Consider the following 54,974-nt stretch of genomic DNA (forward strand, 5'->3'; position numbering starts at 1 on the left):
GGCGGGTGGCGGGCGGTGGGCACAAGTGCCCACCCTACGCGAGGACTCACGGGAAAACCCTGTGCCATCTCCGCACGGCCCTGTTCCGGGGTGGAGCAATCGCAACGCTGCACTCCACCCGCGCTTCACAAGCCCTCGCGTAAAACCGCCCGCGCACGCCTGCGCATAGGGGCAATCACTGTCTTTGAGCACACGCAAGCCGTCGGCATGGGTCTTGCGAAACAGAGCATGTCCTTCACGGCAATCCCGCCCCGGACTTTTGATGGCAACCCCCAAGGAGACTCTCATGCAATGGTCGCAACCCGCATTCGAAGACATGCGCTTCGGCTTCGAAGTCACGATGTACATCTCGGCTCGTTGAAGTGAAAGCCCATCTCCAACGCGCCTGCACACTGCCATGAAAATTCTCGTGCTCGGTTCAGGCGCCGGAGGGGGCTTTCCGCAATGGAACTGCAACTGCCGGCTGTGCGCCGGCCAGCGGCAAGGAGAGCTGAGCGCGCATGCGCGAACCCAGAGCTCCATCGCCGTGTCGGCCGACGGCGAATCCTGGGTCCTGCTCAATGCGTCGCCCGACATCGGCCAGCAGATTCGCAGCCACCCGCAACTTCACCCGCGCCACGGCTCGCCGCATGAACTGCGCAGCACGCCGATCAAGGCCGTGGTGCTGATGGACGCGCAGATCGACCACGTCACTGGCTTGCTGGGCCTGCGCGAAGGCCCCTGCATCGACCTCTACGCCACGCCCTGCGTGTTCGAAGACCTCACCACCGGGCTGCCGCTGTTGAATGTGCTCCAGCACTATTGCGGCACGCGCTGGCACATGTTGCCGGTGGCGGGGGACCAAGCTTGCGCCGAGTTCGAGATCGAAGGCTTTCCGTCGCTGCGCTTCACCGCGCTGGCGATCCCCGGCAAGGCGCCGCCGTATTCGCCGCACCGGCGCGAGCAGGTGGTGGGCGACAACATCGCGCTGCGGATCGAAGACCTCTCCGACGGCAAGCGCCTGTTCTATTCGCCGGGCCTGGCCGAGGTGGGCGAGCAGGAGCTGCGTTGGATGAGCGACGCCGACTGCCTGCTGGTCGACGGCACCTTCTGGGAAGAAGAAGAGATGCAGTTGGCCGGCCTGAGTGCCAAGACCGCCAGCGAGATGGGCCACCTGCCGCAGACCGCCAGCGCGGCGCGGGCCGGCATGGTCGACGTGATGCAGGCCACCGGCGCCGGCCGCAAGGTGCTCATCCACATCAACAACAGCAACCCGATCCTCGACGAGGGCAGTGCGCAACGCCGCGTGCTGGAAGCCCATGGCATCGAGGTGTCCTACGACGGAATGGAGATCTCCTTATGAACACCGAACTGTTCCGTTGTGCCCCGCCGCACGCGGATGCCCGCGAGCCCTGGAGCGCCGGGGAATTCGAGGCCCGCCTGCGCGCCTGCGAGACCGGCTATCACATCCACCATCCGTTCAACCAGCGCCTGAACCGCGGCGAGCTGCAGCCGTTCCAGGTGAGGGCGTGGGTGGCGAACCGCTTCTACTACCAGGTCAAGATCCCCGAGAAGGACGCCGCGGTGATGGCCAACTGCGACGACCGCGCCGAGCGCCGGCGCTGGGTCGAGCGCATCCTCGACCACGACGGCCGCGGTGACTTCGGCGGCAGCAACGCCGGCGGCATCGAGGCCTGGAGCCGGCTGGGCGAGGCGACCGGCCTGCGGCGCGAAGCCCTCTGGTCGCATCGCCATGTGCGGGCCGGCGTGCGTTTCGCCGTCGATGCCTATGTCAATTTCGCGCGCAACAGGCCATGGGAAGAGGCCGCCATTTCTTCGTTGACGGAAATGTTCGCGCCGAAGATTCATGCGGACCGGCTGGCGGGCTGGCCCACGCTGTACCCCTGGATCGAAGCGGAAGGCCTGGGCTACTTCCGCAGCCGCATCCCACTGGCCACGCGCGACGTCGAGCACGGGCTCGAAGTGGCGCACCGCTGGTGCACGACACGCGCGCGCCAGGAACGCGCGATCGCGATCCTGCAGTTCAAGCTCGACCTGCTCTGGTCGATGCTCGATGTCATCGAGAACGCCTACCCCGACGACCTGCCGATGGAGTCGCGGCCATGATTTCGCCAGACACGAGGCCCGCCGTGGCGACGATGTTCCGGCTGCAGTTCGAGCCGGCGCAAGGCAACTGGGTGCTGCTCTACCCCGAAGGCATGGTCAAGCTGAACACGCCGGCCGCGGAGATCCTGCGGCGTTGCGATGGGCAGCGCACGGTCGACGAGATCGTCGCTGAACTCGAGGCCGCGTTCGCGCAGACGGCGCTGCAGGCTGATGTGTGCGCCTTCCTCGGCCAGGCGCGCGCGCGCGGCTGGCTGCAGTAGGCGGGCGCAATGACAGCCGCCGCCGCACCTGCCATCCGGCCACCACTGTGGCTGCTGGCCGAGCTGACCTACCGCTGCCCCTTGCATTGCGTGTTTTGCTCCAACCCCGTCGACTACACGCGCCATGACCGCGAGATGGACACCGCGACATGGAAGCGCGTACTTGGCGAGGCGCGCGCACTGGGCGCGGTGCAACTGGGCTTCTCGGGCGGCGAGCCGCTGCTGCGGGACGACCTCGAAGAGCTGGTGGCGCATGGGCGGCAACTGGGCTTCTATACCAACCTCATCACCTCGGGCGTCGGCTTGACCGAGGCGCGCGCGAAGGCGCTGAAGGCGGCCGGGCTCGACCACATCCAGCTGTCGTTCCAGGACTCGACACGCGAGCTCAACGACTTCATCAGCTCCAGCCGCACCTTCGACTTGAAGTCGAAGGTCGCCGCCATCATCAAGGCGCAGGGCTACCCCATGGTGCTGAACTGCGTGATGCACCGCTTCAACCTGCCGCATGTGGGCCGCATCATCGACATGGCCGAACGGATGGGCGCCGACTACCTGGAACTCGCCAACACGCAGTACTACGGCTGGGCCTGGCTCAACCGAACGGCCCTGATGCCGACCGCCGAAGAACTGCGGGACGCCGAGGCGATCGTGATGGCGCATCGCGAGCGCCTCGAGGGCCGCATGAAGGTGCTGTGGGTGTCGCCCGACTACGCCGACGCCAAGCCCAAGCCGTGCATGGCCGGCTGGGGCGCGGTGTTCATGGTGGTGGCGCCAGACGGCAGCGCGTTGCCTTGCCACAGCGCGCGCATGCTGCCCGGCATCGAGTTCCCGAGCCTGCAGGACAGCTCGGTGCGCGAGGCCTGGTACGACAGCGACGGATTCAACCGCTACCGCGGCCAGTCCTGGATGAACTCAACCTGTGGCGGCTGCGACGAGCGCGGCCAGGATTTCGGCGGCTGCCGGTGCCAGGCCTTCCTGGTGACGGGCGATGCGGCAGCTACCGACCCGGTGTGCCCGAAGAGCGAGCACCGGGGCCGCATCGACGCGGTGCTGGCCGGCGCCCAGGCCGAACGCGAGCAGGCGGGGCGCTGCGGCGCGCCCGCGCAACCCCTGCGCTTTGTTCCGGGCGCGACCACGCTGGCCGGCCTGGTCTATCGCGGCGATGAGAATTCGCGAGCGCTGTCTGCCAGGCCCGAGCCATGCTGAAGCTGCGTGAGCTCACGCAGTGCTACGGCCCGCGGGTGGCGCTCAACGCACTCAGCCTGCACGTTGCGCGCGGCAGCTTCGTCGCGCTGCTGGGACCCAACGGTGCCGGCAAGTCGACGCTGTTCCAGGTGCTCACCGGCCTGTTCGCCGCCGACGCGGGCGACGTGGAAGTGGCCGGCCTGTCGATGCGCAGCCAGGCACGGCGCGCGCTGGCGCACATCGGCGTGGTGTTCCAGCAGCAGTCGCTCGACCTGGACCTGAGCGTGGCGCGCAACCTGCAGTTTTATGCCGACCTGCAGGGCCTGCCGCGCGCGGTGGCGGCCGGGCGTATCGCGGTGGACGCGGCGCGCTTCGGCCTCACCGCGGACCTGGGGCGGCGGGTGCGTGAGCTCTCCGGCGGCACGCGGCGCAAGGTCGAGCTGGTGCGCGCGCTGTTGCACCGGCCCGGGCTGCTGCTGATGGACGAGGCCACGGCGGGCCTTGATCCCGGGTCCAGGCGCGACCTGGTCGAAGGGTTGCGGCAAGAGGTGCGCCATCGAGGCCTCACGGTGCTGTGGGCCACCCACGTCGTGTCGGAGGCCGCCGGCGCCGACCGCGTGCTGGTGCTGGACCATGGTGAGCTGCTGGCCGACGGCACGCCCGCCGACGTCACGGCGGACCTGGGCGGCCCGACGCTCGAAGCCGCTTTCATCAACGCGACCCGCTGAGTTCCTGAAATCATGAAGACAATTGCCTTGTTGGCGCTGCTGCTGTCAGTCCCGCTGGCTGTCCACGCGCAGGGCAGTGGCCTGGCCTACGTCTCCAGCGAGAAGGACCATGCGATCACGATGATCGACTTGAAGACGCTGTCGGTGACGGGCACCGTCCCCACCTGCAAGCGCCCGCGCCATATGCAGCGGCTGGCCGCGGGCAAGCAGCTGATGGTCGCGTGCAGCGACTCCGGCAGCGCCGACCTGATCGACCTGGCAAGCCGCCGATCGGTCGGCCGCGTGCCGCTCGGAGACGATCCCGAAGTCTTCGATCTGTCCCCGGACGGCCGCACCGCCTATGTGTCGGCCGAGGAAGACGGTGCACTCAACGTGTTCGACCTCGCGCGCAGGAAGCTGATCAAGAGTGTGCCCCTGGCCAAGGAGCCGGAAGGCGTGAAGGTCTCGGTTGACGGCAAGCGCGTGTACGTCACCTCCGAAGTCGCGAACATGGTTCACGTGGTGGACACCGCGACGCTGCAGGTCGAGAAGAACATCCCTGTGGGCAAGCGCCCGCGGCGCTTTGCATTCGCCGCCGACGGCAGCGAGCTATGGGTCACCAATGAACTAGGCAGCAGCGTCAGCATCATTTCGCTGCGCGAGCTCGCGGTTGTGGCCACCGTGGTGTTCGCAGTCAAGGGTATGCGCGCCGACGACATCACGCCGGTGGGCCTTGTGCCGTCGCCTGACGCCAAGACCATGTACGTGGCGCTCGGCCGGGCCAACCACGTGGCTTTCGTCGACGTGGCGACCCGCAAGACGAAGCAACTCGTGCTGGTCGGCAAGCGCGCCTGGGGCCTAGCGGTCAACCGCGACGGCTCGCGGCTGTTCGTGGTGAACGGCCTGTCCGACGACATGACGGTGGTCGACACGGCGAGCGCCAAGGCGCTGAAGACGTTGCCCGTCGGCCGCGTCCCGCACACGGTGGTCATTGATGATTGAACGGACTTTCTCCCTCTCCCTCTGGGAGAGGGCAGGGGTGAGGGCGGCGGCGGGTGCCCTCACCCTAACCCTCTCCCAGAGGGAGAGGGGACAAGTCCGGCGTGCCCTGGCAGGAGCCGCGCTGGCCCTTGCATTCAACGCCACCGCAGCCACGTTGACATTGGGCGTCGTGCAGCGCGCCGATGACGAACGGCTTGCGCCCCAGCGCGTGGCGCTCGCGTACCCAGGCCAGCCTGGAGGGCCGGCGGCCGAAGCGGTCGAAATGGCCGCGAAGGAAAGCCAGTTCGAACTCGATGCCGCCAGGCTGCGCGTCGTCGTCGACGTGCGCGCCGCACGCAGCGCCGACGAGGCCAAGACGATGCTGCAGCAGCTCGCGAAGGCCGGTGCCGCCGGTGTCGTGCTGGACCTGCCGGCAGGGTGGATCACCGCCGCGGCGCCGACTGTCGCCATGCCGCTGATCAATGCCGGCGAGAGCGCCGAAACGTTGCGCCAGGAGGGCTGTCGGCCGCATCTGTTCCACACGTTGCCGGGTGAGCGCATGCGCGCTGACGCGCTCGCGCAGGCTTTGCTGGCACGCCGCTGGACGCGCGTGCTGCTGCTGCACGGCAGCAGTGCCGATGACGCGGCGCGGCTCGCGCAGGTGCAGGCCGCGCTGAAGCGTTACCGCCTGACGCCGGTCGCGGTGAAGGCATTCAAGCTTTCGGCCGACCCGCGCGAGCGCGATCTTGCCAACCCGCTGCTGCTCACCGGCATCGCTGCGGGCGGCGAGTATGACGCCGTGTGGGTCGTCGACAGCGACGGTGAGTTCGCGCGCACGTTGCCCTACCGCACCGCGCTGCCGCGCCCCGTCGTGGGCGACGCCGGCCTGTCGGCGCAGGCCTGGGCGCCGCGCTTCGAGCGCTACGGCGCGCCGCAGCTGGAACGCCGTTTTTCGCGTACCGCCCACAGGCCGATGACCGGCTTCGATTGGGCCGCCTACATGGCGGCCAAGGCACTGTTGCAGGCGGCGCTGGAACAAGCGGCCGGGCCGAACGCGGCGCAGGTGCTGAAGGCATTGAGCCGGCCGGACTTCACGCTGGACGGCTTCAAGGGCGTGCGCCTGGGCTTTCGCGCCTGGGACCGGCAACTGCGCCAGCCGCTGCTGCTCACTGACGGGGTTGCCGTGGTCGGCAGCGCGCCGGCCGAGGGCGTGATGCACCCGAAGAACGTGCTCGACACGCTGGGCACCGACGCGGCCGAGTCGGCCTGCAAGGCGGGGTTGTGATGCAGGACGCACGCAACCACACCGCCGCGCATGCGCTGCAGGCCCTGCGCGCCATCGTGCTGCGCGAGCTGTTCAAGTTCGCCCAGCAAAAGGGGCGGCTCATCTCCGCGCTGGTGCGCCCCGTGCTGTGGCTCGCCGTGTTCGCGGCGGGCTTTCGCAACGTGTTCGGTGTCGCCATCGTCGATCCCTACGATACCTACATCCCCTATGACCTGTACATCGCGCCCGGGCTCATCGGCATGGTTCTGCTGTTCAACGGCATGCAGTCGTCGCTGGCAATGGTCTACGACCGTGAGATGGGGCTGATGCGCCTGCTGCTGACGGCACCGCTGCCGCGCTGGTGGCTGTTGCTGGCCAAGCTGCTAGCCACGGCGCTCCTGAGCCTGGTGCAGGTACTGGCCTTCGTGGTGGTGGCCGCGCTGCTCGGCACGACGCTGCCGATGGAGCCGCGCTCGCTGCTGCACGCGCTCGCGGCCACGCTGGCCGCCGCGCTGATGCTGGCGTCGCTGGGGCTGCTGCTATCGGTGTACGTGCGGCAGCTGGAGAACTTCGCCGGCACGATGAATTTCGTCATCTTCCCGATGTATTTCCTGTCCACCGCGCTGTACCCGCTGTGGAAGCTGGAAGAGTCGGGCGCAACCTGGGTGTGGCGTGCTGCGCAGTTCAATCCGTTCACCCACGCCGTGGAGTGGATTCGCTTCGCGCTCTATGCCAAGGATCCCGGAATGGCGCCGCTGGTCGTGCTGGCCACGCTGGCCCTGTGCTTCGCGCTGGCCTGCTGGGGCTACGACCCGCAGCGCGGCTTCGGCAGCCTGACGCAGCGGGGGTCGGCATGATCTCGCGACGCCGTGTCCTGTCCTGCGCTGTGGCGACCGCGGTCGCGGCGCCCTGGGTTCGTGCCCAGCCCGGCAGCGATGCATCATTTCCGCAGCGCCCCATCTCGCTGTGGGTGCCGTGGCCGGCCGGCGGTGGCACCGACCTCACGCTGCGCCTGCTGGCCGAGCTGGCCGGCCGGCAACTGGGCCAGAGGATCGTGATCGAGAACCGCGGCGGCGCCGGTGGAACGCTGGCGATGCCGGTGCTGCAACAGGCGCAGGCCGATGGCTACACCCTGGCGCAGATGCCGCAGCCGGTGTTCCGCGCGCCGCACACGCAAAAGGTCGGCTGGGACCCGATCCGCGACACCACCCCCATCCTGCAGATCAGCGGCGTGACCTTCGGCGTGCTGGTGCCGGCGGCCAGCGCCTTGCGGAGTGTCGAGGACCTGCTGGCCTACGCCGCCGCCCACGCCAGTGAGCTGAGCATCGCCACCAATGGCATCGGCACCACGCCGCACATGGTGCTGGACGAGCTGTTCGCGCGCCGGGGCCTCACCTACATCCACGTGCCCTACAAGGGAACCGCCGAGCAGATGGTGGCGGTGTCATCGGGCCAGGTGATGGCGGGCGTCAATTCCAACGGTTTTGCACCCTACGTCGATTCGGGCCGGCTGCGCCTGCTGGCCACCTTCGGCTCGGCGCGCACCCGGCGCTGGCCCAATGTACCGACCCTGAGCGAGCTGGGCCACGGCATCGTCGCGATGTCTCCCTATGGCCTGGCCGGGCCGCGTGGATTGCCTGATGTGGTCGTGCGTACGCTGCATGATGCGTTCAAGACGGCCCTGTTCGACCCCGCGCACATCGCCGAGCTGGCCCGCTTCGACCAGGAGGTCGCCTACCTGGGCAGCGCGGACTACGGGCGCAGCATGCGCGAAGCCTTTGCCGCGGAGCGTCGCGCCGCCCAGCGGCTGGGGCTGGCGCTCGGCCCGGGATGACGCGCGCGAAGCCGGGCTGGCGTGACCGCATCTGCCGGGCACTGCTGGTCGCAGCGATGCTCTGCCCGGCGAGCGCCGCGCAGGCCGGCGTGATGACGAAGGCCATGATCCAGGAGCGCTTTCCCTCTCCGCTGATCGTCGGCGAGAAGGATCCGCAACTGCCGGTATGGCCGATCTTCAAACAGGACGCCACCACGACACGGCTGGCCGGCTATGTGTTCGAGTCGATCGACCTGGCGCCGATTCCCGGCTTCTCTGGCACGCCGCCGAACCTGTTGGTCGCGCTGGATGCCAAGGGTGTATTCCTCGATGTGCGCGTGTTGTCGCAGCACGAGCCGGTCTTCCTGGACGGGCTGGGTGAGGCGCCGTTGCGGCGCTTCGCCCTGCAGTACAAGGGCTTGTCGCTGCAGCAGAACATCAAGATCGGCTCCGGCAGCCGTCGTGGCGAGGAGGGCGACGGGGCCAACGCCCACATCGACGGCGTGGCGAAGGCGACCGCGTCGGTGCGCATCATCAACCAGACCCTGCTGTCGGCGGCGTTGCGCGTTGCCCGTGCGAAGCTGGGCTTCGCCGCCGGCCGCGACCCTGACCGGATTGCCCGCGTGCGGCGCGACACCTACGCACCAATGGACTGGGACGCGCTGCTGCGAGCCGGGCTCGTGCAGCGCGTGCGACTCACGCGCGGCGCCGTGGAGCGGGCTTTCGCCGGGAACGGCATGGACGCAAGCCAGGGCGCACCGGACGACGCCTTCGCCGAGCTGTACGTCACCTGGCTAAACGCGCCGGCCGTCGGGCGCAACCTGCTAGGCGAGGCGGGCTGGCAGCGCCTGCTCGGGGGCATCGACGACGGCGACCACGCCTTCCTGGTGATCGGCACCGGCAGCTACAGCTTTGTCGGCGACGACTTCGTGCGCGGTGCGGTGCCCGACCGTCTCGCGCTGCGGCAAGGCGAGCTGCCGATCGAGCTGCGCGACCTCGACGTCGACGACGCGCTGAAGCTGCCGGCGGCGCTGCTGCGCGCCGACACGAAGGTGTTCCGCGTCATCGGCCCAGCCGGGCTGGACCCGGCCCGGCCGCTGGACTTCGCGCTGCGCGTCACGCGCAGCAGGGGCGCGCTTTATCCCGAGCGCGTGAGCCGCGACTTCCCGGTTCGCTACGAGCTGCCGGCAAGCCAGGTGCAGCTGCCGGACAGCGACGGCAAGTCGTGGCATGGCATCTGGCGCGCGCGCGCGTGGGAGCTGGGCGTGCTCGGCGCGGCCCTCGCGCTGCTGGCGTTCGTGCTGGCGCGGCCTGCGTGGCTGGTGGCCGACGAAACGCGGCTGGCGCGATGGCGCACCGGCTACCTGATGTTCACGCTGCTGTTTGTCGGCTGGTTCGCGCAAGGGCAGTTGTCGATCGTCAACATCACCGCGGTGCTGCAGGCACTGCTGGTGGGGCGCGCCCTTGGCTTCCTGCTTTACGACCCGATCAGCCTTTCGCTGTGGGCATTCGTCGTGGTGACGCTGGTGCTGTGGGGCCGCGGCACCTTCTGCGGCTGGCTGTGCCCGTTCGGCGCGTTGCAGGAGCTGGTGGCCCAGCTCGCGCAAGCTCTGGGTGTGCGGCGCCGGCGCCTGCACCGCGATGTCGATGCCAGGCTGAAGGCCATCAAGTACCTGCTGCTCGCAGGCATCCTGGCCGTTGCCGCCGCCTCGCCCGCGTGGACGGACCGGGTCGTGGAGATCGAGCCTTTCAAGACCGCGATCACGCTCAACTTCGTTCGTGCGTGGCCCTACGTGCTGTGGGCGGCAGGCCTGGTCGTCGCGAGCGCGTTCGTCTACAAGGGTTTCTGCCGCTACCTGTGCCCGCTGGGTGCCGGCCTGGCCCTCTTGGGCCGCGTGCGTGTGCTGCGCTGGATCCCGCGGCGCAGTGAATGCGGCACGCCGTGCCAGACCTGCCGCCACCGCTGCGACTACCAGGCGATCCGGCCTGGCGGCGCCATCGTGTACGAAGAGTGCTTTCAGTGCCTCGATTGCGTCGCCATCCACCACAGCGAGGAGCGTTGCCCGCCCCTGATCGCGAAGCGGCGCGAGCGCGTGTTCGTCCTGCGGCCCGCGCCCGCCCGCAGCGGCGACCCGAGAGGGCGCGCGCCATGAAGCGGCAACGCTTCCTGCGCGCCACGCTGGGCCTTGGCGCGCTGGCGGTGCTTGGCGGCAACGCCGCGACCGGCCCTCCCTTGCTGTGGCGGCGCCGGACGCTGCTGGGCTTTGGCACCACGCTTTCGCTGCAGGCCGCGCACGCGGACGCTCGGACGCTGGATAGCGCGCTCGATGCGGGGGTGGCTGCACTGCGACGCATCGAAGCGCAGATGAGCCTGTTCAACCCGACGAGCGCGATTTCGCAGTTGAACCGCGATGGCATGCTGGCAGCCCCGCCGGCCGAGTTGCGCGAGGTCCTGGAGATCGCGCAGGCCATCTCGCGCGGCAGCGACGGCGCGTTCGACGTGACGGTGCAGCCGCTGTGGCAGGTTTTCGAGGCGGCGCAGCGCACCGGCCACCTGCCCGACGCCCGCGAAATAGACGCCGCGCGCGAGCGTGTCGGCTGGCGCGGCCTTGAACTGTCCGGCGAAGGAGTGCACCTGCGCCGCCCCGGCATGGCCGTGACGCTCAACGGCATCGCGCAGGGTTATGCGGCCGACCGGGTGCGCCGCGTGCTGGTGATGCACGGTATCCGCCACGCGCTCGTGGACACAGGCGAATTTGCGACACTCGGCCACAACGCCAACGCGCGCCCCTGGACGCTGGGCATCGCGAACCCCCGCGATGAGGCGGCGCTGATCGCACGGCTGATGAGCGACGGCCGCTGCATCGCCACATCGGCCGACAGCGTAACGAGCTTCAGCGCCGACCGTCGGCACCACCACATCTTCGATCCTCGCACCGGCTACTCGCCACCCGCCCTGGCGGGCGTGACGGTCGCGGCCGGCAGCGGCGCGATCGCCGACGCGTTGACCAAGGTGATGTTCGTCGCCGGCCCGCGGCGCGCGTTCAGCGCGGCGCGGCAGTGGAACGCCGACGTCCTGTGGGTCGACAAGGCCGGTGGATGGCGGGCCACGCCCGGTCTGCGTCTTACCGGCGCATGAGCGTGGGCGTCAGCCTGGCTTCTTGGCCCAGGCGGCGCACCAGCCCGCGGCGGCGATGTGCTTGCGCCCGAACATCGCGCAGCCGCCCCATGCGTCGCCGGCGCCGCCCTGGAAGAACGAGCAGTTCGAGCAGAGCTGCGCCGAGCTGTGCTTTGGATAGCGTTGCCGGTCCACCTTCTGGGTGTCGTGCTTGTAGCCGAGTGCCACCGCCGTGTCATCGGCCTCTTCGACGCGCGACGGCGCCGCATGCGTCAGGGCGGGGGCCGCAAGCACGACGCAGCCGCTTGCGATCGATCGGGTAATGAAAATGCGCCGGGTTGTCTCTCTCACTTCAATCTCCAACAACAGTGGGTCGCCCCGCATACCGTGCGGGGCGACGCCGGGTTTACAGCCTGTCAGTTCGCCTTCGCGACCTTCGAAGGGGTGGCGGCCTTGGGGATCTTGAACACCCACACCATCCCGCCCTGCTCGAGGAAGTTGACCTTCTTCGCGACCTCGCCGCCCCACAGCGGAACGGCGCCGCCCCAGCCGGAGACGACGCTCACGTACTGTTCGCCGCCCTGCTGCCACGTCACCGGCGGCGCGACCACGCCGGAGCCGGTCTGGAACTCCCACACCACCTTGCCGGTCTTCGCGTCGGCCGCCTTCAGGTAGCCCTCGGGCGTGCCCCAGAACACGAGGTTGCCGCCGGTCGTCAGCACGCCACCCCACAGCGGGGCGCCGTTCTTCACTTCCCAGACGATCTTGCCGGTCTTCGGGTCCACCGCGCGCAGCGCGCCGATGTAGTCGTCGTTGATGGTCTTGATGGTGAAGCCGGCGCCGAGGTAGGCCGCGCCCTTCTTGTAGGCGACCGGCTCGTTCCAGATCTCCATGGCCCACTCGTTGGCCGGCACGTAGAACAGCTTGGTGTCCGGGCTGTAGGCCATCGGCATCTGGTTCTTGCCGCCCAGGAAGCTGGGCGCCGAGACGATCGAGCTGCCCTTCTTGCCGTCGCCGCTGGCGGTCGGGTCGCCGGGGCGGTTCTCGGCGATGAAGTTGGGTTTGCCGGTCTTCAGGTCGATGCTGCTGGCCCAGGTGGTCTTCCTGACGAAGGGGAAGGCGTTGAGCAGCTTGCCGGTGGTGGCGTCGTTGACGTAGAAGAAGCCGTTGCGGTCGGCCTTGCCGCCGACCCGCTTGCCGTCCATGTCGAAGGTGACGAACTCGTTCACGCCGTCGAAGTCCCAGCCGTCGTTGGGGGTGTTCTGATAGTGCCACTTGATCTGGCCGGTCTTCACGTCGATGGCGACGGTGGAGCACGAGAACAGGTTGTCGCCCTTGCGCAGGTGGCTGTTCCACGGCGCCGGATTGCCGGTGCCGAAGTAGGCCAGGCCGGTCTTGCTGTCGTAGGTGCCGCCCAGCCAGGTGGCCGCGCCGCCGGTCTTCCACAGGTCGCCCGGCCAGCTCTGGTTGGTGGTGCCGGAGATGCCGGCTTCCTTGCGCGTGCCGTCGGCGTCGTAGGTGTAGCCCATATGGCCTTCGACCGTGGGGCGGCTCCACACCAGCTGCCCGGTCTTGGCGCTGCGTGCTTCGACGCGGCCCACCACACCGAATTCGCCGCCGGAGACGCCGGTGAGGATCAGCCCGTTGGCGATGATCGGCGCGGCGGTGGCCGAGTAGCCGGCCTTGTAGTCGTCGATCTTTTCCTTCCAGACCACGTCGCCGGTGTCCTGGTTCAACGCGACCAGCTGCGCGTCGAGCGTGGCGAAGATCACCAGGTTGTCATAGAGCGCGGCGCCGCGGTTGACCACGTCGCAGCAGGGCATGATGCCCTCGGGCAGGCGGTGCTCGTACTTCCAGAGCTTCTTGCCCGTGGTCGCATCGAGCGCGAACAGCCGCGAGTAGGAGGCGGTGACGAACATCTTGCCGTTGTGGATCAACGGCTGCGATTCCTGGCCACGCTGCTTCTCGCCGCCGAACGAGAACGCCCACGCCGGCGCGAGCTTGCCCACCGTGGCGGTGTTGACCTGCTTGAGCGGCGAGTAGCGCTGGCCCTGCGTGTTCAGGCCCCAGGTGAGGACGTTGCCGGTGGCGGTGGCTTCGTTTTCGATCATCTGATCGGTCACTGCGGCGTGGGCCGTGGCGCTGGCCAGGGCGATGGCGATGAGAACTGTCAAGAGCTTCGGTTGCATGGAGTCTCCTAGAGGGGGGGTCGCGAATTGGACAGGCCACATTGGCCGGTTCCCGGGCTCTGAAGAGGGCAAGGCCCATGCCATGCGCCGGCCGGGCCCTATGGACGCGGCGACGCGACGGATTGGCCGTCAACGGTTCGGGTTTTCCCGCCGGATTGCTACAGCCTTGAGCAGGTGTTGCGACAGAGACCGTGACAGCACGCCACAACTTCCGACGATTCGAACGGCTATAGTCCAAACCTCGGAGGCTCTTCTGAATGATTTGGCTTGCCGCTGTTGCCACTGTGTGTGTCGCTGCGCTGGTGATCTTCGCACTGGTCGCATCCTCCCAACATCGCGCACATCAAGACGAAATGCTGGCCGAGTTCCGGGCCCTCAATTCGGCATTGGTCCAGGGGCGATTTGGAACGTCGGAACCGGCTGCGAGCGGGACTTGGCATCGCGTGCTGGCCAGTGAGGAGAGACTGATCGTCGCCGCCGGAACACGAGCCCTGCTGGGCCTGCAGCATGCCCTCACACTGGAAGACGAGCACGGACAGCGTTGGCGGGTTGTGGCCGCGCATCAGTTGGGGACGAACCCCTATCTTGACGTGCGGGAGCTGGAAGCCGAGCCGATGCCGCAGCCATATCCTTCGCATCAACCATCCAACGACATCCCATGAAATTCATCTCCGTTCACGTTCGCAACTCCATCGTGATGCACGGCTACACCGATGGCAATGCCGAGATCACCGAGGAAGTCAAGGACGAAGAGTTTGTCGAAAAGCTGCTTTCCGTCGAGCGCATCCAGTCGATCTCGGAGAAGTACCTCCTTGTTTCATCGTCCCACGGACGCGTTCTCTACTGGGAGTACAAAGGCGGCCTCGCGGCCATCTCCAGAAGGCTTGCCGATGCCGGCCTCGTGGTGCCCTGACCCAAGGTTCACCCGCACCGCCTTCGCCGCCTGCACCATGTGGGCCAGTGCCTGCTCGGTCTCCGGCCAGTTGCGGGTCTTCAGGCCGCAGTCGGGATTGACCCAGAGCTGGCCCGGTTCGATCACACGGGCCGCCTTCTCCAGCAGCGCCACCATCTCGCCCACCGTCGGCACACGTGGTGAGTGGATGTCGTACACGCCCGGCCCGATCTCGTTGGGGTACTTGAACTCACCGAAGCCGCGCAATAGGTCCATGTCCGAGCGGCTGGTCTCGATGGTAATCACGTCCGCGTCCATCGCCGCGATCTCGGGCAGGATGTCGTTGAATTCCGAGTAGCACATGTGGGTGTGGATCTGGGTCTCGTCGCGCACACCGCTGGCAGTGACGCGGAAGGCCTGCGTCGCCCATGCCAGGTACGGCTTCCAGCCGACGCGCCGCAGCGGCAGGCCTTCGCGGATGGCGGGCTCGTCGATCTGGATGATGGCGATGCCCGCCTGCTCCAGGTCGCAGACCTCGTCGCGGATCGCCCAGGCGAGCTGCCGGGCCGTGGTGCTGCGCGGCTGGTCGTCGCGCACGAACGACCATTGCAGGATGGTGATGGGCCCGGTCAGCATGCCCTTCATCGGCTTCTTCGTCAGGCGCTGCGCATAGACCGTCCAGTCCACCGTCATCGGCCGGGGCCGCGCCACGTCGCCGTAGATCAGCGGCGGCTTGACGCAGCGCGAGCCGTAGGACTGGACCCAGCCGTTGGCCGTGAACGCGAAGCCGTCAAGCTGCTCGCCGAAGTATTCCACCATGTCGTTGCGCTCGGCTTCGCCGTGCACCAACACGTCGAGACCCAGGGCTTCCTGCTTGCGAACCGCCAGGGCGATCTCAGCTTGCATGGCTTCGCGGTAGCGCGCCTCATCGAGCGTGCCGCGCTTGAATGCGGCGCGCGCGGCGCGGATTTCCGTAGTCTGCGGAAACGAGCCGATGGTGGTCGTCGGCAAGGGCGGCAAGGCCAGCCGGGCGCGCTGCTGCTCCTGGCGCATCGCAAAGACCGAGGCACGCCGGTCGGCGTGCGGAGCCGCTTGCGCGAGGCGAGCCGCGACCGCCTCGCGGTGCACACGCGGGCTGGCGCGGCGTGACGCCACGGCTGCGCGCGAGGAGTTCCATTCGGCCTGCACCGATGCTTCGTCGCCGTTCAACATGGCGCGCAGCACGCGCAACTCTGACAGCTTTTCCACGGCGAAGGCCAGCCAGGACTTCAGCTCCGCGTCGAGCCCGGTCTCGGCCTGCAGACCGAAGGGCACGTGCAACAGCGAGCACGACGGCGCCAGCCACAGCTCGCCTCGATGCTTCTCGGCGACAGACCGAATCCGTGCCAGCGCGGCGTCGAGGTCGGTGCGCCAGATGTTGCGCCCGTCGACGATGCCCAGCGACAGCACCTTGTGGCTGGGCAGCCAGTCGGTCACGCCCGTCAGGTCTTCGGCCGCGCGCACCGCGTCCACATGCAAGCCCGCCACCGGCAACTGGCATGCCAGGCGCAGGTTGTCGGACAGCGGCGAGAAATACGTGGCCAGCATCAGCTTGACGCCGCCGCGCGCCAGGCGCCAGTACGTGCGTTCGAAGGCGTGGCGCCATTCGTCCGGCAGGTCCAGGCCGAGGATGGGCTCGTCGATCTGCACCCACTCCACGCCCTGCATGCGCAGGCGATGCAGAATTTGCTCGTAGACCGGCAGCAGCTTGTCCAGCAGGCTGAAGCGGTCGAAGCCGGCCTGCTTTTCCTTGCCGAGCCAGAGAAAGCTCAGGGGACCGAGCAGCACGGCCTTGACCTTGTGGCCGGCTTCCAGGGCTTGCGCGACTTCATCGAACAGCCGCAAAGAGGCGAGGTGGAACTCGGTGTCGGCGTGGAATTCCGGGACGAGGTAGTGGTAGTTGGTGTCGAACCACTTGGTCATCTCCAGTGCGAAGCGGCCACCGGCCGTTTCATGCGCGCAATCGCAGCCGGCGCCGTGGCTGGAATGCTGCCCCGCTTGCGTGCCGCGGGCCATGGCGAAGTAGCGATGCAGTTCCGGCTCCTCGCCCGTGAAGCCGAAGCGAGCCGGCTCGCATCCCAGCATCTGAATATGGTTGGCGACGTGGTCGTAGAAGGCGAAGTCGCCCACCGTCACGAAGTCCAGACCAGCGGCCTTTTGCACGAACCAGTGGCGGGCGCGGAGCTCGGCGCCGACGGACTCGAGGGCCTGTGCATCGATGTCACCGCGCCAATGCTGCTCCAGCGCGAATTTCAGTTCCCGGTGCGCGCCCATGCGCGGAAAACCCAGGGTGTGTGTGCGGGCCATGCCTTCATCCTTCGTTGTTCTGCGTGTTCAGGAGGTCGATGGTCCGGCAATCTGCACTATTATTCAAACGAAAGATATTGCCGTTCAACGTGAGAATTTCTAATGGCCCAATCCGTCCTTGAACTGCGCCACCTGCGCACGCTGGTGGCCCTGCGCGACACCGGCAGCCTGGTGCGGGCGGCGCAACTGCTCAACCTCACCCAGTCGGCGCTGTCGCACCAGGTCAAGCTGATGGAGGACTTCTACGGCGCGGCGCTGTTCGAGCGCAAGTCGGTGCCGCCGCAGTTCAGCACTGCGGGCTTGCGGCTGCTGGCCCTGGCCGACGGCGTGCTGCCGCAGGTCGACGAGGCCGAGCGCGACGTGGCCCGCCTCGCGCGCGGCCGCGCGGGGCAGTTGCGCATCGTCGTCGAGTGCCACACCTGCTTCGACTGGTTGATGCCGGCGATGGACGCCTTCCGCGCACGCTGGCCCGAGGTGGAACTGGACATCGTCTCGGGCTTCCATCCGGACCCGATCGCGCTGGTGCTGCAAGACCGCGCCGACGTCGCCATCGTGTCCGATCAGGACGCGGGCGAGAGCGTGGACTTTCACCCGCTGTTCAGCTTCGAGATCGTCGCGCTGCTGGCCAACGACCACGCGCTGGTGCGCAAGCCGCATCTCACGGCGAAAGACTTCGCCAAGGAAACGCTGATCACCTACCCCGTGCCCGACGAGATGCTGGACTTGGTGCGCCAGGTGCTGGAGCCCGCCGGCATCAAGCCCGCGCGCCGCACCACCGAACTGACGGTCGCCATGCTGCAACTGGTGGCCAGCGGCCGCGGCATCGCGACGCTGCCGGTGTGGGCGGTGCAAAGCTACCTGGACCGCGGCTATGTGACCGCGCGCCCGGTGGGCCGCAAGGGCCTGACCGGACACCTCTACCTGGCCTGCACCGCCGCCACTTCCAGCCGCCCCTGGCTCGCCGACTTCGTGGCGGTGACGCGCGAGACGAGCTTTCTCACGCTGAGCGAGATCGAGCTGCTTTAGGGACGATCAATCCTTCACTCTTCGGCGCGCTACGCGTCCGTGAGCACCCTTGGGCACGTCATCCCAAGGCAACTTGCCACGCAGCGAAAGGATTTCGCCGTACGCTGCGCGACGCACCAGCAGCCGCAAACCCGCGTCCACCGCGTCTTGCACGGAGCTGAACGGTCCGGCCTTCATGGCGGCCTGGAGCAAGGTGTCGTCGATCGCGAGGTTGATGCGCATGATCGTTTGACTGTACCCGCCCTGCGCCGCTCAAGCAAACGTCACGACGTCTTCAGCAACGCCCCCTTGAACAGCACCGGCCCCGTCGGCCCGCCCTCGCCGGGCACGCCGCCCTTGGGCTCCAGGCTGATCGCAAGCGCCGGGGCTTCCTTCACCTGGTTCTCGGCGGCCGTGAGCTTGATCACCGCTTCGCCGCCCAGCACGCCGAGCGAGCGCGGCCCGCCGCTGGGCGGCAGCGCCCAGAGCTGCAGGGACTTGTCGGCGGCTTCCTGGTAGCCGCCGACACGCTTGATGGTGAGGGTGCCGCGCGCGGGGTCGAACGTGACGAGCATCGACGCCGACGAACGCTCGTCGTTCAGCACCGCGACATACTGAAGATCGGGCCGGGCCTGCAGCTGCGCGGCCATCTGCGCGTTCTGTTGGGCCAGCGTGGCGCGGGCACGCTCGGCTTGCGCGATCTGCGACGCGCTCCGGTCCACCTCGCCGGACAGGTTCAGCGCCACGCCCATTGCGATGGCCGCGGCAGCGCCGGCGGCCATCGCACCGGCGCGCCACCAGCGCACCGTCCGGGTCCACACGCCGGTATCGGCCGGTGGCACCGCCGGCCGGTGTTCGTTTGCCAAGAGGTTCTCGATCCGTTTCCAGACATTCGGGCTGGGCGCCTGCGTGACCTGCAACTCGGTCATGCCGGCAAAGCGCTCCTGCCAGATCAGGGCGGCTGCGCGCACGGTCGGGCTCTGGCGCGCCTGCGCCTCGAAGCGGCGACGCGCGCCGCCGCGCAGCGTGCCCAGGGCGTATGCGGCGGCCAGGCGGTCGAGCAGTTCGGGGTGTTTGGGCAAATCCATGGCGTTCACGCGAATCGTGCCATGCAGCCGCGCAGCTGGTCGATGCCGCGCCGGATCCACGTCTTGACGGTGCCCAGCGGCAGCTGGAGCTGCTCGGCCAATTCGCTGTGGCTCAGGTCGCGCAGATAGGCGAGGCTCACCACCTCGCGCTGGCGCGCTTCCAGCTTGCGCAGGCACTCGTGCAGGGCCCAGGCCTGCTCGCTGGCTTCGCTCGTGTCCATGGGGTCGGGCGAGTCGCCGGCAACGGTTTCGCTGATCGCACCGTCCAGCTCCAGCGCCGAGTCGGCCCGCTCGCTGGTGCGGCGGCGCAGGAAGTCGAGCGCGCGGCTGCGCACGATCACGCCCATCCACCCCAAGGGCGGACTGAGCGCGGCGCGGTAGTCGCCGGCGATGCGCCAGATGTTGAGATAGGCCTCCTGCAGCACGTCTTCGGCCCAGTCGCGGTTGTTCACCACGCGCAGCGCCAGGCCGTAGAGCCGGGACGACGTGTGGTCATAGAGTTCGCGCAACGCGGCCTCCGCATCCTTCGGGCGTCCGCCGGGCAGGTTGCGGGCGGCGATTCGGTCCAGAAGATCGATGAGGTGCTGGTCTGGGGTGGGGATGGCCATTGCTGCAAGTTGTCGGGCTTCCCCGCCATTACGCACCAGATGGCGCGGTGGATTCACAAAATGACGCGTCAACGTCATCGCGCCTCGATCGCCAGCGTGACGAACCGGCTTTCCCAGGTGTCGGGCCGTTCGGCCGAAACGCGCAAATCGGTCCCACGCAACAGCCACCACCCGCCGAAAGGCAGGCGGTGCCGCAGCATTCCCTGCGCATCGGTTTCGCGCCACACGCCCAGCGCGCTGCGCTCGCTGATAAGTTCCACCGCGAAGCCCGGCAACGGCCGGCCATCGCGGAGCACCTGCAGTTCCAGCGGCTGGCCGACGGCGATGGGCGAGTCGCCCCGCACCACGATCTCCAGGTCCATGCCCGTGGGCCGACGCGCCGACGCGCGCAGTTCGTGGGGTGCGTCGGTGGCCGCGGCCAGCTCGATGCGCGCGAATTTTCGGTAGGACTCGCGCCACGGAACGCCTCGCGCCTGCAACTCGGCCCAGGCTGTGCGCACGCGGGCCGGCGCGCGGATCTCGGCCAGATAGACCTGCACCAGCTGCGGCTTGAGTTCGATCTCCGCGGCATGCAATTCAGCCCAACATGACTGGGGCAGATGGCCCGCATCGGTCGTGCCCACGGCCATCTCGAGCCAGCGCGCCTGTTCGCGAGCGGGACGCAACGCGATGGCATGGGTCTCGCCGTCGCTGCACCCCGAAAGCGCGACGCTCGCCGCGCTGGGGCCAACGTCCTGCACCGGGTAGCGGTTGCCGGTGGCCAACGCCACGGCGTTGCCGCCCGCGGGACTGAACCAGCTGTCGTGCGCCCGCGCCGCCCCGGCCGTGAAGCACAGGGCGGCGCAAAGCAGCGTGAACCAACGCGCAGGAAGCATCGCTTCAGATGCTCGGATCCGGCTCGTCGGTGTCGCTGGTCGCGAGCACCGCGTCACCGACATTCACCGGCGTTGCGGCGTTGTCGCTGGATGCGGCCACGCTCTTGACGTAGGCCAACGCGCCGGCCGAACTGGTGGTGGCCGATTGCGGAACGTCGCTGCCGGCCACCGGCGGATCGGTGGCCACCGGCATGGCGGGCTCGCCCCCGCCTCCGCCGCCGCAAGCGGCCAGCAGCAAGGCGCCGCCAACCAGGCTCAATGCAACACGGGTGTGTTTGGTGTATTTCATGTCGAGCTCCTTGGGTGGCCGCTCACTGCGAGCCCGGCAGCGGCGTATTCAAGTACGGGAAGCCGGAGAGGAAAGGCACCACAGCCTGGTCCACTGCGTCGTGCACGTCGAGCGATGCGGCACCGGCCGGCACGCTGGAGGGCTTGCAGGCTGAAGTCACGCCCGCCACGCCGGGGATGCTGTTGAGCTTGAACGTGTCGGCATCGCCGTTGGCCATGCACAGGCCACCGAGCATTGCCACCAGCGCGATGTCGACCACGTCGTCCTTGGGCCGGCGGCCGTTGGGAAAGCCGGCGAAGTCCGTGCCCGCCGGCGACGCCTTCAGGCTGCCGACGATGGCCAGGCGATTCTGGTTGGCGAAAGGAACCGGCGCCACCGCCGTGTTCAGGCGCAGCATTTCGGAGGGCGTGACGGTCGCGGGCTTGTTGACGCCGGTGATGCCGGTGAGGAACACCGTCGCCAGGTCGGTACGCGGAATATTGGTGGGCGCGAGGGCGGCGGCGTCGCTTGCGAGCACCAGCCCCAGCAATGCGGGCAGCGTCGGGTTGGTCACGTAGTCGAGGAACTGGCCGTCGCCATTGGGCTTGGACGCGTTGAACTTGTCCTTGTCCTTGAGGCCGATCACCACTTCATTGACCAGCGGCTGGCCCAGGCGCGAGACCTGGGTCCAGGCACCGCCCGGCTTTTCGGAAGCCTGGTGGCCCGATGCCGGCGCGCCCGAGAGCAGCCGCGCCTGCCGCAAGCTCGCGGTGGTCCAGCCGCCGATCACCGTTTCGCTGCCGGCCGTGAGGCAGTCCTTGTGCACTTCCAGCGCGATGGAAGTGACGTTGCTGTCCTGGATCGAGTTGGCCGCCGCCGCGTTGATGTTGGCGGGGTTGGTGATGACCGACAGCGGTGCATTCACCAGGTCGAAGATCGGACCGAGGTTGACGGCGAAACCTTCCTGGCGCTGGCCGACGAAGACACGGCCCGTGCCTTTGCCCGCCGGGCAGCCGGGAATGTTCACCTCATGCACATGCTTGCCCGCGTACGTGGCGTAGGCCGCGCTGTTGCCCAGCGTCTTGACGCCGATGTAGTCGACGGGCTTTTCGAAGCTGGCCGAACCGCCGTTGGCCTTGGTGACGGCCGAAGCCGCGCCCTTGCGCCGGTCGCCCCGCACCACATTCACGATGTAGCTTTCGTTCAGGTTGAGGTTGGCATCGTTGACGTTCGACACGGCACCGGCCTGGATCAGTGGAATCGCGACCGATTTCTGCGCCGCGCCGGTCCCGATGGGCAACGACACATTGTTGAGCTTGTTGTTGAAGCGGAACTGGAAGGTGATGTCTTCGGCCGCGTCGCCGTTGTTGTCGATGTGGATCTCGTAGAGCGCGTTCGGGTCCATCGAGAAGTAGTTGGGCCCGCCGTAAGGGCCTTGCAGCGGCTGGTAGTTGGCGATCAGCGTCACGTAGTCGGATCGGCCGCCCGCGCCGTTGGCCGCCACGCCTTCGTAGCTGCGGAACATGTAGAAGTCGGTGGCGTCGACCTTGGGGCTGGTTGTGATGAAAGGCGCTTCGCGGTGGCTCGACGCCAGGCTCAAGCCCGCGCTGCCGGCGGCGCAGGCGGCCAGCAGGGCCAGCTGCAGGGACTTCATCTTCTTCAAACGCATGTCGCTCTCCTTGGTTGGATGGGGGTATCGCGTGGTGTGACGCCCGCTCAATACGCAACCCGGGTGCGATCCGGATTCAAGAAAATTGATTCGTGTAGGGGAAAGTCGCTTTCGGCCCCTTGCGTGCGGCAGCGTACAGAGCGTGCGGGCCAATGCGGCGAAGCTGCCCAGCTGCAACGCAGTCAACCCCAACCCTCTCCACTTGAAGAATCGATCCATGAAATACCTGAGCACCTCGGCCGCACTCGGCCTGGCCACCCTGGCGGCATTCGCCGCCCCGGCGGCCCTGGCCCAGAACCAGAACACCAGCGGCTGGTACCTCGGCGGCAACATCGGCCGCACCAACCAGGGCACCGACGACGCGGCCATCGTCAACGGGCTCGCGGCCCAGGGCCTCACCACGACCTCCATCGAGAACACCGGCCATGACCGCGGCTACAAGTTGTTCGGCGGCTACCAACTCAACCGCAACTTCGCCATCGAAGGCGGCTACTTCGACCTGGGCAGCTTCGGCTACACCGCCCGCACGCTGCCCCTGGGCAGCCAGACTGGCGATGTGGGCTACAAGGGCGTGAACCTCGACCTGATCGGCATCGTGCCCTTCACCGAGAAGTTCTCCGCCATCGGCCGCGTCGGCGTCACGTCCAGCCGTGCGTCGAGCTCGTACAGCTCCACCGGCGCCGCCGCCGTACCGCTCGGCACGTCCAGCGCCCGCAGCACCAATGCGAAGTACGGCGTCGGCGTGATGTACGACTTCACGCCTTCGCTGGCCATGCGCGTGGAGGCCGAGCGCTACCACGTCAAAGACGCCTTCCGCAACAAGGACCACGTCGACATGGTTTCGGTCGGCCTGGTCTACCGCTTCGGCGCCGCGCCGGTGCGCACCGCCTACGTGGCGCCCGCGCCCGTGTACGTCGCCCCGGCGCCGGCACCGGCACCGATGGCTGTGGCACCGCCGCCTCCGCCCGCACCTGTGTACGTGGCACCCCCGGCACCGGCACCCGCGCCCGTGATGGCGCCGGAACCGCGTCCGGCCAAGCCTTACCGCAACTAAAGCGCCTCGCGCAGCAGCAGGCGTGACGCGACTGCATGGAGCATCAGCAACCCTCACGCGGCTCGCGGGCCTCGTGGTGGTTGCTTTTCTTTTTTTCGGCGCCGCTCCCGCCGCCGCGCAATACGCCAGCTTCGGCTCCGAGCGCCCGAGCGCCGATGCGCTGCATGTCGCCAACTGGGCCGTGCATTCCGCGGACCACAAAGCAGCGCCGTTCGTCATCGTGGACAAGCGCGACTCGCGCGTGTTCGTGTTCGACGGGCAGGGAAAATTGCTCGGCGCCGCTCCTGCACTGCTCGGCCTGGCGCAGGGCGATCACACAGTCCCCGGGATCGGCAACCGGAAGCTGTCCACCATCCGTCCGGAAGAGCGAACCACACCGGCGGGGCGTTTCGCCGCGTCGATGGAGCGCAGCCTGAACGGCGACGAGATTCTCTGGGTCGACTACGACTCCGCAGTCGCGTTGCATCGCGTCATCGCGACCGCCCCGAAAGAGCGCCGCCTGCAGCGCCTCGCGAGTCAAACGCCGGCGGACCGCCGCATCACTTACGGCTGCATCAACGTGCCCGTCAAGTTCTTCGATCAGGTCGTGATCCCGGCGTTCAAGGGCGGTGCCGGTATCGTGTACGTGCTGCCGGAAACCCGTTCGCCGGCCGAAATTTTCAACTCCTACGACATCGACGAGAACGGCGCGGCCAAGGTTGTCCCGACGCGCTGAAAGGGTCGGCCGCGCTCCATTCGCTGAGGCTGCTTAAGAAATCGACCTATTCCGTCCTGTTGCACCCAGTTGCAAACTCGCGGCATGGAGGTATTTATGGACTTGATGTTTGGCCCGTTCAACGGTTGTCGCGTCGTGGTGTCGGTCGTGCAAGCCGACGGACCGCAGGGCAGCTTTTCCGCTTCGTATCAGATCTACGCGAACGGCACGAGCCCTGACGCGACGTCCGCACCTGTGTTGGGGCGGACGGTCGCGGGTGCATGGGCCAGCGCCGACGAAGCGTCGGACATCGCGCTGCAGATCGCGCGTTTGCAGATTGCGGGCTTGCGCAGTCATGTTGCGCAAGCGGCGACCCAGGAGCAAAGAAAGGCGTCCAACCTGGCGGAGTTTGCTGCCTCGTGGGATGCGGACGGCGAGCACGAGGCGCATTCGAGGGCCTACCAGCCGACCTTGCCCTGCCCACTGATGCCGATGGCATCGCTGCCCTCCTAGGGCGCCGCTTCGGCGAACAGCTGCGCCTGCGGGTCCGGCGCCACCGGCACCCGTTATCATGGCGCAGCTATGCTCGAACAACGCATCCAACAACACTTCATCGACAGCGCCGACCTGAAATACCAGGCCGCGCAAATCTTGAGCAAGCCGATCGCGGCGGCCGTGCAGGCGATGCTGGCGTGCGTCACCAGCGGCGGCAAGGTGCTGGCCTGCGGCAACGGCGGGTCCGCCGCCGACGCCCAGCATTTCTCGGCGGAGTTCGTCGGACGCTTCGAGCGCGAGCGCCCCGAGCTCGGCGCGATCGCCTTGACGACCGACAGCTCCATCCTCACGGCCATCGCCAACGACTACGATTTCGAGCGTATCTTTTCGAAACAAGTGCGCGCGCTGGGCCAACCCGGCGACGTGCTGCTGGCGCTGTCCACCAGCGGCAACTCCGCCAACGTGCTGGCCGCCATCGAGGCGGCGCACGAGCGCGAGATGACCGTGGTGGCGCTTACCGGGCGTGGCGGCGGCAAGATGACCCACGCGCTGCGCGAAACCGACGTCCACATCTGCGTGCCGCACGAGCGCACCGCCCGCATCCAGGAAGTGCACATCCTGGCGCTGCACTGCATCTGCGACGGCGTCGACGCACAACTCCTCGGAGAACAGGAAACCCCCACATGAAATTGAACCGCCCTTCCCTGCTGGTCTCGGCCCTGGCTGCAGCGCTGCTTGCGGCCAGCTTGTCTGCGTGCGCGCCGCTGATCATCGGCGGCGCCGCTGTCGGTGCGATGGTCACCTTCGACCGCCGCACCTCGGGTGCCCAGCTGGAAGACGAAGGCATCGAGCTGCGCTCGGGCAGCCGCCTGCGCGAGGCGCTGGGCGACCGGGCCCACGTCAACATCAACAGCTACAACCGCCAGGTGCTGCTGACGGGCGAGGTGCCCAACGAGCAGGACAAGCAATTGGCCGAGCAGATCGTCAGCAGGGTCGACAACGTCAAGGGCGTCGTCAACGATCTCGCCGTCATGGGCAACACCGCGCTGTCGGCGCGCTCCAACGACGTGCTGATCACCGGCAAGGTCAAAGCCTCGCTCGTCGATGCCTCGGACCTGTACGTCGGCGCCTTCAAGGTCGTGACCGAGCGCGGCGTCGTCTACCTCATGGGCCGCGTGACGCAGCGCGAAGCCGACAAGGCCACGCAGATCACGCGCAACATCGGCGGCGTGCAGCGCGTCGTGCGAATCTTCGAAATCCTCAGCGAGGAAGAGCTGCGTCGCCTGAACCCACTGCCCCAGTCGTCCAGGCCGGCAACAGCGCCGGCTGCGGCCCCCGCGGCTGCACCGGCAATGGTCCCCGCTCCTGCACCGTTGACGCCCGCTCCGGTGACGACGACGTCGCCAACCACGGCACCCTCGTCGACATCGCCGACGGCTTTGCCGCCACTCGGTCCAGCGAGCGTTCGCCGCTAGCCGGACCGGTTGTCATTGCGGGCTCGATCCGCAATCCATGAATTCCCTTTTTGTGTTCGTAGGCCGCGCGGCGAAGCTGTGCATGGGCGGGCTGCGGCGCGATGGCTACGGCGTCCGGCATCGCTTGCTGCCGCACGCTCCTGCCGAATCCCTTGCGCCGGGAGACCCCGCGACCCGCGCGGCACAACTCGCCTCCGCTTCGCTCCTGCTCAAACAGGTGCCGCGAGCATGAAACGGTCGCACGGCTGAAAGCCGTGCTGGGTCGCGGGGTCACCCGCCGCAAGCGCCTGTGCTTTACTCGCGCCGCAGCCCGCCCACGCACAGCTTCGCAGAGACACTGTTGGCGCGCCCCCGGTGGAAGGCCACCGCTTTGGTCGTCCGCCAGGATCTCGGCACGCCTGCGCCGCACGCCACCATTTCACTGCAACGCCGTGCATGGCCGGGCCGCGGCGCGAATAAAGCTCAGGCGCCCGCGGTGGACGGTCTTGCGGCCCAGCGTCGCTTGCGACGCGACCGTCTCATGCTCGCGGCACCTGTTTGAGTCGCAGCAAAGCGGAGGCGAGTTGTGCCGCGCGGGCCGCAAGACCGTCCAGCGCGGGGAATGCGGCAGGAGCTTGCGCAAGCAAGCGATGCCGGACGCCGTAGCCATCGCGCCGCGGCCCGGCCATGCACGGCGTTGCCGCCCCGCTCGTCGAGCACCAAAGTGGATTCGGAGTCTTGGATTGCGGATCCGAGTTCGCAGTGATACAGCCCTACTTCAACCGCTTGATCAAGCTGGAAGTGTCCCAGCGCTTGCCGCCCATCGCCTGCACATCGGAATAGAACTGGTCGACCAGCGCCGTCACCGGCAGCCGTGCGCCATTGCGCTTGGCTTCCTCCAGCGCGAGACCCAGGTCCTTGCGCATCCAGTCCACCGCGAAGCCGTAGTCGAATTTGCCTTCGATCATGGTCTTGCCGCGGTTGTCCATCTGCCAGCTCTGCGCCGCACCCTTGCCGATGACGTCCAGCACCTGCAGCATGTCCAGCCCCGCCTTGTCGCCGAAGGCGATCGCTTCCGACAGGCCCTGCACGAGCCCGGCAATGGCGATCTGGTTCACCATCTTGGCCAGCTGGCCCGCGCCGGCGCCGCCGAGCAGCGTCATGGCGCGGGCATAGGCCATAGCGACCGGCCTGGCCGCATCGAAGCCCGCCGGCTCGCCGCCGCACATCACCGTGAGCATGCCGTTCTGCGCACCGGCCTGGCCGCCCGACACGGGCGCGTCGACGGATTGCAGGCCGAGCTCCTTGGCCTTGGCGTAGAGCTCGCGCGCCACGTCGGCCGACGCCGTGGTGTGGTCGACGAACACCGAACCGGCTTTCATCCCCGCGAATGCGCCGTCCTCGCCGAGCGTGACCGAACGCAGATCGTCGTCGTTGCCCACACAGCAGAACACGAAGTCCCGGCCGGCGGCGGCTTGACGCGGTGTGGCCGCCGAGTTGCCCTTGAACTCGCCGGTCCAGGCCTGCGACTTGGCGGGGCTGCGGTTGTAGACGACCACGTCATGGCCGGCCAGTGCGAGGTGGCCCGCCATCGGGAAGCCCATCACGCCGAGGCCGAGGAAGGCGACTTTGCGCGGCGCGGTGGATTCGTAGGTCTTGGCGTTGGTGGAAGGCATGCGTTACTGCTCCTGGGGATGAAGGAGCAATTTTAGGCGCACGCTTACAGCGTGTAGTGCGCGATGCCGTCGCCGAAGGACCAGTTCTCGCGCAGCGTTTCCACCAGGCTGATGAGCACGTCCGACGGGCTCACATCCGCGGCCCGCGCCACGTCTCTGGCCACCATCGCGTAGAGGGCCCGCTTTTGCTGCAGCGTGCGGCCCGGCGCCAGGAATATCTGGATGAAAAGGGCGCGCTCCGTGTGCTTCACGCCCAGGTATTCCGGGGTGCACACAATGGCGCCGGCCGGGTGCTGGGTGATCAGCTGGAATTTATCGTCCGGCGGGACGGCGATGGTCTCGACCATCGCCTCGTGCACGGCGTCGCCAATGCGGTGGGCGGCTTCTTTCGAAACAACGGGCGGCAGTTCAATACGGACATAGGGCATGGAGTTCTCCTTGAAAGAAGGCCACACTCTGCCCGCCGCGCCGCAGGTGCGAAACGCCGCGCCGCGCAAAACATCTTTGCGCCGGCCGCAACACCCCCCGCAGGGGCACTGGCCGCACGAAGCAACGCGCAGGACGGCCGCCCCATGAAAAAGCCGGGGTTCCCCCGGCTTTTTCATCTGATCAAACAACTTTGAAAACGCAAAGCGTTTTTGTAGTTAAACAATGGCCAAATGCTCCGTACCGGCCGACAGGTCGGAGCTCTTCGCGCGCTGCGAATTGAGCTTGATCTGCAGCCGCAGGTCGTTCACCGAGTCGGCGTTGCGCAGCGCGTCTTCGTAGGTGACGATGTTGTTCTCGTACATGTCGAACAGCGACTGGTCGAAGGTCTGCATGCCCATCTGCCGGCTCTTCTTCATGATCTCCTTGATCTCGGAAACCTCGCCCTTGAAGATCAGGTCGGAGATGAGCGGCGAATTCAGCATGATCTCCACCGCCGCGGCCCGGCCCTTGCCGTCCTGCTTGGGCAGGAGGCGCTGCGAGATGAAGGCCTTCAAGTTGAGAGAAAGGTCCATCAGCAGCTGCGCGCGCCGCTCTTCGGGGAAGAAGTTGATCACGCGGTCAAGCGCCTGGTTGGCGCTGTTGGCGTGCAGCGTGGCCATGCACAGGTGGCCGGTTTCGGCGAAGGCGATGGCGTGCTCCATGGTTTCGCGGTCGCGGATTTCGCCCATCAGGATGACGTCGGGCGCCTGGCGCAACGTGTTCTTCAGTGCCGACTCCCAGGTGTCGGTGTCCAACCCCACTTCTCGCTGGGTGACGACGCAGTTCTTGTGCGGGTGCACGAACTCCACCGGGTCCTCGATGGTGATGATGTGGCCATGCGAATTCTCGTTGCGCCAGTCGATCATGGAAGCCAACGTGGTCGACTTGCCCGAACCGGTGGCACCCACCAAAATCGTGAGCCCGCGCTTTGACATCACGACGTCTTTCAGCACCTGCGGCATGCCCAGGCCGTCGATGGTCGGCAGCACCTGTGGGATCACCCGCATCACCAGCCCCACCTTGCCTTGCTGCACGAAGGCATTGCAACGGAACCGGCCGATGCCCGCCGGCGAAATCGCGAAGTTGCATTCCTTGGTGCGCTCGAACTCCGCGGCCTGCTTGTCGTTCATGATCGAGCGCGCCAGCGCCAGCGTGTGGCCGGCGTTGAGAGGCTGCGGCGACACCTTGGTGACCTTGCCGTCGACCTTGATGGCCGGCGGAAATTCGCTGGTGATGAACAGGTCGCTGCCGTTGCGGCTGACCATCAGCTTGAGCAGGTCGTTGATGAATTTTGTGGCCTGGTCGCGTTCCATGGCGGTCCTTCGCTAGGGTTCTGTATTCTGGTCAGGTCTGGCGGTCCGACAGGCGCGCGCCAACGACGCGCAGGCGCGTCGAGAGCTTGCGCGCCAGCAGCGCGACCAGGCTTGCGGCCAACTGCGGATCGGCAGTCATCATTTCATCCAACGCCTGTGCGCCCAGCACCGCGATCTCGCATTCTGTCAGCGTCGCGCACAGCGAGAAGCGTTGCCCGCTGTCGAGCAGCGACATCTCGCCCAGGATATCCCCGGGCCGCGCTTCGGTCAGGCGAAGGCGCTCGCCCCAGGGTTGCAGGCGGTCGACCGCGATGGTGCCCGTCAGCAAAACGATCATGAAGTTGCCGTACTCGTCCTGCCGGATCACGTCGCGGTCAGCCGCGACCACGGCGAACTCGAAGTACTTCTCCATTTGCCGGACGGCATCGGGGCCGAGCCGGCTCATGTACTTGTCCTTGGACCACAGCGCCTGCAGCAGCTTCAGGCCGCGGGCCGCGGGCGCGCGTTTGGCGCCGACTTCGTTGGCTCGCGCCTCCCATGGCGCCAGCATGGCCGGGTCGACGCCCTGGTCGGCAAATGCGCTGGTAAACAGGACCGAATCGGTCTTGTCGTCTTCGCCCTGAGGCGTGGAGCGCCGCAAGAGATCGAGAACACCTTTCATCCTGCTCCTCCGTTTTTTCTTCTTCCCTAGCCCGGGAAGTTTTCCGGAATCTTGGCCTTGCCGCGCGCCTCGCCCGGGCTGATGACGTTGCGTTTGACGAGGTCTGCCAGGTTCTGGTCCAGCGTCTGCATGCCGAAGTTGTTGCCGGTCTGGATGGCCGAATACATCTGCGCCACCTTGGCCTCGCGGATCAGGTTGCGGATGGCCGACGTGCCGACCATGATCTCGTGTGCCGCCACGCGTCCGGCGCCGTCCTTGGTCTTGCACAACGTCTGCGAGATCACCGCCTGCAGCGACTCCGACAGCATGGCGCGGATCATTTCCTTTTCTTCCGCCGGGAACACGTCGATGATCCGGTCGATGGTCTTGGCCGCGCTGGACGTGTGCAGCGTGCCGAACACCAGGTGGCCCGTTTCCGCGGCCGTCATGGCCAGGCGAATCGTTTCCAGGTCTCGCATTTCGCCCACCAGGATACAGTCCGGGTCCTCCCGCAGCGCGGAGCGAAGCGCCGCGGCGAAAGACAGCGTCATCGGCCCCACTTCGCGCTGGTTGACCAGGCACTTCTTGGACTCGTGGACGAACTCGATCGGATCTTCCACCGTGAGGATGTGGCCGAACTCGGTTTCGTTGAGGTAGTTGACCATCGCGGCCAGCGTGGTGGACTTGCCCGAGCCCGTGGGGCCTGTCACCAGCACCATGCCGCGAGGCTTGAGCGCGAGTTCGCCGAAGATCTTCGGTGCGTTGAGCTGCTCGAGCGACAGAATCTTGGACGGAATCGTCCGAAACACCGCACCCGCGCCGCGGTTCTGATTGAACGCATTCACCCGGAAGCGCGCCAGCCCGTCGATCTCGAACGAGAAGTCGACTTCGAGGAACTCTTCGTAGTTCTTGCGCTGGGTGTCGTTCATGATGTCATACACCATGGCGTGCACCGCCTTGTGGTCCAGAGGCTCGACGTTGATTCGGCGCACGTCGCCGTGGACGCGGATCATGGGCGGCAGCCCCGCCGACAGGTGCAAGTCCGATGCCTTGTTCTTCACGCTGAACGCCAGCAACTGAGTGATATCCACAAAAGTCCTTTTAGCTATTCCTGTCCCGGTGTCGCAGTTGAGCCCGCGCCTCCAGCGTCGGCTCGAACAGCGACAATAGGTGAGCCGCGCGCCCGCGCGTCGGCCTCTACCGGGTAATTATGACCACGATTCGTACCAACCTCCAGCGTGTTCGCGAGCGGATGGCAGCGGCTTGTGCAGGTGCACAACGCCAAGTGAACGAAGTCGCGTTGCTCGCCGTCTCCAAAACGTTCGGCCCCGATGCCGTGCGCGAGGCCTTCGCGGCGGGCCAGGTGGCCTTCGGTGAGAACTACATCCAGGAGGCGGTGGAGAAGATCGCCCTCCTCGCGGATCTCCCGCTGGAATGGCATTGCATCGGCCCGATCCAGAGCAACAAGACGCGGCTGGTGGCCACGCATTTCCACTGGGCGCACACGATCGACCGGTTGAAAGTCGCGCAGCGACTGTCCGAACAGCGCCCCGAGAGCTTGTCTGCGTTACAGGTCTGCATCCAGGTCAATGTCGACAGCGGTGCCACGAAGGCCGGCGTGGCACCGGGTGAAGTGCTGGAACTGGCCCGGGAAGTGGCGCGCCTGCCGCGTCTCAAGCTGCGGGGCCTCATGACCATCCCCGAGCCGGCCGCCGGCTTCGCGGCGCAGAAAGCCGTGCACCTGAAGGCGAAAGCGTTATTCGAAGAGCTGCAGGGCGAACTGCGAGAGGCCGGCCTCGCGCTGGACACCCTGTCGATGGGCATGACGGCCGACCTCGAAGCCGCGATCGCGGCCGGCAGCACGATGGTGCGGGTGGGCACGGCGATCTTCGGGACACGTCATGGCGCGGACAGCGTAGCGCCCAAGTGATCGACGAACACGCGCACCTTGGGTGACAGGTGCCGGCTCGATGGCCACAGCGCCATGTACCGGCCGGCGACGGCGGCCTGCCCGTCAAGAACACTCTGGAGCCGGCCATCGGCAAGCGCTTCGCGCGCCAGGAAGTCCGGCATGCACGCGATGCCCACACCGCGCAGCGCCGCGCCGAAGACCGCCTCGATGTTGTTGCAGGCGAGCACCGTGCGCGGATAGGTTTGCGCGCCGTCCGGGGACTGCAGCATCGGCCAGTCCAGCAACTTGCCCGAACTCGGGTGCCGAAAGCGGACCGCCGAGTGCTGCCCCAGCTCGCTGGAAGTCGACGGCATTCCGTTTCGTGCCAGGTAGGCCTTCGACGCGCACAGCAGCAGGCGAAACGGCTGCAGGGGCCGGCACACGAAACCGGAGTCCGGCAGCTCGCCGCTGCGGATCGCGACATCGACGCCTTCATCGATCAGGTCGACGGCACGGTCGGTGAAATTGATGTCGAGCTCCACCTCCGGGTAGCGCGCGAGGAAGTCCGGGATCACAGGCAGCAGGAAATGGTAGCCGACCACAGGCGCGCTCACTCGCAACCTTCCGCGCGGCAGCTGCGTGGCGCGCGAGAGCATCGCCTGGGCATCGTCCAGGTCGTCGAGGATGCGCCGGCAGCGCTCGTGGAACAGGCGCCCCTCGGTCGTCAGCTGCATCCGCCGGGTGCTGCGCTGCAGGAGCCGCACACCCACGTCCTGCTCGAGCCGGGCCACGCTTTTGCCGATGGCCGACGCAGACACCTCCAGCGACCGGCCGGCGGCAACGAAGCTGCCGAGGTCGGCCGTCCTCACGAAAGCCAGCAGGCCGGTGAGCTTGTCCATGTGCGTGAGCGACCGAGCCATTGCGGAGATTTATTCCGCTCTGATCGGATATGCCGCCTCTTTTCGGTTGATTAGCGCCAGTTTAGCCTTGGTCGATGCACAAAACCCATCGAACCGCCAACCGGGCGAAATGGCTGTCCACGGCCGCGCTGTTGCTGCTGCCCCTGCTGCTGCAATGCTTCGGCGACCACTGGGTCCGGATCGCCGACACCTGCCTGCTGTACGTGATGCTGGCGCTGGGCATGAACGTCGTGGTGGGCTATGCCGGCTTGCTGGACCTGGGCTACGTGGCCTTCTATGCCATGGGTGCCTACCTGTTCGCGCTGCTCGCCTCGCCGCACCTGACCGAGCATTTCGCCTGGATCGCCGTGCTGTTTCCGGCGGGCCTGCATGCGCCCTGGTGGTTCGTCATTCCGCTTGGCGCCGTGCTGGCAGCCGCTCTCGGCGTGCTGCTGGGCGCGCCCACGCTGAGGCTGCGCGGCGACTACCTGGCCATCGTGACACTGGGCTTCGGGGAAATCGTGCGCATCCTGCTCGTGAACCTGGGCCATCCGGTCAATATCACCGACGGTGCCAAGGGACTGGGCCCGATCGATTCGATCGCGATCTTCGGCCTGGAGCTGGGCCGGCCGCTGCCGCTGGGCAGCTACCAGCTGAACTCGGTCACGCTGTACTACTACCTGTTCCTGGCACTCACCGTCCTCACCGTGATCGTCTGCGGCCGCCTGCAGCATTCGCGCATCGGCCGCGCCTGGATGGCCATTCGCGACGACGAGGACGCCGCCAAGGCGATGGGCATCGACACGCGCAACATGAAGCTGCTGGCCTTCGGCATCGGCGCGAGTTTCGGCGGCGTGACCGGCGCGATGTTCGGCGCCTTCCAGGGCTTCGTGTCGCCCGAATCCTTCAGCCTGCAGGAGTCCGTGATCATCGTGGCCATGGTGGTGTTGGGCGGCATCGGCCACATCCCGGGTGTCGTCCTGGGCGCCATTTTGCTGGCGGCGCTGCCGGAGGTGCTGCGCTACGTCGCCGGGCCGCTGCAGGCCATGACCGACGGCCGGCTCGATGCCGGCGTCCTGCGCCCCTTGCTGATCGCGCTGACGATGATCGTCACCATGCTGCTGCGCCCGCGCGGTTTGTGGCCGGCGCCGCCTACTTCTTCGGCGGCATCATCGGCTTGATGGTGCCGCAGTCGGCGCCCAGCCACTTACCATTGCCCTCCGAAGTGATCTTTTCAGGCTTGCCCTGCACTGCCGTGGTGATCACCATTTTCGAATGGTAGGCTTCCGGGCTGGTAAACACCACATGGCCCTCGCCGCTGGAAGGCGGGTTGGTGCAGGCAAACGCCATCTTCATGGAGTTGCCGGTGCGCGACTGCTGAGTCGTCTTGCAATCGCCCTGCTGCGCGGGCAGTTCGTTCTTCTCGACCATCTCCTTGGTCAGGCAGATCTTGATGGCCATGCCGCCGCCGGCCCCGCCGCCCATCTTCATGCCGCGCTGGGCCATCATCTCTTCCATCATCTTGCGCTGCTCGGGCGGCATGGCGGCCATCTGCTTTTGCATGTCCGCCATCTGCTGCTCCATCTGGCCGCCGGCGGTCTGCATCTTGTTGGTGATTTCCCAGAGGCCGGGCTTGAGGTTCTGGGCGTTGGCGGTGCCGACGAAAGCCACCATGCCGGCGGCGACGAGAAGGTGAAGCGCTTTCATGGAGGATCCTCCGGCTGAAAGCCATGATTCTGTCATGCCTGTGCAGCGGCGCCCAGATAGGCGTCGATCACCCGGGCGTCGCCGGCCAGCTCGCGGGCGGGCCCTTCCAGCGTCACCTTGCCGGTCTCCAGCACGTAGCCGTGGTCGGCGACTTCCAGCGCCGCGCGCGCGTTCTGCTCCACCAGCAGGATAGCCACGCCGGTGGCACGGAGCCGTTCGATCACGCGGAAGATGTCCTTGACCACCAGCGGCGCCAGGCCCAGGCTCGGTTCGTCGAGCATCAGTAGCCGCGGCCGGCCCACCAGCGCGCGGCCGATCGCCAGCATCTGGCGCTCCCCGCCCGACAGCGTGCCGGCCGCCTGGCCGCGCCGCTCCTTGAGCCGTGGAAAGGTGTCCCAGACCTGCTCGATGCCGGCACGCCGCTGCGCCGCGCCCTGCTTGCGGTGCCGGAAGCCGCCCAGGATCAGGTTGTCTTCGACACTCATCGTGGCGAACAAGGCACGCGTTTCGGGCACCAGCGCGATACCGCGCTCCACCCGCTCCTCCAGCGAAGCCGCGGCGACCGACGCGCCCTCGAAGCGGATGTCACCGCTCGCCGGCAGCACGCCCATCAGCGCGTTGAGCAGCGTCGACTTGCCCGCGCCGTTGGGTCCGACCACCGTGACCACGGCGCCCGCCGCGACGCGCAGGTCCAGCCCACTCAGCACTTCTGCACGGCCGTAGCCTGCATGCAGCTGCGTCACTTCCAATAATGGGGTTGCCATCAATGCTCCATGCCCAGGTAGGCGGCGCGCACCGCGGGACTGGCCTGCACCTCAGCCGGCGTGCCTTCGATCAAGCGGGTGCCGAACTCCATCACCACGATGCGGTCGGTGAGGTTCATGACGAAATCCATGTCGTGTTCCACCAGCAGCAGGCTCATGCCCTCGGCCTTGAGTTGTCGCAGCACCGCCGCCAGCGCCTGCTTCTCCTTGAGCCGCAGGCCGGCAGCCGGTTCATCGAGCAACAGCAGGGACGGGTCGGCGCACAGCGCACGCGCGATCTCCATCAGGCGCTGCGGACCCATCGCCAGGTTGCCGGCGCGCTCATGCACGTGGGCGGCCATGCCGATGCGGGCCAGCTGGCGCTCGGCCTCGCGCAGCACGCGCCGCTCCTCGCCCCGGTCCAGCCGCGCCATGGCGCGCAAGCTGCCGCTGTCGGCCCGCAGGTGCGCACCCAGCGCCACGTTCTCGAGCACCGTCATGTCCGCCATCATCTTGACGTGCTGGAAGGTGCGGGCCATGCCGCGCCGCGCCATCTCGCGCGAGGGCAGGCCGCTGACCCGCTCGCCGGCAAAGCGCACTTCACCGGCGGTGAGCGGCAGCACGCCAGACACCAGGTTGAAGGTGGTGGACTTGCCCGCGCCGTTGGGGCCGATCAGGCCGACAATCTCGCCGGCGCGCACTTCAAAACTCACGTCGTTGACGGCGACCAGGCCACCGAACTGCTTGCGCACGGCCCGCACTTCCAATAGCGCGCTGCCCGGCGCCGGTTTGGCGCGCTGGGGCAATGCAGCCGCGCCCTCCCAGTCGCGCTTGCGCCGCCGCTGCGGCAGGCGCCGGGCCAGCTCCGGCCACAGGCCCTGCGGCAGATAGCGCAGCACGGCCAGCAGCAGCACGCCGAAGACGATCATCTCGTAGTTGCCGCCTTCGCCGAGCAGCTTGGGCAGCACGCCTTGCAGCTGATGCTCGGTCAGCTTGAAAGCCGCAGCGCCGGCAAACGCACCACCGATGCTGCCCGCGCCGCCGATCACCGCCATGAACAGGTATTCGATGCCCAGCTTGATCCCGAAGGGTGAAGGGTTGACGGTGCGCTGAAGGTGCGCGAACAGCCAGCCCGACACGGCTGCGAGCACCGCCGCCACCACGAACACCACCATCTTGTAGCGAAAGGTCGAAACGCCCATGGCCTCGGCCATCGTGACCCCGCCATTGAGCGCGCGGATGGCGCGGCCGGGCCGCGAATCCAGCAGGTTGGCCAGCAGCCAGGCCGCACCCAATGCCAGCGCCCAGATCAGGCAGAACATGGCGCGGCTGTCCATCAGGCTCATGCCGAACAGCTCCAGCGCGGGGATGCCCAGGATGCCGTCGGACTTGCCGAGCGTGCTCATGTTCATCATGCTGAAGTTGAGCGCCAGGCACCAGGCGATGGTGGCCAGCGGCAGGTAGTGACCCGACATGCGCAGCGTGAGCAAGCCCAGCACCACCGCCGCCAGCGCCGTGATGCCCACGCCCAGCAGCAGCGCGAGCCAGGGCGATGCGGCGAGTTGCGTGGTGAGCACGGCGGTGGTGTACGCGCCGACACCGACGAAGCCGGCCTGGCCGAACGAAGTGAGGCCGGCCACGCCCGTGAGCAACACGAGGCCCATGACCACCAATGCATACAGGCCGATGTAGTTGAGCTGGGTGAACCAGAATTCGGGGATCAAGATCATTCCTCAAGCGCCGCCGGGCTGCGCAGCGAACGCCACAACAGCACCGGCAAAATGGCCGCGAACACGATCGCCTCTTTCAAGGCGCTGGCCCAGAACGAGCTGAACGACTCCAGCACGCCGACGCCCAACGCGCCGGCCAGGGCCAATGGATAGCTGGACAAGGCGGCGAATACCGCGGCGACGAAGCCCTTGAGCCCGATCAGGAAGCCACTGTCGTAGAACATGGTGGTGCTCGGGCCCAGCAGCAGACCGGCCAGGGCACCGATGAAGGCCGCCATGGTGAAGGCCAGCCGGCCCGCGCCGGGCGTGGAGATGCCCACCAGCCGCGCGCCCAGCCGGTTCACGGCGGCGGCGCGCAGCGCCTTGCCATGCAGCGCGCGCTCGAAGAACAGCCACAGGGCCGCGATCAGCAGCGGCGTCACCGCCAGCGTGATCAGCATCTGGCCGGTGAAGGTGAGCGGGCCCACGGAAAAGCTCGCATCCCAGAACGGTGGATTGCGAAATCCCTCCGCGCCGAAGAACACCAGGCCCAGCCCGGTCAGCACATAGTGCACGGCCACCGAGGCGATCAGCAGCACCAGCACGCTGGCATCGGCCAGCGGCTGGAACGCCAGCCGGTAGATCAGCGGGCCGAGTGAAGAGACAAGAGCGAGTGCCAGCAGGGCCTGCACCAGCAGCGGTGCCTGTGCGGGGGCGAGCACACACGCGAGCAAGGCCAGACCGAGCGGCCAGGCCAAGGTGCGCAGGGCTTGCAGCGCGAGCTTTGCGGCTGCACGTTGTCCTGCGCGCCAGGCTCCAACGCCATCCAGGACGGCAGCGATCAGCGCCAGGGCCGCCAGCAGCGCCGCCGTGCCCGGCACGCGGCCCAGCTGAAGCATGCCCAGCGTGAGCGCTGCATACGCCGCGAACGCACCCAGCGGAATGAAGATCACCCGCGTCACCGCGAACAGCAGCACGGTGGCCATGGCCAGCAGCGCGTACACCGCGCCGTTGGCCACGCCGTCCTGCAACAGCACCAGGAAGATGGGCACGTCCATGGCAAGCGCTTTCAGTCCGGCTTACTTGATCAGCTTGAACTGGCCTTTTTCGACCGTCAGCATGACCACGCCACGGCCGTCGAAGCCGCCATGGTTGTCAGGGGTGTAGTTGAGAACGCCGTGCGTGACCACCATTTCCTTTTCGCTCTCGATCGCATCGCGCAGCGCGGCGCGGAACTCCGGGGTGCCGGGCTTGGCCTTCTTGAGCGCCAGCGGCACGACACGTTGCAGCACCAGCAGGGCGTCCTGCGCGTGCGCGCCGAACTGGCTGCGCGACGCGGCGCCGTACTTCTGCTCGTAACGGGTCACGTAGTCGACGCCCGGTGCCTTCACCGGATTGCCCGCCGCCAGTTGCTCAGCCACCAGCATCGGACCGGCAGGCATCACCGTGCCCTCCATCGCCTTGCCGCCCACGCGCAGCAGCTCGGGCGACGCGGCGCCGTGGGTCTGGTAGATGCGGCCGGTGTAGCCCTTGTCGCGCAGCGACAGCTGCGGCAGCGCGGCGGGCGTGCCGGCACCGACGATCAGCACGGCGTCGGGCTTGGTGGAGAGGATCTTCACGGTTTGCGCCACCACCGAGGTGTCCATGGGTGCATAGCGCTCCTCGGCCACCACCTTGATCCCCTGCTTGGCCGCCGCCGCGCCGAACAGCCCCTTCCAGGCGTCGCCATAGGATTCGTTGAAGCCGAAGAAGGCCACGGTCTGCACCTTGTCGGCCTTCATCTTCTGCGCCACGGTCTCGGCCATCAGGCCCATGGGCTGCGGCAGGATGAACGTCCACTGGCCCTTGTCCTTGGGCAGGTCGAACGGCGCCATGCCCAGCTGCGGCACCTTCTGCTCCAGCGCCACGCCGGCGATGGCGATCACGTTGGGCACGCTGGACGAGCCCAGGATCAGGTCGACCTTGTCCTCGGTCGCGAACTTGCGCGCGTTCTTCACCGCCGTCGTCGGGTCGGTTGCATCGTCGAGCACGACGAGCTTGATTTTTTCACCGGCGATGCTGTCGGGCCACAGGGCCAGCGAGTTCTTTTGCGGGATGCCCAGCGAAGACAGCGGGCCGGTCAGCGACAAGCTGACGCCGATGGTGATGTCGGCGCGGGCGGCGGCGGTGGCGGCCAGCAAGGCGGCCAGGAGGGAAGCGCGAAATGCGGTGTTCATGATGTTGCCTTGTGGAAAAGAGGAACTGAAATCAGGCTGCTGCCTGGAGCATGCGGTGCGGGTCGATGACGAACTTCTTGGGCGCGCCGGCGTCGAATTCGGCGTAGCCCTGCGGCGCTTCGTCGAGCGAGATCACCTGCACGCCGACCGTCTCGGCGATCTTGATGCGGTCCCACAGGATGGCCTGCATCAGCGCGCGGTTGTATTTCATGACCGGCGTCTGGCCGGTGAAGAAGCTGTGCGATTTGGCCCAGCCCAGGCCCAGGCGCACGCTCAGGGCGCCGCGCTTGGCCGCGTCGTCCACGCCGCCCGGATCGTCGGTGACGTACAGGCCCGGGATGCCGATCTTGCCGGCCGCGCGGGTCACTTCCATCAGCGAGTTCAGCACCGTCGCGGGCGCCTCGTGCTGCGCGCCTTCGTGGCCATGGCCACGCGCTTCGAAGCCCACGGCGTCGACCGCGCAATCGACCTCGGGCGTGCCCAGAATCTGCTCGATCTGTTCGGACAACGTCGCGTCCAGCGACAGGTCCACCGTCTGGAAGCCGACCTTGCGCGCGTGCACCAGGCGCGCCGGATTGACGTCGCCGACGATCACGACGGCGGCGCCCAGCAGCTGGGCCGAGGCCGCGGCGGCCAGGCCCACCGGGCCGGCTCCGGCCACGTACACGGTGCTGCCGGGGCCGACACCGGCGGTCACCGCGCCGTGGTATCCGGTGGGCAGGATGTCGGACAGGCAGGTCAGGTCGCGGATCTTCTCCAGCGCCTGCGCCTTGTCGGGAAACTTCAGCAGGTTGAAGTCGGCATACGGCACCATCACGTACTCGGCCTGGCCGCCGACCCAGCCGCCCATGTCCACATACCCGTACGCGCCGCCGGCCCGCGCCGGATTGACAGTGAGGCACACCCCCGTGTGCTGCTCCTTGCAAGTACGGCAGCGGCCGCACGCCACGTTGAAGGGCACGGACACGAGGTCGCCCGGCTTCAAGGTCTCGACGTCGCGGCCAATCTCCAGCACCTCGCCGGTGATCTCGTGGCCCAGGATGAGGCCCGCCGGTGCGGTGGTGCGACCACGCACCATGTGCTGGTCTGAGCCGCAGATGTTCGTGCTGACCACCTTCAGGATCACCCCGTGGTCGATGCGGCGGCCGCGCGGGTCCGTCAGTTCCGGAAACGGAATCGACTGGACTTCGACCTGGCCTTGTTTGATGTAAGCGACACCTCGATTCGATGGCATGACAGTCTCCTTCAGTGGTTGTTGTGGCGGTGCGCCTGCGGGTGTCAGGCCGTTGCGCGCGACAGTTGCACGCGCAGCCACGCCGCCAGGTCGACCATGATCTGATTGCCCACCGGCGACACCGCGGTGAAGTGGATGCAGGCGTGGATGGCGCCCGGGTAGTGGCGATGCTCGGTAGCCACACCGGCCTGCGCGATGCGCTGGGCCAGGGCATGGCCTTCGTCGCGCAGCGGGTCATGGCCCATGGTGGCGACCCAGGTCGGGGGCAGCGACGCGAGCGAAGTCGAGTGCAGCAGGGCGAAGTCGGGATGCCGCGCCAGCTCGCTGCGGCCGCCCAGGTAGGCGTCGATGAACCACTTCATGACGCCTGTGGTGAGGAACTTGCCTTCGCCGTTTTCGGCCATCGAGGGGCTGGGCTCGCTGAAGTGCTGCGCCACCGGGTAGATGAGGCCCACCGCGCAAACCGGGATGCTTTCGCGAACGCGCAGCGCCGCAGTGGCGCAGAGCTGCGCGCCCGCGCTGTCACCGGCCACCGCGATGCGCGACGGGTCGGCACCGAGTTCACGCGCATGCGCAGCCACCCAGCGCAGGGCGCGGGTCACGTCATCGATGGCCGCCGGGAATGGGTGCTCGGGCGCCAGCCGGTAGTCCACGGCCACCACCACTGCCGCCACTTCATGGCACAGCGTGCGGCACACCTTGTCGTGCGTTTCGAGATCGCCGATCACGTAGCCGCCGCCGTGCACGTACAGCAACAGGGGGAGTTCGCCTTGCGCCACGCCGGGCCGGTAGACGCGCAAGGGCAGCGGCCCGGCCGGCCCGTCGATGGTGCGGTCGCTCGCGGACACGATGCCCGGCGCCGGCAGGCCTAGGCCTGCAGCCAGGTCGCGGTAGATCTGGCGCGCCACCGGCGGCGGCAGCGTCTCCAGCGGCGGGTTGCCTTGAGCGGCGGCCTGCGCCAGAAAGCCGGCCAGCGCCGGGTCGAGGGGGGCCGTTTCGAGAACGGCGGGGATGGAGGTTGTGGTCATTGCGGTCCTTCAGTGGTTCGTCAGTTGCAGTGGGGGGTGGGTCATCGAAGCAACCGGCCGTCGCGGGCGCGCATGCCGATCTCGACCAGATCCGAGCCGTGGTGCCGACCGCGGCCGAACGTGAGCCGGAAGCCGCCCAGGTCCAAGCTGCCCAAGCCTTCGATCGCTTCGGCGAGCCGCGAACCATCGGGTCGTGCGCCGGCGCGGCGCAATGCTTCGGCGCACAGGCGCAGGTTCAGGTAGGCCTCCAGGCCCTCGAAGGTCAGCGCTTCGGGCCCGATGAATTCGTCGGCGTCGCGCTGCAGGTCGCGCACGATGGGCAGGCGCGTCAGTTCCGGATTCGGGACGATGCTGGTGTAGCCGATCAGCCGGTCGCGGAACAGGCGAGTCAGCTGCGTGAGCCCCGCGGAGGACAGCGTAGCGATGGTGGAAGGCACACGCGCCTGCGCCGAAGCCGGCAGGCGGGCCAGCGCATCCAGTCCCTCATGCCCCAGGTTCAGCACCAGCGCTTGCGGTGCGGCCGGCCCGATGCGCAGAAATGCCGCTTCCATAGCCTCGACTCGCGCTTCGACCTCAATACGCGTCGTGTGCAGGCCGGCAAGCTGCAAGGCCGCCGCCAGTGCTGCGCTGCGCGCCGGCTCGGCATCGTCGGTCAGCAAGACCGTGCGCGAGATTCCGATGGCGAGCAGTTGGCGTGCCAATGCGCCCGCCTCGTGAGCATCGTCGGGCCGCAGTGTGAACACGTGCTGGCGGTCGGCCGACCGCAGGGCCTGCGCGCCGGACATCGGCCCGACCAGCGGCACCCGCAACTCCCGCGTCGCCTCGCTTGCCGCGAGGCACGCCCGCTCACCCAGGCAATTGACGATGGCCACTGCGCGGTTCTGCCGCACCAGCGTCGCCAGGTTCGCGGAATGCCGCTTGGGATCGCCACCGTCATCGAGTGTCACCAGTTCCAGCGGGCGGCCCAGGACGCCGCCGGATGCGTTGACGCGCTCGACATAGGCCTTAGCGCCGGCGATCACCCGGTTGGCCGCGGGAAATCCCGCGCCGGTCAGCGGAAGCGATTGGCCGATGACGATGGGATCAGGCGCGGCCTGTGCCACAGCGGCACCGACCCCGAGCACAAGTGCCGCCAGCCGCGTAGTCCACATGGGCTTCATCTCAGGCCAAGGCAGCTGCTGGCACGGCCTGGTCCGACTGAACCGTCGGCCGCAGCAGGAAGTAGCCCAGCGCGGGCAGCAGCACCAGCGCGCCCACCATGTTCCAGACGAACATGAAGGCCAGCAGGATGCCCATGTCGGCCTGGAACTTGATGGGCGAGAAAGCCCAGGTGCCCACGGCCAGCGCCAGCGTGATGCCGGTGAGCATGACCACGCGGCCCGTGAACTGCAGCGCATGCGCGTAGGCCTCGGACAAGCTCGCGCCTTCGCGCATGCGGGCGAGCGTGACGCTCAGCACGTACAGCGCGTAGTCCACGCCGATGCCCACGCCCAGCGCGATCACCGGCAGCGTGGCGACTTTCACGCCCATGCCCAGGCCCACCATGAGCGCCTCGCACAGGATCGACGTGAGCACGAGCGGCAACACGGCTACCACCACCGCGCGCCAGGATCGGAACGTGACCCAGCACAGCAACACCACGGCCGCATACACCCACAGCAGCATCTCGCGCATCGCCTTGCCCACCACGATGTTGGTGGCCGCGTCTATACCGGCGCTGCCGGCTGCGAGCTTGAACGTGACCTCGGGCGTGTTGTGGACGGCGGCAAAGCTTTCCACTTCTGACACCACGCGTGCCAGCGTGTCCGCCTTGTGGTCCTTGAGGTAGACGTACAGAGCCAGGAAGGAGCAGTTCTGGTTGAACAGCTCGCGCGGCGCCCGCGTCTGCACGCCGCCCAGCGCGCCTTCGTTGGGCAGCAGCTCGAACCACTTGAGGTTGCCCTCGTTGTAGCCCACCATCGCGAGTTTCGACAGCGCGGCCATGGAGTTGGTGGATTCGACGCCGGGCAATTGCTCCAGCCGCCAGGCCAACGCGTCCACCTTCGACAGCGTTTCGTAGCGCGTGCACTGGTCCGCCGGCGTGGTGGCCATCACCGTGAGGATGTCGGCGCTGGCGGCGTAGTTGGCGATGAGGAAGGCGTTGTCGCGGTTGTAGCGCGAGTCGGGCCGCAGCTCGGGCGCGCCCGCATCCAGGTCGCCGATAGCCAGGTGCAGGCTGACCGCGAAGCCCGCCGCGGCCAGCAGCGCACCGCCGGCCACGGCGATCATGGCGCCGCGCTTGCCGGTGAAGCGGTCCAGCAGCGCCCACAGCCAGGGCCGCGGTGCGTCTTGCGCCGACTCCAGCCGCAGGCTGCGCTCCGCCGCCTTCGGGCTCACGCCCACATACGACAGCAGCACCGGCAGCAGCACGAGGTTGGTGAAGATCAGCGCGGCCACGCCGATGCTGGCGATCAGCGCCAGGTCCTGGATGACCTTGATCTGGATGATGAACAGCACCGCGAAGCCCACCGCGTCACACAGCAGCGCGGTGAGGCCGGCCACGAACAAACGCCGGAAGGTGTAGCGCGCGGCCACCACGCGGTGTGTGCCGCGGCCGATGTCCTGCATGATGCCGTTCATCTTCTGCGCGCCGTGGCTCATGCCGATGGCGAACACCAGGAAGGGCACCAGCACCGAGTAGGGATCGAGCTCGAAGCCCAGCAGCGCCAGCAGCCCGAACTGCCACACCACCGCGACCAGCGAGCACGCCACCACCAGCGCCGTGCTGCGCTTGCAGCGCGTGTAGCCGTACAGCACCACCGTCGTGATGGCGAGCGCCAGCAGGAAGAACAGCAGCACCTGGTGCAGGCCTTCGATGAGGTCGCCCACCACCTTGGCGAAGCCGGTCACGCGGACTTGAACCGCCTCGCTGTCGTGCCGCGCGCGTAGCGCCTCGATCTGGCGCGACAGGTCGCCGTAGTCCAGCGCCTGTCCGGTCTTGGGGTTGCGGTCCAATAAAGGGACGAACACGATGCTGGACTTGAAGTCCGCCGCGACCAGCTGGCCGATCTCGCCGGAGCGCTCGACGTTGGCGCGCAGCTCGGCCAGGCTGGCCGGCGAGCCGTCGTAGGCATTGGGGATCACCGGGCCACCGTCGAGGCCTTCCTCGGTCACCGCCACCCAGCGGGTGTTGGAAGTCCACAGCGACTTCATGAACGGCCGGTCCACGCCGGGCAACAGGAAGATCTCGTCGTTGATCTTCTGCAGCGCGTCGAGGTAGGCCTTGTCGAAGATCGTGCCCTGCTGCGCCTGCACCACCAGGCGCATCGCGTTGGCCTGCCCGCCCAGGTCGCTCTTGTGCGCCAGGTAGTTGGCGATGTACGGGTGGCCGGTGGGGATGGTCTTTTCGAAACTGGCGTTCAGCCGCAGCCGCGTCGCCTGCCAGCCCAGCACCAGCGTGAGCAGCAGGCACACGGCCATGACCCAGCGCCGGTGGTTGAAAAAGGCGCGCTCGACGGCCGAGCCGGAACGCGCGTCGAAGTCTTCCAGCCGCGCGACGACGGGCTGGGTATCGGAGGGAGATGCAGTGTTCATGTGTCAGGAATTGAGGGCAGGCAGCCGGCGCATGCCGCGCAGGCTGGCCAGCACCAGGGCACCGTCGGCCGCCAGCGCCGCGCCGGCCACGGGCACGGGCTCGCGGGCGGGAATGCGCTGGAGCACGCCAGCGTCGTCACGCGCCATCAGCACGTCGCCGGACTGGCTCACCAGCACGAAGCCACCCGAAGGCATGGCCAGGCCGGCGGCGAGCGTCGTGGGCAACCCGCTGTCCAGCTTGTCCCAATGCGCGCCGTCGTCCACGGAGCGGTACGCCGACCCGCGCAAGCCATGCGCCACGAGCGCACCGCCGCGCGTGCGCAGCAGGCCGAAGAAGCTGCCCTTGTAGGGCGAAGCGAGCGAGGCGAACTGCGCGCCTCCGTCGGTGGAGCGCAGCAGCAGGCCCTGCTCGCCCGCGACCACCACGGTGCTGCCGTTGGCGCGCACGCCATACAAATGCAGGCTCTTGGGGTTCGGCAAGCGTGCGTTCCACGGCGCCCAGTTCTGGCCGCCATCGGAGGTTGAGAACATCAGCCCGTAAGCCCCTGCAGCAAAGCCGCGCTGCGCATCAACGAACTCAAGATCGAAGAAGGGCTTGTCCGCGCCCTCCTCCACCAATCGCCGCGCCGCTGCGATCGCCGTTGCATCGCCGGAACGTTCGGCAGCGGTCATAGCGAGCGCTGCAGCGGCGATGCCGTCGAGCTGCTTGCGCCAGGTCTGGCCGCCGTCTTCGGTGCGCAGGATGGCGCCCAGGTGGCCGGCCGCCCAGCCGCTGCGTTCGTTCGCGAAAGTCACGCAGGTCAGCGTGGCCTGCACCGGCACCGCCGCCTGCTTCCAATGCTGCCCGTGGTCGTCCGACAGCAGCACCGTGCCCCGCTCGCCCACCGCCACCAGCCGCGCGCCGGCCCGCGTCACCGCGAGCATGGCTGCGCCCAGCGCTTTGGGCGTGATCACCGCGGGCTGCGCCAGGACCGTGGGCACGGCGGCGCGCGCCGGCAACCCGGCACAAGCAGCCCAGCCGGCCAGCCCCGCGAGCGCGGCGCGCCGCGACACGCCATGAGGAAGCAGGCTGGCCATCAGCGACCGCTTTCGTTGGCGAGGGCTTCAGGACTGAAGAAGGAGCGCGGAATCGGCGGCACCACTTCATACTGCTTGGGCAGTTCGTTCGACGCCATGTTCAGGTAGTAGGCGCCGGTCTGCATGTCATAGCCGCCCCACATCACGAAGCTGGTCACCGCGGGAATGTCCGGCGCCGTCAGCATCAGCGAGTAGTTGGTGCGCCAGAGTTCGCCCTTGGCGTCCCAGCCGTCGAACAGCACGATCTGCCAGGAGTCCTCGTCGATGTAGTACTTGCGCTTGGGCACCACATGGCGCTTGCCGGCCGCCAGCGTGGCCTCCACTTCCCACACCCGGTGCAGCTCCCAGCGCACCTGCGCGGGGTTGAGCGTCTGCGGCGTCACCAGGTCGTCCACCTTGGCGGCGGCGGCGCGGTTGTTGTTGTAGGGGATGTAGATTTCCTTCTTGCCCACCAGCTTGAGCTCGTGCTTGTCGATCGGGCCGAACAGGTTGAAGGCTTCGTCGAACAGGCCGATGCCCGAAGTCACCGAGTCGGGCGTGTCGTAGGCAACGGACGGTGCCTTGCGCACGCGGCGCTGGCCCACCAGGTATTGCCACAGCCCGCGCGGCACCGCTTCGCTCATGCCGTCGTGCGCCAGGATGGCCTCGCCGGCCTTGGAGCCCGGCGCGTTGACCACGAACTTGCCGAACTGGTAGTAGCCGTCGAACTTTTCCAGGCTGCCGTCGGTGTCGTAGTAAGCCTGGCGCACGGTCTGCACGCCGCCGGAAGCCATCGCGCGCTTGCCGTCGGCGGTGACCACCCAGACGCGCACGGGCATGCTGTAGTTGCCGCCCTTCCAGGCCAGGCGATGGTTCCAGATGGCCTCGTAGCCGTCCTTCGGGATCGGGAACGGAATGCCGCCCCACGCACCCTGGATACCGTGGCCGGCATCGAGGGTCTTGGCGCGCGTGGCGTTCTTGAAGGTGTTGTCGTAGACGGATTGCGGCGCCGCCGCGGTGCGGTGCGTGGGGTACACGTCGATGCGGAAGTCGGGGTACTTCTTCATCAACGCCTGCACGCCGTCGGTGAGCTTGTCGGCGTGCTGTGCCATGTTCTTCGCGTTGATGGACAGCACGGGTTTCTCAGCGGCGTACGGGTCGGGCCGCGCGTCGCCGTTCTTGTAGCCGGCCGGCGCCTTCACCAGGCCGCCGTCCCAGGCGGGAATGGTGCCGGCCTTGTTGCCGGCCTTCTCCGCGCCCACGGGCGTCAGCGTGGACTTGAGCTTGGCGGCTTCGTCGGCGCCGACGGCGGCCAGCGTCGATCCGGTGGAGGCAGCCAGCAAGGCGGCCAGCAGCAATGAATGTTTTGCGTTCTTCGTCATGGTGTGTCTCGAAGTTTTTAGAAAGTGCGGGAGACGTTGAAGGACAGGTAGTTGCGGTCCTTCAGCGTCTGGCCATAGGACAACATGCGCGTGGGTGTGCGCGCGTCGGCCACCGTGAAGGTGTTCTCGCTGCCGAAGAAGGCCGTGTAGCTGATGCCGACGTTCCAGGTGTTCTGGTACTTGGCTTTGACGCCGATGCTCAGGTCGCCGGCCTTGCTGGCGCCGCCGGCAAAGTTGAAGATGGCCGAGGAACGCCCGCCGAAGTTGTAGCCCAGGCCGATGGGAATCGACAGATCCATGCCCGGCAGCACCTGGAAGTACTGCGGCTCGAAGATCATGCGGAAGGCCGCGGCGTCTTTCGTGGTGTTGGGGTCGAGGCCACCGAAGCCGACGGCGCTCGGATTCTTCGTCACGCTCAGCACTCGGTTCCAGGCGAGCTCGGCCACCAGGGCGCCGCCGTCCCACAGGCTGGACTTGTTGAGCACATAGATGCCCGACAGGTTCAGGTGCGCCGTCTTGCCGATGGCATAGCAGGGGTTGGCCGCCGTGCCGTCGCAGTTGGCCGGCGGCATGAAGGGCGCGCCCGCCAACACGGCCGGGTCGTTCGCCAGCGGGGCGTCGGCGCGCAGCGATCCTTCGAGCGCCCAGTTCAACTGGCCGACCGAGGAGGTGACGCTGGCGCCCACGGTCTTGATGCCCTTCGCATAGACCTTGTGCACATTGCCGTTGATGAAGTCGAACACCGGCACGGCGGGTGTCTTGTCGTGGTAGCGCGCGGCGTAGAAACCGTATTCGTAGGCGCTGCCGGCCGGCGACCAGCGCAGCTGCGCGCCGAACTGGCCGCTGTTGCCGGGCAACTGGTCCTTGCTGTCGTCGGTGACGAGCGCGACGGGCGGCGCGAAGTACACGATGCCGCCGCCGATGTAGTCCTGATTGGAGAAGTAGCTGCCGGCGCCCGGGATCTTGCTGGGCCGCCACTTGAGCTGGTAGTAGCCGCCGAGCGTGACGCCCTCCGCCACCTGCAGCGTGCCCGAGATCTGCTCCACCGGCAGCAGCACTTCCTTGAACTGCCAGTTGGGCACCGAGACGATCTTCGCGATGTCGACCGGGCCTTGCGCGTTGGCGATACCGTTCTGCCCGAAGAACAGGCTCTCGCCGTACAGCAGCGCGTGCTTGCCGACGCGGATCGAGGCGGGCATGGTGCCAAGCGTGCCCTTGCCGTAGACGAACGCATCGAGCACTTCGCCGCCGCGGCCGTGCTGGCTTCGCGTGGCGGGAATGAATTCGTCGGCCGCCTGGCCCGGGCGGTTGCTCACGCCCAGCGTGCCGTCGTTGTCATTGCTGCCCAGGTACTTGGAGTCGTACCAGGCGGCGTGGCTGAAGCGCACGCCCCAGTTGCCCCGGCTGTAGTCGAACTCGGTCAGGAGGTCGAGGCGGTTCGAGACGACGCCCTTCTTGAAGTTGGCATCGCCGTCGTTCTCGTTGGTCACGCCGCCGTCGCCGCGCGCGGCGGGCGACGTCAGCACGGCCGACGGGTCTTTCAAGCGGTAAGCCAGGCTGTACTTGGGCGTGAAGTCCAGGCGGATCTTGGTGTCCGGATCGCTGGAATCCAGTTCCATGGCCAGCGCCGGGAGCGCACAGGCCAGGCCGCAAGCCAGGGCCAGCGCGTTGCGCCGGAAGGGTTTGAATGCAGGTGTCATCGTGTCTCCTCGTCTCTCTCGTTTGATGTGTTGTGGGTCAGGTCAGATGTACGTCGATGCCAGTCCACCATCGACCGGGACGTTGGCGCCGCTGATCCAGCGCGCCTCGTCGCTGCACAGCCAGGCGATGACCGGCGCGATCTCGTCGGCGAAGCCGGGGCGCAGCATGCGGTGCGCGTCGGCCTGCACGCGCTCCTGGCCGAGCATGCTCACGAAGTCGCCCAGGATGGGTGTGAACACCGGGCCCGGCGCCACACAGTTCATGCGCACGCCGTGCTCCAGGAACCACTTCTGCGATTGCGTGGCGCTCCACACGATCAGCGCTTCCTTGAAGTACTGGTAGCAGGTCTCTTGCGCAACCGGGTGGTCGCGCAACCAGTGCGCACCCGCGTCGAAGCCTTGCGCGGCGGCGAGCGCCTTGTGCTGCTCCAGGCGCAGCGGCCACTCGGCGCCCAGGATGGACGCCACGTTGACGATGGAGCCGCCGCGCGCGATGCGCGGCAGCGCCTGTTCGGTGAGATGGCGCAGGCCCAGGTAGTTGACCTCGCCCACCAGCTTGGCCGCGGCCGTGCCGGGCACGCCGGCGATGTTGCACAGCGCGTCGAAGCGCTCGGGCAGTTGGGCGATAGCCGCGTCGATGGCGGCGACCGAGCCCAGGTCCGCCTTGACGAAGCCGTCGAGCGTGAGGCTGGGGTCGTTGCGGTCCATGCCGATGACGCGGGCGCCGGCGGCGCGGGCCACGCGCACGACCTCGGCACCGATGCCCGACGACACGCCGGTGACGACGATGGTTTTTCCTTGAAGCTGCATGCGTTTGTCTCCTGTGTTGAAGAAGGTCAGAAGGGATAGGGATGCGGCGCCTGCTTGATGGTCAGCCACTGCCACTGGGTGTATTCCTCCCAGTCGGCCGGGCCGCCCACGCTGCTGCCGTTGCCGGCGATGCCGGGGCCGCCGAAGGGGTTGACGCACTCGTCGTTGACGGTCTGGTCGTTGATGTGGACCATCCCCGAGTTCAGCTGCGCCGCGATCGCCATGGCCCGGCCGATGTTTGGCGAGATCACCGCCGAGGCCAGGCTGCCCTGGTGGTTGTTGGCCAGCGCCACGGCCTCGTCGTCGGTCTTGAAGGTGATGATGTTGGCGACCGGGCCGAACACCTCTTCGTCGTAGGCGCGCATGCCGGCCTTCACGCCGGTGAGCACCGTGGGCTTGTAGAACAGGCCGTCGCTGGTGCCGCCGGCCAGCAATTGCGCGCCGGCTGCGATGCTGTCCTGCACGATGGCGTGCACGCGGTCACGCTGCTTCGCGTCGATCAGCGGGCCCAGGGCCACCTGGCCGCTGGCGCCGTCGCCCACCGGCAGGTGCTGCGCCTTGGCCACCAGCCGCTGCGTCAGCGCGGCGGCGATGCTCTCGTGCACGAGGATGCGGTTGGTGGCCATGCAGATCTGGCCCTGGTGCAGGTAGGCACCCCAGGCGGCATTGCTCGCGGCCACGTCGAGGTCGGCGTCTTCCAGGATGACAAGGTTGTTGGCGCCGCCCAGTTCCAGCGTCACCTTCTTCAGGTGGCGGCCGGCCAGCTCGCCGATGCGGCGGCCCACCGCGGGCGAGCCGGTGAAGGCGATCATGGTCACGCGCGGATCGGTCACCAGGGCCTCGCCGGCCACAGCGTCGCCCGGCAACACTTGCAGCAGGCCCGGCGGCAGGCCTGCGTCTTCGAATACGCGGGCGATCATGAAGCCGCCGCTGATCGGCGTGCGCGTGTCGGGCTTGATCACGACGCCATTGCCGGCGGCGAGCGCCGGCGCCACGGCGCGGATGGTGAGTATGAGCGGGAAGTTGAACGGCGAGATCACGCCCACCACGCCACGCGGCACGCGGCGGGCGAGGCTGGTGGTGCCGTTCGCGCTGGGCAAGACCTGGCCTTGCGCCTGCATCGGCATCGCCGCGGCCAGATGGCACAGCGTGATCGCTTCGCGCACTTCATGCTGGCCCTTGGGCAGGATCGCGCCGGTTTCGCGCGCTACGTACAGCGCCATTTCGTCGAAGTGCAACTGGAACAGTGCGGCCGCACGCTGGAACACTGCAGCCTTCTCGCGGGGAGCCACTTGCGCCCAGCTTTTCTGGGCCTGCGCCGCGGCGGCGGCGGCCAGCGCCACGTCGTCCGCGTCGGCGATGCCCACGCCCGCCATGACCTTGCCGGTGGCCGGCTCGACCACGTCGCGGGCACCGCCCGCCGGCTGCACCCAACCGCCGTTGAACACCTTGCCCGCCCAGACCGCCTGGTCCAGGAAAGCCAGTTTCTCTGAAGCACCCATTGCCACTCCTTGGTGAAAAGTTGATCGCCTTGTTCGCGGTCAAAACGATCCGCGACTGCGGCTTCTTTTCGCAACGGACGTACCAAGGGCTGTGCGGGGGCGGCCAGAAGGCGGGCCGCGCCGGCCTGGTTTCATTGGGAGGGTTAGGGGTATTCCCGGGGGCCAACTGGTTACAAGGAATAACTGGTTTTCCCTAATCGGCTTTTTCACCAAATCATCAAAAATCGGCCATGACTTTCACCAAACGATGAAACAAGAATTCACCAGCCCGGCTCCGGCGGCGGCGCCCGAACGCATTTCGCTGGCCGACGTCGCCCGCGCCACCGGCGCGGCGCTGGGCCGCTTCGACGGCGCCGAGGTGTCCCGCGCCATGAGCCGCTTCGACGCCTCGCATATCGGCAGCGAGGTGCATCCCACCATTGCCGACATCAGCGAGTGCCTGTTCTTCTCGCCGGGCGACGGCCGCATCTGGCTGCAGGACCAGCGCATGGTGCTGCTGCACACCGAGGCGCTGGGGTCGCTGCGGCGTGAGTTGATCGACAGCCTGGGCCAGGAGAAGGCGCGCGGCCTGTTCACGCGCGCGGGCTACGTCAGCGGCGCGCGCGACGCGCAGCTGGTGCGCCAGCACTGGCCCGAGGCCGAGCCGGCCGCGGCCGCGATGGCCGGCACCCGGCTGCATGCGCTGGAAGGCGTGGTGAAGGTCGAGCTCGTGCATGCGCGCTACGACCCCGACACCAACGACTACGAAGGCGAATTCATCTGGCATCACTCCAGCGAGGACGACGAGCACATCGCCGCTTACGGCATCGGCGGTTCACCCGCGTGCTGGATGCAGGTGGGCTATGCCACGGGCTACGTCAGCACGCTGTTCGGGCGACTCGTGGTGTTCCGTGAAGTCGCCTGCCGCTCGATGGGGGAAGCCCAGTGCCGCGTGATCGGCAAATCGGCGGAGCGCTGGGACGACGTCGAGGAAGACATGCGCTACCTGCGCGCACGCGACTTCGTGGGCATGGCTCATCACGCGGCCGCGCCCCAGCAAGCCGCCGAGCTGCCCGACCCGCCGCGCAAGGCCGACGCCATGGTCGGCGCTTCATCGGCCTTCAACGCGGCCTGCCACCTGCTGCACCGCGTGGCGCCGACGTCGGCCACGGTGCTGTTCACCGGCGAGTCGGGCGTGGGCAAAGAGAAATTTGCCAGCATGCTGCACAGCATCAGCCCGCGGCGGACCAAGCCCTTCATCGCCGTCAACTGCGCGGCCATCCCCGAAACGCTGATCGAGTCCGAGCTGTTCGGTGTGGAGCGCGGCGCCTACACCGGCGCTGGGGCCGCGCGGCCCGGACGCTTCGAGCGCGCGCATGGCGGCACCTTGTTCCTCGACGAGATCGGCACACTGAGCTACGTGGCGCAGGGCAAATTGCTGCGCGCGCTGCAAGAAGGCGAGGTCGAACGCGTGGGCGGCACGCGCAGCATCCAGGTGGACACGCGCGTCGTCGCCGCCACCAACGTCGATCTGCGCCAGGCCGTGCGCGAAGGCAAGTTCCGCGACGACCTGTTCTTCCGCCTGAATGTGTTCCCCATCCACCTGCCGCCGCTGCGCGAGCGGCGCGACGACGTGCCGCTGCTCATGAGCCATTTCCTGCAGCACTACAGCCGCAAGCATGCTCGCTCGGTGCCTGGCTTCACGCAGGCGGCCGTCAAGGCGCTGCTGAACTACGACTACCCGGGCAACATCCGCGAGCTGCAGAACCTGATCGAGCGCGCACTGATCGTCGCGCCCGAGGGCGGGCTGATCGACGTGCACCACCTGTTCACCAGCGGCGAGAAGCTGGACAAGAGCGTGCTGTCGGTGCGGCTGGACGGGCACCTGGGGGAGTTGGGCGAGACGGGCAACACGCCTGCCGCGGCCTCGCGGGTGAGCGGGGCCGTGGGCGCGGGCACAGGCATGGGTACGGGGTTGCAGGGGGACACACGCCAGTCGCTGCCGCAGATCGAAGAGGCGCTGATGCGCCGGGCCCTGGAGCAGTGCAAGGGCAACCTCTCAGCCGCGGCGCGGATGCTGGGTGTGACGCGGCCGCAGCTGGCTTATCGGGCACGTAAGCGGGGCATCACGGTTTAGTGACTGACCTTGCCCCTGTTGTCCGCACTCCATGGGCTACCCATCATGCGGACCTCTTTTGTTGCTGCTGGGCCGCGATCCAGCGTTGACCGCCACGAAAACGCCGCGGTGCTACCATTGTTTCCATGATCGACTGGTCTAGCTGCGCTGCTGTTGAGCAGGACCCCTTTCGCGTGAGCGGCGCTTGGGTTTTTCGCGGCACGCGTGTACCCGTTGCTGCACTTTTCGAGAACCTCGAGGACGCTGCGTCTGTCAACGACTTCGTGCAGTGGTTTCCAGGTGTTTCTGTGCAACAAGTGCGAGCGGTACTGGAGCACGCTGCGCGCAGCTCAATGGCAGTCGCTTAGGTGCGCATTCTCTTTGACCAAGGCACTCCGGCGCCACTGCGTCACGCGCTGACCGGTCACGCGGTTGAGACCGCATTTGAGCTTGGTTGGGCTACCTTGCAAAACGGGGCGCTCATTGCGGCGGCCGAAGACGCGGGTTTTGAGGTATTCGTCACAACGGACAAGAACCTCAAGTATCAGCAGAACCTTGAGGCCCGCTCCATTTCCATAGTCGTCCTCTCCACCACGAGTTGGCCGCGCATTCAACTTGCGCTGCCGGACGTAGTCGCCGCCGTTGAAAGTGCTGCGCCCGCAGGCTATTCGGAGGTCGCCATCAAATGATGGGTTAACGGCAGGATGATGTCGCTACTTCTTCGCAGGCGGCATCGCCATCGGCTTGACGTTCCCGCAGTCCGCGCCCAGCCACTTCCCGCCGCTCTCTCCCAGAGGGAGCGGGGCAAGACCGCGGAGCGACCACCCCGCGCGGTCAGGCCAGCGTGGCCTGCCGCACCGCGTGTTCCCAGCGCGCCATCAGCTCCGCCGCGCGCGCTGCGCCTTGCGTCGGCAAGAAGCGCCGCTCGGCCTTCCACAGGCCTGAGAGTTCTTCGGTGCTCTTGTAGACACCGCTCGCGAGTCCCGCGAGATAAGCGGCTCCGAGCGCTGTGGTCTCCGTCACCGCCGGCCGAACGACCGGGATGCCCAGCAGGTCGGCCTGGAACTGCATCAGCAGGTCGTTCACGCAGGCGCCTCCGTCCACGCGCAACTCGCTCACCGGCGCCGCGCCCGCGGCCACCGCATCGCGGCTCATGGCCTGCAGCAGCGCGCTGCTCTGGTAGGCGATGCTCTCCAGCGCCGCACGAGCGATGTGCGCAACCGTCGTGCCGCGCGTGAGGCCGGTGATCGTGCCGCGCGCA

The 54,974-nt window shown here is 67.6% G+C and carries 56 protein-coding genes (1 of these 56 running past the window's edge); 26 read left to right on the forward strand and 30 right to left on the reverse strand.

The features are described from left to right. The first annotated feature begins 262 nt into the window (after nucleotides 1-262). The 12 genes from pqqA to EEB15_RS02930 all read left to right on the forward strand — a co-directional run bounded on the left by pqqA (nucleotide 263) and on the right by EEB15_RS02930 (nucleotide 11,455). Entirely contained in the window at nucleotides 263-361 is a 99-nt protein-coding gene (gene pqqA, locus EEB15_RS02875; RefSeq protein ID WP_199236442.1) for a pyrroloquinoline quinone precursor peptide PqqA, read from the forward strand. 36 nt (nucleotides 362-397) lie between these two features. Next, nucleotides 398-1,342: a pyrroloquinoline quinone biosynthesis protein PqqB gene (gene pqqB, locus EEB15_RS02880; protein WP_141508040.1), complete on the forward strand. Its 945-nt coding sequence runs from the start codon at nucleotides 398-400 to the stop codon at nucleotides 1,340-1,342. Continuing rightward, the gene (gene pqqC / locus EEB15_RS02885; RefSeq protein ID WP_141508041.1) at nucleotides 1,339-2,106 is read left to right on the forward strand and encodes a pyrroloquinoline-quinone synthase PqqC; all 768 of its coding nucleotides are present in this window, start codon (nucleotides 1,339-1,341) and stop codon (nucleotides 2,104-2,106) included. Before pqqB ends, pqqC begins: the two co-directional genes overlap by 4 nt. Further along, nucleotides 2,103-2,366: a pyrroloquinoline quinone biosynthesis peptide chaperone PqqD gene (gene pqqD, locus EEB15_RS02890; protein WP_199236443.1), complete on the forward strand. Its 264-nt coding sequence runs from the start codon at nucleotides 2,103-2,105 to the stop codon at nucleotides 2,364-2,366. The genes pqqC and pqqD overlap by 4 nt, the downstream gene beginning before the upstream one ends. Before the next feature lie 9 nt (nucleotides 2,367-2,375). After that, nucleotides 2,376-3,572, forward strand: coding sequence for a pyrroloquinoline quinone biosynthesis protein PqqE (gene pqqE, locus EEB15_RS02895; protein WP_141508042.1), 1,197 nt, complete (start codon nucleotides 2,376-2,378; stop codon nucleotides 3,570-3,572). Continuing rightward, on the forward strand, nucleotides 3,566-4,279 hold the full coding sequence (locus EEB15_RS02900) for an ATP-binding cassette domain-containing protein (RefSeq protein WP_141508043.1): 714 nt from the start codon (nucleotides 3,566-3,568) through the stop codon (nucleotides 4,277-4,279). Before pqqE ends, EEB15_RS02900 begins: the two co-directional genes overlap by 7 nt. A 12-nt stretch (nucleotides 4,280-4,291) precedes the next feature. Then, entirely contained in the window at nucleotides 4,292-5,260 is a 969-nt protein-coding gene (locus EEB15_RS02905) for a PQQ-dependent catabolism-associated beta-propeller protein (protein WP_141508044.1), read from the forward strand. Between the two features lie 169 nt (nucleotides 5,261-5,429). Next, nucleotides 5,430-6,524, forward strand: a complete 1,095-nt coding sequence (locus EEB15_RS02910) for a branched-chain amino acid ABC transporter substrate-binding protein (RefSeq protein WP_233259330.1) — start codon at nucleotides 5,430-5,432, stop codon at nucleotides 6,522-6,524. Next, a complete protein-coding gene (locus EEB15_RS02915; RefSeq protein WP_141508045.1) occupies nucleotides 6,524-7,360 on the forward strand; it encodes an ABC transporter permease in 837 nt (278 codons plus the stop codon). The genes EEB15_RS02910 and EEB15_RS02915 overlap by 1 nt, the downstream gene beginning before the upstream one ends. After that, a complete protein-coding gene (locus EEB15_RS02920) occupies nucleotides 7,357-8,337 on the forward strand; it encodes a tripartite tricarboxylate transporter substrate binding protein (RefSeq protein WP_141508046.1) in 981 nt (326 codons plus the stop codon). Before EEB15_RS02915 ends, EEB15_RS02920 begins: the two co-directional genes overlap by 4 nt. Further along, nucleotides 8,334-10,469, forward strand: a complete 2,136-nt coding sequence (locus tag EEB15_RS02925; protein WP_141508047.1) for a 4Fe-4S binding protein — start codon at nucleotides 8,334-8,336, stop codon at nucleotides 10,467-10,469. The genes EEB15_RS02920 and EEB15_RS02925 overlap by 4 nt, the downstream gene beginning before the upstream one ends. Beyond that, the gene (locus EEB15_RS02930) at nucleotides 10,466-11,455 is read left to right on the forward strand and encodes an FAD:protein FMN transferase (RefSeq protein ID WP_141508048.1); all 990 of its coding nucleotides are present in this window, start codon (nucleotides 10,466-10,468) and stop codon (nucleotides 11,453-11,455) included. Before EEB15_RS02925 ends, EEB15_RS02930 begins: the two co-directional genes overlap by 4 nt. 9 nt (nucleotides 11,456-11,464) lie before the next feature. On the opposite strand, the gene EEB15_RS02935 is transcribed toward EEB15_RS02930, so the two are convergent. Together EEB15_RS02935 and EEB15_RS02940 are read right to left on the reverse strand one after the other, a co-directional pair. After that, nucleotides 11,465-11,785 (reverse strand): high-potential iron-sulfur protein, encoded by a 321-nt coding sequence (locus tag EEB15_RS02935; protein WP_233259331.1) that lies wholly within the window; start codon nucleotides 11,783-11,785, stop codon nucleotides 11,465-11,467. A 65-nt stretch (nucleotides 11,786-11,850) separates the two neighbouring features. Further along, entirely contained in the window at nucleotides 11,851-13,623 is a 1,773-nt protein-coding gene (locus EEB15_RS02940; protein WP_141508050.1) for a PQQ-dependent methanol/ethanol family dehydrogenase, read from the reverse strand. Between the two features lie 257 nt (nucleotides 13,624-13,880). On the opposite strand from EEB15_RS02940, the gene EEB15_RS02945 reads away from it, so the two are divergent. Together EEB15_RS02945 and EEB15_RS02950 are read left to right on the forward strand one after the other, a co-directional pair. Continuing rightward, nucleotides 13,881-14,285 (forward strand): hypothetical protein, encoded by a 405-nt coding sequence (locus EEB15_RS02945; RefSeq protein WP_141508051.1) that lies wholly within the window; start codon nucleotides 13,881-13,883, stop codon nucleotides 14,283-14,285. Beyond that, nucleotides 14,282-14,536 (forward strand): hypothetical protein, encoded by a 255-nt coding sequence (locus EEB15_RS02950; protein WP_141508052.1) that lies wholly within the window; start codon nucleotides 14,282-14,284, stop codon nucleotides 14,534-14,536. The genes EEB15_RS02945 and EEB15_RS02950 overlap by 4 nt, the downstream gene beginning before the upstream one ends. On the opposite strand, the gene metE is transcribed toward EEB15_RS02950, so the two are convergent. Further along, the gene (gene metE / locus EEB15_RS02955; RefSeq protein WP_141508053.1) at nucleotides 14,441-16,861 is read right to left on the reverse strand and encodes a 5-methyltetrahydropteroyltriglutamate--homocysteine S-methyltransferase; all 2,421 of its coding nucleotides are present in this window, start codon (nucleotides 16,859-16,861) and stop codon (nucleotides 14,441-14,443) included. The two genes, EEB15_RS02950 and metE, sit on opposite strands and share 96 nt — an antisense overlap. A gap of 102 nt (nucleotides 16,862-16,963) precedes the next feature. Here metE and EEB15_RS02960 point away from each other — a divergent pair, with 102 nt between their 5' ends. Then, nucleotides 16,964-17,887, forward strand: coding sequence for a LysR family transcriptional regulator (locus tag EEB15_RS02960; RefSeq protein ID WP_141508054.1), 924 nt, complete (start codon nucleotides 16,964-16,966; stop codon nucleotides 17,885-17,887). Nucleotides 17,888-17,893: 6 nt separating this feature from the next. On the opposite strand, the gene EEB15_RS02965 is transcribed toward EEB15_RS02960, so the two are convergent. The 6 genes from EEB15_RS02965 to EEB15_RS02990 form a co-directional block, all read right to left on the reverse strand. Then, on the reverse strand, nucleotides 17,894-18,109 hold the full coding sequence (locus EEB15_RS02965) for a type II toxin-antitoxin system VapB family antitoxin (RefSeq protein WP_141508055.1): 216 nt from the start codon (nucleotides 18,107-18,109) through the stop codon (nucleotides 17,894-17,896). A gap of 41 nt (nucleotides 18,110-18,150) precedes the next feature. Beyond that, nucleotides 18,151-18,954 (reverse strand): anti-sigma factor domain-containing protein, encoded by an 804-nt coding sequence (locus EEB15_RS02970; protein WP_141508056.1) that lies wholly within the window; start codon nucleotides 18,952-18,954, stop codon nucleotides 18,151-18,153. Nucleotides 18,955-18,959: 5 nt separating this feature from the next. Then, nucleotides 18,960-19,562 carry an RNA polymerase sigma factor gene (locus EEB15_RS02975; RefSeq protein ID WP_141508057.1) on the reverse strand — a complete coding sequence of 201 codons (603 nt, stop codon included), beginning with the start codon at nucleotides 19,560-19,562 and terminating at the stop codon, nucleotides 18,960-18,962. 74 nt (nucleotides 19,563-19,636) lie between these two features. Beyond that, nucleotides 19,637-20,437 (reverse strand): DUF4198 domain-containing protein, encoded by an 801-nt coding sequence (locus EEB15_RS02980; protein ID WP_158289975.1) that lies wholly within the window; start codon nucleotides 20,435-20,437, stop codon nucleotides 19,637-19,639. A 4-nt stretch (nucleotides 20,438-20,441) separates the two neighbouring features. Next, complete coding sequence (locus tag EEB15_RS02985) at nucleotides 20,442-20,726, reverse strand: hypothetical protein (RefSeq protein WP_141508059.1); 285 nt, start codon at nucleotides 20,724-20,726, stop codon at nucleotides 20,442-20,444. A gap of 22 nt (nucleotides 20,727-20,748) precedes the next feature. Then, on the reverse strand, nucleotides 20,749-22,374 hold the full coding sequence (locus EEB15_RS02990) for a DUF4331 domain-containing protein (RefSeq protein WP_141508060.1): 1,626 nt from the start codon (nucleotides 22,372-22,374) through the stop codon (nucleotides 20,749-20,751). 217 nt (nucleotides 22,375-22,591) lie between these two features. Between EEB15_RS02990 and EEB15_RS02995 the strand changes: the two genes are divergently transcribed. From EEB15_RS02995 to EEB15_RS03020, 6 genes are all read left to right on the forward strand, one after another. Next, nucleotides 22,592-23,428: an outer membrane beta-barrel protein gene (locus tag EEB15_RS02995; RefSeq protein WP_141508061.1), complete on the forward strand. Its 837-nt coding sequence runs from the start codon at nucleotides 22,592-22,594 to the stop codon at nucleotides 23,426-23,428. 22 nt (nucleotides 23,429-23,450) lie between these two features. Continuing rightward, entirely contained in the window at nucleotides 23,451-24,143 is a 693-nt protein-coding gene (locus tag EEB15_RS03000; protein WP_199236444.1) for a hypothetical protein, read from the forward strand. A 96-nt stretch (nucleotides 24,144-24,239) separates the two neighbouring features. Further along, entirely contained in the window at nucleotides 24,240-24,635 is a 396-nt protein-coding gene (locus EEB15_RS03005) for a hypothetical protein (protein ID WP_141508062.1), read from the forward strand. Between the two features lie 69 nt (nucleotides 24,636-24,704). Beyond that, on the forward strand, nucleotides 24,705-25,304 hold the full coding sequence (locus tag EEB15_RS03010; RefSeq protein WP_141508063.1) for a phosphoheptose isomerase: 600 nt from the start codon (nucleotides 24,705-24,707) through the stop codon (nucleotides 25,302-25,304). Next, a complete protein-coding gene (locus EEB15_RS03015; RefSeq protein WP_141508064.1) occupies nucleotides 25,301-26,092 on the forward strand; it encodes a BON domain-containing protein in 792 nt (263 codons plus the stop codon). The genes EEB15_RS03010 and EEB15_RS03015 overlap by 4 nt, the downstream gene beginning before the upstream one ends. 37 nt (nucleotides 26,093-26,129) lie before the next feature. Then, nucleotides 26,130-26,324, forward strand: a complete 195-nt coding sequence (locus tag EEB15_RS03020) for a hypothetical protein (RefSeq protein ID WP_141508065.1) — start codon at nucleotides 26,130-26,132, stop codon at nucleotides 26,322-26,324. A 520-nt stretch (nucleotides 26,325-26,844) separates the two neighbouring features. Here EEB15_RS03020 and EEB15_RS03025 read toward each other — a convergent pair. The 5 genes from EEB15_RS03025 to EEB15_RS03045 form a co-directional block, all read right to left on the reverse strand. After that, nucleotides 26,845-27,747, reverse strand: a complete 903-nt coding sequence (locus EEB15_RS03025; RefSeq protein ID WP_141508066.1) for an NAD(P)-dependent oxidoreductase — start codon at nucleotides 27,745-27,747, stop codon at nucleotides 26,845-26,847. Nucleotides 27,748-27,791: 44 nt separating this feature from the next. Next, a complete protein-coding gene (locus EEB15_RS03030) occupies nucleotides 27,792-28,175 on the reverse strand; it encodes a tautomerase family protein (protein ID WP_141508067.1) in 384 nt (127 codons plus the stop codon). 216 nt (nucleotides 28,176-28,391) lie between these two features. Beyond that, nucleotides 28,392-29,528, reverse strand: a complete 1,137-nt coding sequence (locus EEB15_RS03035) for a PilT/PilU family type 4a pilus ATPase (RefSeq protein ID WP_141508068.1) — start codon at nucleotides 29,526-29,528, stop codon at nucleotides 28,392-28,394. Between the two features lie 31 nt (nucleotides 29,529-29,559). Then, nucleotides 29,560-30,189 carry a cyclic nucleotide-binding domain-containing protein gene (locus EEB15_RS03040; RefSeq protein WP_141508069.1) on the reverse strand — a complete coding sequence of 210 codons (630 nt, stop codon included), beginning with the start codon at nucleotides 30,187-30,189 and terminating at the stop codon, nucleotides 29,560-29,562. Nucleotides 30,190-30,215: 26 nt separating this feature from the next. Then, nucleotides 30,216-31,259: a type IV pilus twitching motility protein PilT gene (locus EEB15_RS03045; protein ID WP_141508070.1), complete on the reverse strand. Its 1,044-nt coding sequence runs from the start codon at nucleotides 31,257-31,259 to the stop codon at nucleotides 30,216-30,218. 119 nt (nucleotides 31,260-31,378) lie between these two features. Here EEB15_RS03045 and EEB15_RS03050 point away from each other — a divergent pair, with 119 nt between their 5' ends. Next, on the forward strand, nucleotides 31,379-32,098 hold the full coding sequence (locus tag EEB15_RS03050) for a YggS family pyridoxal phosphate-dependent enzyme (protein WP_141508071.1): 720 nt from the start codon (nucleotides 31,379-31,381) through the stop codon (nucleotides 32,096-32,098). Here EEB15_RS03050 and EEB15_RS03055 read toward each other — a convergent pair. Continuing rightward, a complete protein-coding gene (locus tag EEB15_RS03055) occupies nucleotides 32,068-32,958 on the reverse strand; it encodes a LysR family transcriptional regulator (RefSeq protein ID WP_141508585.1) in 891 nt (296 codons plus the stop codon). The two genes, EEB15_RS03050 and EEB15_RS03055, sit on opposite strands and share 31 nt — an antisense overlap. A 95-nt stretch (nucleotides 32,959-33,053) precedes the next feature. Here EEB15_RS03055 and EEB15_RS03060 point away from each other — a divergent pair, with 95 nt between their 5' ends. Further along, nucleotides 33,054-34,139: a branched-chain amino acid ABC transporter permease gene (locus tag EEB15_RS03060; protein WP_141508072.1), complete on the forward strand. Its 1,086-nt coding sequence runs from the start codon at nucleotides 33,054-33,056 to the stop codon at nucleotides 34,137-34,139. Here the strand turns inward: EEB15_RS03060 and EEB15_RS03065 are convergent. The 14 genes from EEB15_RS03065 to EEB15_RS03130 are packed head-to-tail and all read right to left on the reverse strand — an operon-like array spanning nucleotide 34,111 to nucleotide 51,618. After that, the gene (locus tag EEB15_RS03065) at nucleotides 34,111-34,665 is read right to left on the reverse strand and encodes a DUF3617 domain-containing protein (RefSeq protein WP_141508073.1); all 555 of its coding nucleotides are present in this window, start codon (nucleotides 34,663-34,665) and stop codon (nucleotides 34,111-34,113) included. The two genes, EEB15_RS03060 and EEB15_RS03065, sit on opposite strands and share 29 nt — an antisense overlap. Before the next feature lie 32 nt (nucleotides 34,666-34,697). Next, the gene (locus EEB15_RS03070; protein ID WP_141508074.1) at nucleotides 34,698-35,429 is read right to left on the reverse strand and encodes an ABC transporter ATP-binding protein; all 732 of its coding nucleotides are present in this window, start codon (nucleotides 35,427-35,429) and stop codon (nucleotides 34,698-34,700) included. After that, nucleotides 35,429-37,132 carry an ATP-binding cassette domain-containing protein gene (locus EEB15_RS03075; RefSeq protein ID WP_370283306.1) on the reverse strand — a complete coding sequence of 568 codons (1,704 nt, stop codon included), beginning with the start codon at nucleotides 37,130-37,132 and terminating at the stop codon, nucleotides 35,429-35,431. Before EEB15_RS03075 ends, EEB15_RS03070 begins: the two co-directional genes overlap by 1 nt. Nucleotides 37,133-37,134: 2 nt before the next feature. Further along, nucleotides 37,135-38,175 (reverse strand): branched-chain amino acid ABC transporter permease, encoded by a 1,041-nt coding sequence (locus EEB15_RS03080; RefSeq protein WP_141508076.1) that lies wholly within the window; start codon nucleotides 38,173-38,175, stop codon nucleotides 37,135-37,137. Nucleotides 38,176-38,196: 21 nt separating this feature from the next. After that, nucleotides 38,197-39,333, reverse strand: coding sequence for an ABC transporter substrate-binding protein (locus EEB15_RS03085; protein WP_141508077.1), 1,137 nt, complete (start codon nucleotides 39,331-39,333; stop codon nucleotides 38,197-38,199). Nucleotides 39,334-39,364: 31 nt separating this feature from the next. Next, entirely contained in the window at nucleotides 39,365-40,567 is a 1,203-nt protein-coding gene (fdhA, locus tag EEB15_RS03090; protein ID WP_141508078.1) for a formaldehyde dehydrogenase, glutathione-independent, read from the reverse strand. 44 nt (nucleotides 40,568-40,611) lie between these two features. Continuing rightward, the gene (locus EEB15_RS03095) at nucleotides 40,612-41,595 is read right to left on the reverse strand and encodes an alpha/beta hydrolase (RefSeq protein ID WP_141508079.1); all 984 of its coding nucleotides are present in this window, start codon (nucleotides 41,593-41,595) and stop codon (nucleotides 40,612-40,614) included. Nucleotides 41,596-41,636: 41 nt separating this feature from the next. Beyond that, nucleotides 41,637-42,755, reverse strand: coding sequence for an ABC transporter substrate-binding protein (locus EEB15_RS03100; RefSeq protein WP_141508080.1), 1,119 nt, complete (start codon nucleotides 42,753-42,755; stop codon nucleotides 41,637-41,639). 1 nt (nucleotide 42,756) lies between these two features. After that, complete coding sequence (locus EEB15_RS03105) at nucleotides 42,757-45,168, reverse strand: RND family transporter (RefSeq protein WP_141508081.1); 2,412 nt, start codon at nucleotides 45,166-45,168, stop codon at nucleotides 42,757-42,759. 3 nt (nucleotides 45,169-45,171) lie between these two features. Then, nucleotides 45,172-46,245, reverse strand: a complete 1,074-nt coding sequence (locus EEB15_RS03110; RefSeq protein WP_141508082.1) for a YCF48-related protein — start codon at nucleotides 46,243-46,245, stop codon at nucleotides 45,172-45,174. Continuing rightward, nucleotides 46,245-47,606 carry a DUF1329 domain-containing protein gene (locus EEB15_RS03115; protein WP_141508083.1) on the reverse strand — a complete coding sequence of 454 codons (1,362 nt, stop codon included), beginning with the start codon at nucleotides 47,604-47,606 and terminating at the stop codon, nucleotides 46,245-46,247. Before EEB15_RS03115 ends, EEB15_RS03110 begins: the two co-directional genes overlap by 1 nt. Nucleotides 47,607-47,623: 17 nt before the next feature. Then, nucleotides 47,624-49,306, reverse strand: coding sequence for a DUF1302 domain-containing protein (locus tag EEB15_RS03120; protein WP_141508084.1), 1,683 nt, complete (start codon nucleotides 49,304-49,306; stop codon nucleotides 47,624-47,626). Nucleotides 49,307-49,348: 42 nt separating this feature from the next. Continuing rightward, a complete protein-coding gene (locus EEB15_RS03125) occupies nucleotides 49,349-50,116 on the reverse strand; it encodes a coniferyl-alcohol dehydrogenase (RefSeq protein ID WP_141508085.1) in 768 nt (255 codons plus the stop codon). A gap of 26 nt (nucleotides 50,117-50,142) precedes the next feature. Then, the gene (locus tag EEB15_RS03130) at nucleotides 50,143-51,618 is read right to left on the reverse strand and encodes a benzaldehyde dehydrogenase (RefSeq protein WP_141508086.1); all 1,476 of its coding nucleotides are present in this window, start codon (nucleotides 51,616-51,618) and stop codon (nucleotides 50,143-50,145) included. A 247-nt stretch (nucleotides 51,619-51,865) separates the two neighbouring features. On the opposite strand from EEB15_RS03130, the gene EEB15_RS03135 reads away from it, so the two are divergent. The 3 genes from EEB15_RS03135 to EEB15_RS03145 all read left to right on the forward strand — a co-directional run bounded on the left by EEB15_RS03135 (nucleotide 51,866) and on the right by EEB15_RS03145 (nucleotide 54,402). Beyond that, entirely contained in the window at nucleotides 51,866-53,734 is a 1,869-nt protein-coding gene (locus EEB15_RS03135) for a sigma-54-dependent Fis family transcriptional regulator (protein ID WP_141508087.1), read from the forward strand. A 125-nt stretch (nucleotides 53,735-53,859) separates the two neighbouring features. Beyond that, complete coding sequence (locus EEB15_RS34560) at nucleotides 53,860-54,081, forward strand: DUF433 domain-containing protein (protein ID WP_141508088.1); 222 nt, start codon at nucleotides 53,860-53,862, stop codon at nucleotides 54,079-54,081. Then, on the forward strand, nucleotides 54,082-54,402 hold the full coding sequence (locus EEB15_RS03145) for a hypothetical protein (RefSeq protein ID WP_141508089.1): 321 nt from the start codon (nucleotides 54,082-54,084) through the stop codon (nucleotides 54,400-54,402). Nucleotides 54,403-54,547: 145 nt separating this feature from the next. On the opposite strand, the gene glpK is transcribed toward EEB15_RS03145, so the two are convergent. After that, nucleotides 54,548-54,974: the 3' end of a glycerol kinase GlpK gene (gene glpK, locus EEB15_RS03150; protein WP_141508090.1), read on the reverse strand. 1,067 nt of this gene lie beyond the right edge of the window; the window shows 427 of its 1,494 coding nt (coding positions 1,068-1,494); its start codon lies beyond the right edge, outside the window; it ends in the stop codon at nucleotides 54,548-54,550.

The sequence above is a fragment of the Ramlibacter sp. WS9 genome (assembly GCF_003797765.1).
GTDB lineage: Bacteria > Pseudomonadota > Gammaproteobacteria > Burkholderiales > Burkholderiaceae_C > Ramlibacter.

Bases quoted from the DNA above. Each gene is read 5' to 3' on its own strand.
- EEB15_RS02960 (WP_141508054.1), top strand. From the start codon at position 16,964: ATGGCCCAATCCGTCCTTGAACTGCGCCACCTGCGCACGCTGGTGGCC.
- EEB15_RS03120 (WP_141508084.1), bottom strand. From the start codon at position 49,306: ATGACACCTGCATTCAAACCCTTCCGGCGCAACGCGCTGGCCCTGGCT.
- EEB15_RS02990 (WP_141508060.1), bottom strand. From the start codon at position 22,374: ATGCGTTTGAAGAAGATGAAGTCCCTGCAGCTGGCCCTGCTGGCCGCC.
- EEB15_RS03095 (WP_141508079.1), bottom strand. From the start codon at position 41,595: ATGACCACAACCTCCATCCCCGCCGTTCTCGAAACGGCCCCCCTCGAC.
- pqqD (WP_199236443.1), top strand. From the start codon at position 2,103: ATGATTTCGCCAGACACGAGGCCCGCCGTGGCGACGATGTTCCGGCTG.
- pqqC (WP_141508041.1), top strand. From the start codon at position 1,339: ATGAACACCGAACTGTTCCGTTGTGCCCCGCCGCACGCGGATGCCCGC.
- EEB15_RS03105 (WP_141508081.1), bottom strand. From the start codon at position 45,168: ATGAACACTGCATCTCCCTCCGATACCCAGCCCGTCGTCGCGCGGCTG.
- EEB15_RS03085 (WP_141508077.1), bottom strand. From the start codon at position 39,333: ATGAACACCGCATTTCGCGCTTCCCTCCTGGCCGCCTTGCTGGCCGCC.
- EEB15_RS03050 (WP_141508071.1), top strand. From the start codon at position 31,379: ATGACCACGATTCGTACCAACCTCCAGCGTGTTCGCGAGCGGATGGCA.
- EEB15_RS02925 (WP_141508047.1), top strand. From the start codon at position 8,334: ATGACGCGCGCGAAGCCGGGCTGGCGTGACCGCATCTGCCGGGCACTG.
- EEB15_RS03130 (WP_141508086.1), bottom strand. From the start codon at position 51,618: ATGGGTGCTTCAGAGAAACTGGCTTTCCTGGACCAGGCGGTCTGGGCG.
- EEB15_RS02920 (WP_141508046.1), top strand. From the start codon at position 7,357: ATGATCTCGCGACGCCGTGTCCTGTCCTGCGCTGTGGCGACCGCGGTC.
- EEB15_RS03010 (WP_141508063.1), top strand. From the start codon at position 24,705: ATGCTCGAACAACGCATCCAACAACACTTCATCGACAGCGCCGACCTG.
- EEB15_RS02970 (WP_141508056.1), bottom strand. From the start codon at position 18,954: ATGGATTTGCCCAAACACCCCGAACTGCTCGACCGCCTGGCCGCCGCA.
- EEB15_RS02965 (WP_141508055.1), bottom strand. From the start codon at position 18,109: ATGCGCATCAACCTCGCGATCGACGACACCTTGCTCCAGGCCGCCATG.
- EEB15_RS03015 (WP_141508064.1), top strand. From the start codon at position 25,301: ATGAAATTGAACCGCCCTTCCCTGCTGGTCTCGGCCCTGGCTGCAGCG.
- EEB15_RS02945 (WP_141508051.1), top strand. From the start codon at position 13,881: ATGATTTGGCTTGCCGCTGTTGCCACTGTGTGTGTCGCTGCGCTGGTG.
- fdhA (WP_141508078.1), bottom strand. From the start codon at position 40,567: ATGCCATCGAATCGAGGTGTCGCTTACATCAAACAAGGCCAGGTCGAA.
- EEB15_RS02980 (WP_158289975.1), bottom strand. From the start codon at position 20,437: ATGCTTCCTGCGCGTTGGTTCACGCTGCTTTGCGCCGCCCTGTGCTTC.
- pqqA (WP_199236442.1), top strand. From the start codon at position 263: ATGGCAACCCCCAAGGAGACTCTCATGCAATGGTCGCAACCCGCATTC.
- EEB15_RS03055 (WP_141508585.1), bottom strand. From the start codon at position 32,958: ATGGACAAGCTCACCGGCCTGCTGGCTTTCGTGAGGACGGCCGACCTC.
- EEB15_RS03065 (WP_141508073.1), bottom strand. From the start codon at position 34,665: ATGAAAGCGCTTCACCTTCTCGTCGCCGCCGGCATGGTGGCTTTCGTC.
- EEB15_RS03035 (WP_141508068.1), bottom strand. From the start codon at position 29,528: ATGGAACGCGACCAGGCCACAAAATTCATCAACGACCTGCTCAAGCTG.
- EEB15_RS02940 (WP_141508050.1), bottom strand. From the start codon at position 13,623: ATGCAACCGAAGCTCTTGACAGTTCTCATCGCCATCGCCCTGGCCAGC.
- EEB15_RS03005 (WP_141508062.1), top strand. From the start codon at position 24,240: ATGGACTTGATGTTTGGCCCGTTCAACGGTTGTCGCGTCGTGGTGTCG.
- EEB15_RS02905 (WP_141508044.1), top strand. From the start codon at position 4,292: ATGAAGACAATTGCCTTGTTGGCGCTGCTGCTGTCAGTCCCGCTGGCT.
- EEB15_RS03040 (WP_141508069.1), bottom strand. From the start codon at position 30,189: ATGAAAGGTGTTCTCGATCTCTTGCGGCGCTCCACGCCTCAGGGCGAA.
- EEB15_RS03100 (WP_141508080.1), bottom strand. From the start codon at position 42,755: ATGAAGCCCATGTGGACTACGCGGCTGGCGGCACTTGTGCTCGGGGTC.
- EEB15_RS02915 (WP_141508045.1), top strand. From the start codon at position 6,524: ATGCAGGACGCACGCAACCACACCGCCGCGCATGCGCTGCAGGCCCTG.
- EEB15_RS02930 (WP_141508048.1), top strand. From the start codon at position 10,466: ATGAAGCGGCAACGCTTCCTGCGCGCCACGCTGGGCCTTGGCGCGCTG.
- EEB15_RS02975 (WP_141508057.1), bottom strand. From the start codon at position 19,562: ATGGCCATCCCCACCCCAGACCAGCACCTCATCGATCTTCTGGACCGA.
- EEB15_RS03125 (WP_141508085.1), bottom strand. From the start codon at position 50,116: ATGCAGCTTCAAGGAAAAACCATCGTCGTCACCGGCGTGTCGTCGGGC.
- EEB15_RS02995 (WP_141508061.1), top strand. From the start codon at position 22,592: ATGAAATACCTGAGCACCTCGGCCGCACTCGGCCTGGCCACCCTGGCG.
- pqqB (WP_141508040.1), top strand. From the start codon at position 398: ATGAAAATTCTCGTGCTCGGTTCAGGCGCCGGAGGGGGCTTTCCGCAA.
- EEB15_RS03020 (WP_141508065.1), top strand. From the start codon at position 26,130: ATGAATTCCCTTTTTGTGTTCGTAGGCCGCGCGGCGAAGCTGTGCATG.
- EEB15_RS03110 (WP_141508082.1), bottom strand. From the start codon at position 46,245: ATGGCCAGCCTGCTTCCTCATGGCGTGTCGCGGCGCGCCGCGCTCGCG.
- metE (WP_141508053.1), bottom strand. From the start codon at position 16,861: ATGGCCCGCACACACACCCTGGGTTTTCCGCGCATGGGCGCGCACCGG.
- EEB15_RS03060 (WP_141508072.1), top strand. From the start codon at position 33,054: ATGCACAAAACCCATCGAACCGCCAACCGGGCGAAATGGCTGTCCACG.
- EEB15_RS02900 (WP_141508043.1), top strand. From the start codon at position 3,566: ATGCTGAAGCTGCGTGAGCTCACGCAGTGCTACGGCCCGCGGGTGGCG.
- EEB15_RS34560 (WP_141508088.1), top strand. From the start codon at position 53,860: ATGATCGACTGGTCTAGCTGCGCTGCTGTTGAGCAGGACCCCTTTCGC.
- EEB15_RS03030 (WP_141508067.1), bottom strand. From the start codon at position 28,175: ATGCCCTATGTCCGTATTGAACTGCCGCCCGTTGTTTCGAAAGAAGCC.
- EEB15_RS02985 (WP_141508059.1), bottom strand. From the start codon at position 20,726: ATGAAATACACCAAACACACCCGTGTTGCATTGAGCCTGGTTGGCGGC.
- EEB15_RS03115 (WP_141508083.1), bottom strand. From the start codon at position 47,606: ATGACGAAGAACGCAAAACATTCATTGCTGCTGGCCGCCTTGCTGGCT.
- EEB15_RS03025 (WP_141508066.1), bottom strand. From the start codon at position 27,747: ATGCCTTCCACCAACGCCAAGACCTACGAATCCACCGCGCCGCGCAAA.
- EEB15_RS02950 (WP_141508052.1), top strand. From the start codon at position 14,282: ATGAAATTCATCTCCGTTCACGTTCGCAACTCCATCGTGATGCACGGC.
- EEB15_RS03080 (WP_141508076.1), bottom strand. From the start codon at position 38,175: ATGGACGTGCCCATCTTCCTGGTGCTGTTGCAGGACGGCGTGGCCAAC.
- pqqE (WP_141508042.1), top strand. From the start codon at position 2,376: ATGACAGCCGCCGCCGCACCTGCCATCCGGCCACCACTGTGGCTGCTG.
- EEB15_RS03135 (WP_141508087.1), top strand. From the start codon at position 51,866: ATGAAACAAGAATTCACCAGCCCGGCTCCGGCGGCGGCGCCCGAACGC.
- EEB15_RS03070 (WP_141508074.1), bottom strand. From the start codon at position 35,429: ATGGCAACCCCATTATTGGAAGTGACGCAGCTGCATGCAGGCTACGGC.